The organism is Bradyrhizobium sp. (genome assembly GCF_035309285.1).
Taxonomy (GTDB): domain Bacteria; phylum Pseudomonadota; class Alphaproteobacteria; order Rhizobiales; family Xanthobacteraceae; genus Bradyrhizobium.
This window is the reverse complement of sequence record NZ_DATGFH010000174.1, coordinates 1-55962: the sequence shown is the minus strand read 5'-3', so window position 1 is coordinate 55962 and position 55962 is coordinate 1. Positions and strand designations below refer to the sequence as shown.

At 63.4% G+C, this 55962-nt stretch carries 55 protein-coding genes (1 of these 55 only partly in view); 20 read left to right on the top strand and 35 right to left on the bottom strand.

Translation table 11 applies throughout. The features are described 5' to 3' along the window. On the bottom strand, positions 1-484 hold the 5' portion of the coding sequence (locus VKR55_RS31840; protein ID WP_324409370.1) for an ABC transporter ATP-binding protein. The gene continues 266 nt to the left of window position 1, outside the view; 484 of the gene's 750 nt are visible here — the first part of the coding sequence; its start codon is at positions 482-484; the stop codon falls past the left edge of the window. Further along, entirely contained in the window at positions 477-1232 is a 756-nt protein-coding gene (locus tag VKR55_RS31835; protein ID WP_324409369.1) for an ABC transporter ATP-binding protein, read from the bottom strand. The genes VKR55_RS31840 and VKR55_RS31835 overlap by 8 nt, the downstream gene beginning before the upstream one ends. Positions 1233-1612: 380 nt before the next feature. Here VKR55_RS31835 and VKR55_RS31830 point away from each other — a divergent pair, with 380 nt between their 5' ends. Beyond that, positions 1613-2215 carry a PAS domain-containing protein gene (locus VKR55_RS31830; RefSeq protein WP_324409368.1) on the top strand — a complete coding sequence of 201 codons (603 nt, stop codon included), beginning with the start codon at positions 1613-1615 and terminating at the stop codon, positions 2213-2215. 64 nt (positions 2216-2279) lie between these two features. On the opposite strand, the gene VKR55_RS31825 is transcribed toward VKR55_RS31830, so the two are convergent. From VKR55_RS31825 to VKR55_RS31800, 6 genes are all read right to left on the bottom strand, one after another. Continuing rightward, entirely contained in the window at positions 2280-2630 is a 351-nt protein-coding gene (locus VKR55_RS31825; protein ID WP_324409367.1) for an ArsC family reductase, read from the bottom strand. Positions 2631-2704: 74 nt separating this feature from the next. After that, positions 2705-3703 carry an oxygenase MpaB family protein gene (locus VKR55_RS31820; RefSeq protein WP_324409366.1) on the bottom strand — a complete coding sequence of 333 codons (999 nt, stop codon included), beginning with the start codon at positions 3701-3703 and terminating at the stop codon, positions 2705-2707. A gap of 25 nt (positions 3704-3728) precedes the next feature. Further along, on the bottom strand, positions 3729-5051 hold the full coding sequence (locus tag VKR55_RS31815; protein WP_324409365.1) for a dicarboxylate/amino acid:cation symporter: 1323 nt from the start codon (positions 5049-5051) through the stop codon (positions 3729-3731). 125 nt (positions 5052-5176) lie between these two features. Further along, positions 5177-5731, bottom strand: coding sequence for a 2'-5' RNA ligase family protein (locus tag VKR55_RS31810; RefSeq protein ID WP_324409364.1), 555 nt, complete (start codon positions 5729-5731; stop codon positions 5177-5179). Positions 5732-5840: 109 nt separating this feature from the next. After that, the gene (locus tag VKR55_RS31805) at positions 5841-6545 is read right to left on the bottom strand and encodes a glutathione S-transferase family protein (protein ID WP_324409363.1); all 705 of its coding nucleotides are present in this window, start codon (positions 6543-6545) and stop codon (positions 5841-5843) included. Between the two features lie 108 nt (positions 6546-6653). Next, positions 6654-7748, bottom strand: a complete 1095-nt coding sequence (locus VKR55_RS31800; protein ID WP_324409362.1) for a lactonase family protein — start codon at positions 7746-7748, stop codon at positions 6654-6656. Positions 7749-9264: 1516 nt separating this feature from the next. On the opposite strand from VKR55_RS31800, the gene VKR55_RS31795 reads away from it, so the two are divergent. Continuing rightward, positions 9265-10590, top strand: a complete 1326-nt coding sequence (locus VKR55_RS31795; protein WP_324409361.1) for a TROVE domain-containing protein — start codon at positions 9265-9267, stop codon at positions 10588-10590. Between the two features lie 45 nt (positions 10591-10635). On the opposite strand, the gene VKR55_RS31790 is transcribed toward VKR55_RS31795, so the two are convergent. The 5 genes from VKR55_RS31790 to VKR55_RS31770 form a co-directional block, all read right to left on the bottom strand. Continuing rightward, on the bottom strand, positions 10636-11019 hold the full coding sequence (locus VKR55_RS31790) for an MAPEG family protein (RefSeq protein ID WP_324409360.1): 384 nt from the start codon (positions 11017-11019) through the stop codon (positions 10636-10638). A gap of 12 nt (positions 11020-11031) precedes the next feature. Beyond that, the gene (locus tag VKR55_RS31785) at positions 11032-11535 is read right to left on the bottom strand and encodes an SRPBCC family protein (RefSeq protein ID WP_324409359.1); all 504 of its coding nucleotides are present in this window, start codon (positions 11533-11535) and stop codon (positions 11032-11034) included. After that, positions 11535-11858: an ArsR/SmtB family transcription factor gene (locus tag VKR55_RS31780; protein ID WP_324409358.1), complete on the bottom strand. Its 324-nt coding sequence runs from the start codon at positions 11856-11858 to the stop codon at positions 11535-11537. Before VKR55_RS31780 ends, VKR55_RS31785 begins: the two co-directional genes overlap by 1 nt. Positions 11859-11981: 123 nt before the next feature. Then, positions 11982-12446 (bottom strand): GNAT family N-acetyltransferase, encoded by a 465-nt coding sequence (locus VKR55_RS31775; RefSeq protein WP_324409357.1) that lies wholly within the window; start codon positions 12444-12446, stop codon positions 11982-11984. 245 nt (positions 12447-12691) lie between these two features. Then, a complete protein-coding gene (locus VKR55_RS31770; protein ID WP_324409356.1) occupies positions 12692-13327 on the bottom strand; it encodes a class I SAM-dependent methyltransferase in 636 nt (211 codons plus the stop codon). Positions 13328-13452: 125 nt separating this feature from the next. Between VKR55_RS31770 and VKR55_RS31765 the strand changes: the two genes are divergently transcribed. The 5 genes from VKR55_RS31765 to VKR55_RS31745 all read left to right on the top strand — a co-directional run bounded on the left by VKR55_RS31765 (position 13453) and on the right by VKR55_RS31745 (position 18735). Next, positions 13453-14085, top strand: coding sequence for a TetR/AcrR family transcriptional regulator (locus VKR55_RS31765; protein ID WP_324409355.1), 633 nt, complete (start codon positions 13453-13455; stop codon positions 14083-14085). Between the two features lie 170 nt (positions 14086-14255). Next, a complete protein-coding gene (locus VKR55_RS31760; RefSeq protein WP_324409354.1) occupies positions 14256-14546 on the top strand; it encodes a hypothetical protein in 291 nt (96 codons plus the stop codon). Between the two features lie 128 nt (positions 14547-14674). Beyond that, positions 14675-16411 carry a type I secretion system permease/ATPase gene (locus VKR55_RS31755; RefSeq protein WP_324409353.1) on the top strand — a complete coding sequence of 579 codons (1737 nt, stop codon included), beginning with the start codon at positions 14675-14677 and terminating at the stop codon, positions 16409-16411. Then, entirely contained in the window at positions 16408-17736 is a 1329-nt protein-coding gene (locus VKR55_RS31750; protein ID WP_324409352.1) for an HlyD family type I secretion periplasmic adaptor subunit, read from the top strand. The genes VKR55_RS31755 and VKR55_RS31750 overlap by 4 nt, the downstream gene beginning before the upstream one ends. A 15-nt stretch (positions 17737-17751) precedes the next feature. Then, positions 17752-18735, top strand: coding sequence for a hypothetical protein (locus VKR55_RS31745; RefSeq protein WP_324409351.1), 984 nt, complete (start codon positions 17752-17754; stop codon positions 18733-18735). Positions 18736-18773: 38 nt separating this feature from the next. Here the strand turns inward: VKR55_RS31745 and VKR55_RS31740 are convergent, their stop codons facing one another. Continuing rightward, complete coding sequence (locus VKR55_RS31740) at positions 18774-19118, bottom strand: DUF1428 domain-containing protein (protein ID WP_324409350.1); 345 nt, start codon at positions 19116-19118, stop codon at positions 18774-18776. A gap of 239 nt (positions 19119-19357) precedes the next feature. Between VKR55_RS31740 and VKR55_RS31735 the strand changes: the two genes are divergently transcribed. After that, positions 19358-19771: a GFA family protein gene (locus VKR55_RS31735; protein ID WP_324409349.1), complete on the top strand. Its 414-nt coding sequence runs from the start codon at positions 19358-19360 to the stop codon at positions 19769-19771. Positions 19772-19777: 6 nt separating this feature from the next. Here the strand turns inward: VKR55_RS31735 and VKR55_RS31730 are convergent, their stop codons facing one another. Together VKR55_RS31730 and VKR55_RS31725 are read right to left on the bottom strand one after the other, a co-directional pair. Further along, positions 19778-20299: a hypothetical protein gene (locus VKR55_RS31730; protein WP_324409348.1), complete on the bottom strand. Its 522-nt coding sequence runs from the start codon at positions 20297-20299 to the stop codon at positions 19778-19780. 12 nt (positions 20300-20311) lie between these two features. Then, complete coding sequence (locus VKR55_RS31725; RefSeq protein WP_324409347.1) at positions 20312-21142, bottom strand: class I SAM-dependent methyltransferase; 831 nt, start codon at positions 21140-21142, stop codon at positions 20312-20314. 77 nt (positions 21143-21219) lie between these two features. On the opposite strand from VKR55_RS31725, the gene VKR55_RS31720 reads away from it, so the two are divergent. Then, positions 21220-22191 (top strand): LysR family transcriptional regulator, encoded by a 972-nt coding sequence (locus VKR55_RS31720; RefSeq protein WP_324409346.1) that lies wholly within the window; start codon positions 21220-21222, stop codon positions 22189-22191. An 8-nt stretch (positions 22192-22199) separates the two neighbouring features. On the opposite strand, the gene VKR55_RS31715 is transcribed toward VKR55_RS31720, so the two are convergent. Then, positions 22200-23387: a serine hydrolase domain-containing protein gene (locus VKR55_RS31715; RefSeq protein ID WP_324409345.1), complete on the bottom strand. Its 1188-nt coding sequence runs from the start codon at positions 23385-23387 to the stop codon at positions 22200-22202. 209 nt (positions 23388-23596) lie between these two features. On the opposite strand from VKR55_RS31715, the gene VKR55_RS31710 reads away from it, so the two are divergent. After that, positions 23597-25288, top strand: coding sequence for a methyl-accepting chemotaxis protein (locus VKR55_RS31710; RefSeq protein WP_324409344.1), 1692 nt, complete (start codon positions 23597-23599; stop codon positions 25286-25288). A 5-nt stretch (positions 25289-25293) separates the two neighbouring features. Here VKR55_RS31710 and VKR55_RS31705 read toward each other — a convergent pair whose 3' ends face one another. The 3 genes from VKR55_RS31705 to VKR55_RS31695 all read right to left on the bottom strand — a co-directional run bounded on the left by VKR55_RS31705 (position 25294) and on the right by VKR55_RS31695 (position 28082). Beyond that, positions 25294-25638, bottom strand: a complete 345-nt coding sequence (locus VKR55_RS31705; RefSeq protein WP_324409343.1) for a Lin0512 family protein — start codon at positions 25636-25638, stop codon at positions 25294-25296. Between the two features lie 80 nt (positions 25639-25718). Next, positions 25719-26951: an MFS transporter gene (locus tag VKR55_RS31700; RefSeq protein WP_324409342.1), complete on the bottom strand. Its 1233-nt coding sequence runs from the start codon at positions 26949-26951 to the stop codon at positions 25719-25721. 153 nt (positions 26952-27104) lie between these two features. Continuing rightward, positions 27105-28082 carry a Bug family tripartite tricarboxylate transporter substrate binding protein gene (locus tag VKR55_RS31695; RefSeq protein ID WP_324409341.1) on the bottom strand — a complete coding sequence of 326 codons (978 nt, stop codon included), beginning with the start codon at positions 28080-28082 and terminating at the stop codon, positions 27105-27107. A 528-nt stretch (positions 28083-28610) separates the two neighbouring features. On the opposite strand from VKR55_RS31695, the gene VKR55_RS31690 reads away from it, so the two are divergent. Both VKR55_RS31690 and VKR55_RS31685 read left to right on the top strand, forming a co-directional pair. Further along, entirely contained in the window at positions 28611-28868 is a 258-nt protein-coding gene (locus VKR55_RS31690; protein WP_324409340.1) for a hypothetical protein, read from the top strand. A gap of 102 nt (positions 28869-28970) precedes the next feature. Beyond that, positions 28971-29306, top strand: a complete 336-nt coding sequence (locus tag VKR55_RS31685) for a hypothetical protein (RefSeq protein ID WP_324409339.1) — start codon at positions 28971-28973, stop codon at positions 29304-29306. Positions 29307-29447: 141 nt separating this feature from the next. Here the strand turns inward: VKR55_RS31685 and VKR55_RS31680 are convergent, their stop codons facing one another. After that, entirely contained in the window at positions 29448-30260 is an 813-nt protein-coding gene (locus VKR55_RS31680; protein ID WP_324409338.1) for a hypothetical protein, read from the bottom strand. Between the two features lie 49 nt (positions 30261-30309). Then, entirely contained in the window at positions 30310-31062 is a 753-nt protein-coding gene (locus tag VKR55_RS31675; protein ID WP_324409337.1) for an MBL fold metallo-hydrolase, read from the bottom strand. Positions 31063-31368: 306 nt separating this feature from the next. Between VKR55_RS31675 and VKR55_RS31670 the strand changes: the two genes are divergently transcribed. Then, positions 31369-31929, top strand: coding sequence for a YdeI/OmpD-associated family protein (locus tag VKR55_RS31670; RefSeq protein WP_324409336.1), 561 nt, complete (start codon positions 31369-31371; stop codon positions 31927-31929). A gap of 126 nt (positions 31930-32055) precedes the next feature. On the opposite strand, the gene VKR55_RS31665 is transcribed toward VKR55_RS31670, so the two are convergent. The 5 genes from VKR55_RS31665 to VKR55_RS31645 all read right to left on the bottom strand — a co-directional run bounded on the left by VKR55_RS31665 (position 32056) and on the right by VKR55_RS31645 (position 37198). Next, positions 32056-32424, bottom strand: a complete 369-nt coding sequence (locus tag VKR55_RS31665; RefSeq protein ID WP_324409335.1) for a YciI family protein — start codon at positions 32422-32424, stop codon at positions 32056-32058. Positions 32425-32654: 230 nt separating this feature from the next. Further along, on the bottom strand, positions 32655-33557 hold the full coding sequence (locus VKR55_RS31660) for an HNH endonuclease (RefSeq protein WP_324409334.1): 903 nt from the start codon (positions 33555-33557) through the stop codon (positions 32655-32657). Positions 33558-33655: 98 nt separating this feature from the next. Further along, positions 33656-35254: a glutamine-hydrolyzing GMP synthase gene (guaA, locus tag VKR55_RS31655; protein ID WP_324409371.1), complete on the bottom strand. Its 1599-nt coding sequence runs from the start codon at positions 35252-35254 to the stop codon at positions 33656-33658. 187 nt (positions 35255-35441) lie between these two features. Then, on the bottom strand, positions 35442-36743 hold the full coding sequence (locus VKR55_RS31650) for an RsmB/NOP family class I SAM-dependent RNA methyltransferase (RefSeq protein WP_324409333.1): 1302 nt from the start codon (positions 36741-36743) through the stop codon (positions 35442-35444). Between the two features lie 35 nt (positions 36744-36778). Beyond that, positions 36779-37198, bottom strand: a complete 420-nt coding sequence (locus VKR55_RS31645; RefSeq protein ID WP_324409332.1) for an MAPEG family protein — start codon at positions 37196-37198, stop codon at positions 36779-36781. 170 nt (positions 37199-37368) lie between these two features. On the opposite strand from VKR55_RS31645, the gene VKR55_RS31640 reads away from it, so the two are divergent. Beyond that, complete coding sequence (locus tag VKR55_RS31640; RefSeq protein WP_324409331.1) at positions 37369-38070, top strand: acriflavin resistance protein; 702 nt, start codon at positions 37369-37371, stop codon at positions 38068-38070. 100 nt (positions 38071-38170) lie between these two features. Continuing rightward, positions 38171-39046, top strand: coding sequence for a metallophosphoesterase family protein (locus tag VKR55_RS31635; RefSeq protein ID WP_324409330.1), 876 nt, complete (start codon positions 38171-38173; stop codon positions 39044-39046). 8 nt (positions 39047-39054) lie between these two features. Here the strand turns inward: VKR55_RS31635 and VKR55_RS31630 are convergent, their stop codons facing one another. From VKR55_RS31630 to VKR55_RS31615, 4 genes are all read right to left on the bottom strand, one after another. Next, positions 39055-39438, bottom strand: coding sequence for a hypothetical protein (locus VKR55_RS31630; RefSeq protein ID WP_324409329.1), 384 nt, complete (start codon positions 39436-39438; stop codon positions 39055-39057). Between the two features lie 175 nt (positions 39439-39613). After that, a complete protein-coding gene (locus tag VKR55_RS31625; protein ID WP_324409328.1) occupies positions 39614-40636 on the bottom strand; it encodes an NADP-dependent oxidoreductase in 1023 nt (340 codons plus the stop codon). 136 nt (positions 40637-40772) lie between these two features. Next, positions 40773-42263 (bottom strand): IMP dehydrogenase, encoded by a 1491-nt coding sequence (guaB, locus tag VKR55_RS31620; protein WP_324409327.1) that lies wholly within the window; start codon positions 42261-42263, stop codon positions 40773-40775. Between the two features lie 203 nt (positions 42264-42466). After that, a complete protein-coding gene (locus VKR55_RS31615; protein ID WP_324409326.1) occupies positions 42467-42715 on the bottom strand; it encodes a hypothetical protein in 249 nt (82 codons plus the stop codon). Between the two features lie 130 nt (positions 42716-42845). Between VKR55_RS31615 and VKR55_RS31610 the strand changes: the two genes are divergently transcribed. Beyond that, on the top strand, positions 42846-44333 hold the full coding sequence (locus tag VKR55_RS31610) for an MFS transporter (RefSeq protein WP_324409325.1): 1488 nt from the start codon (positions 42846-42848) through the stop codon (positions 44331-44333). A 131-nt stretch (positions 44334-44464) separates the two neighbouring features. Here VKR55_RS31610 and VKR55_RS31605 read toward each other — a convergent pair whose 3' ends face one another. Together VKR55_RS31605 and VKR55_RS31600 are read right to left on the bottom strand one after the other, a co-directional pair. After that, positions 44465-45142: an RlmE family RNA methyltransferase gene (locus VKR55_RS31605; protein WP_324409324.1), complete on the bottom strand. Its 678-nt coding sequence runs from the start codon at positions 45140-45142 to the stop codon at positions 44465-44467. A 4-nt stretch (positions 45143-45146) separates the two neighbouring features. Continuing rightward, entirely contained in the window at positions 45147-46226 is a 1080-nt protein-coding gene (locus VKR55_RS31600; RefSeq protein WP_414642508.1) for a Ppx/GppA phosphatase family protein, read from the bottom strand. 188 nt (positions 46227-46414) lie between these two features. On the opposite strand from VKR55_RS31600, the gene VKR55_RS31595 reads away from it, so the two are divergent. Together VKR55_RS31595 and VKR55_RS31590 are read left to right on the top strand one after the other, a co-directional pair. Next, positions 46415-48787: a xanthine dehydrogenase family protein molybdopterin-binding subunit gene (locus VKR55_RS31595; protein ID WP_324409322.1), complete on the top strand. Its 2373-nt coding sequence runs from the start codon at positions 46415-46417 to the stop codon at positions 48785-48787. Between the two features lie 42 nt (positions 48788-48829). Continuing rightward, positions 48830-50224, top strand: a complete 1395-nt coding sequence (locus VKR55_RS31590) for an FAD-binding oxidoreductase (protein ID WP_324409321.1) — start codon at positions 48830-48832, stop codon at positions 50222-50224. A 160-nt stretch (positions 50225-50384) separates the two neighbouring features. Here VKR55_RS31590 and VKR55_RS31585 read toward each other — a convergent pair whose 3' ends face one another. Beyond that, complete coding sequence (locus VKR55_RS31585; RefSeq protein WP_324409320.1) at positions 50385-51185, bottom strand: hypothetical protein; 801 nt, start codon at positions 51183-51185, stop codon at positions 50385-50387. A 150-nt stretch (positions 51186-51335) separates the two neighbouring features. On the opposite strand from VKR55_RS31585, the gene VKR55_RS31580 reads away from it, so the two are divergent. Both VKR55_RS31580 and VKR55_RS31575 read left to right on the top strand, forming a co-directional pair. Next, positions 51336-53147 (top strand): ABC-F family ATP-binding cassette domain-containing protein, encoded by a 1812-nt coding sequence (locus VKR55_RS31580; protein ID WP_324409319.1) that lies wholly within the window; start codon positions 51336-51338, stop codon positions 53145-53147. 158 nt (positions 53148-53305) lie between these two features. Beyond that, on the top strand, positions 53306-54388 hold the full coding sequence (locus tag VKR55_RS31575) for a D-TA family PLP-dependent enzyme (RefSeq protein WP_324409318.1): 1083 nt from the start codon (positions 53306-53308) through the stop codon (positions 54386-54388). 93 nt (positions 54389-54481) lie between these two features. Here VKR55_RS31575 and VKR55_RS31570 read toward each other — a convergent pair whose 3' ends face one another. Continuing rightward, entirely contained in the window at positions 54482-55714 is a 1233-nt protein-coding gene (locus VKR55_RS31570) for a BaiN/RdsA family NAD(P)/FAD-dependent oxidoreductase (RefSeq protein ID WP_324409317.1), read from the bottom strand. Between the last annotated feature and the right edge of the window lie 248 nt (positions 55715-55962).

Here is a 55962-nt window from a genome sequence, read left to right as displayed (position 1 = left end):
GCGCGATCGCCAGCATCTGCTGCTCGCCGCCGGAGAGCTTTGTGCCCTGGCTCTTCAGCCGCTCCTTGAGATTCGGGAACAGGTCGAAGATCTGGTCGAGCGTGAGCCCGCCGCTCTGCTTCACCACCGGCGGCAGCATCAGGTTTTCGCGGACATCGAGGCTTGCAAAGATGCCGCGCTCCTCCGGGCAGAAAGCGATGCCCATACGCGCGATCCGGTCGGAGGACGCGCGGATGATCTCCTTGCCGCCAAAGCCGATCGAGCCGGTGCGCTTTCCGATAATGCCCATGATCGACTTCAGCGTCGTGGTCTTGCCGGCGCCGTTGCGCCCGAGCAGGGTCACGACCTCGCCGGCATTCACGTCGAAATCGATGCCGTGGAGGATGTGCGATTCACCGTACCAGGCTTCGAGATTGCGGACGCTGAGCACCGGTTTCGTGGCGGTTACGGCTGCGGGCGCTTGGGCCATGTTCACCTCAGGCATGACCGGCCCCCAGATAAGCTTCCTTGACCCGCTCGTCCCTGGAGAGATCGGCGTAGTTGCCCTGTGCCAGCACCTGGCCGCGGGTCAAGACCGTGATGATGTCGGAGAGATTGGCGACGACGCTCAAATTATGCTCGACCATCAGGATGGTGTATTTCGCCGAGATGCGCTTGATCAGGGCCGCGATCTTGTCGATGTCCTCGTGGCCCATGCCGGCCATCGGCTCATCCAGCAGCATCATTTCCGGATCGAGCGCGAGCGTGGTCGCGATCTCAAGCGCGCGCTTGCGCCCATAGGGCATCTCGACCGCTGGCGTATTGGCAAACTCGCTCAGGCCCACATCGTTCAGAAGCTCCAGCGCGCGGTTGTTGAAGCGGTTCAGCACCGTTTTGGAACGCCAGAAATCGAAGGACGAGCCGTGCTGGCGCTGCAGCGCGACGCGCACGTTCTCAAGCGCCGTGAGGTGCGGGAACACCGCCGAGATCTGGAACGATCGCACGAGCCCGAGGCGGGCGACATCGGCCGGCGCCATCGCCGTGATGTCCTGCCCCTTGTAATGGATGCTGCCCGCGGTCGGCTGCAGGAACTTGGTCAGCAGGTTGAAGCACGTCGTTTTCCCGGCCCCGTTCGGACCGATCAACGCGTGAATGCTGCCACGGCGGACCTTCAGCGCCACATCGCGAACGGCGAAGAATCCCGCGAATTCCTTGGTCAATCCGTGGGTTTCTAGAATGAACTCGTCAGCCAAACAAACTTCCCCCTGCCAGCCCTCCGCGGAACGCTGCTCCGCGTCGCCAGCTTCTTATCCCGATCGGCAGGCCTAACAAATGCTTTCAAGAGTCTCGAAAACCGTCCCGGATTGCCGCCTTCGGGGCCGGAATATGCCGTCATTGCATCGCATTAGGCAAGGCGGAAAGCTTGGGGATCTCTGCCTCCGAACCGCGCTCTTGCATTGGCCGTTAGTCGAATGATTGCAACGGCCTGGCAGCCGCCCTTCGCCCACCCTGTGAGTTAGCCAAGATGGGTGGAAACGTCCGTTAACGCTGTTCCGCCCGCCCGCGGGTCCTTCATCAAAAATTTCCCTCTCGGATCGATGGTAGGCGGGTTTTGAGGATGCCGGGAGCTACCTTGGAGTTCGAGAGCGCCACACCGTCGATCGTCAAGTCGATCAAGCAGCGTGATCTCCTGAACACGTGGCTGCGGCTTTACGCGCGTGCGCAATCGCTGCCACGCATCGCGGACTATCAGCCCGAGCGGTTCGAAGACGAGCTACCCGACCTCGTCTTCTATACCGTCGACATCACGACGACCCCGCCGCGCCTGACCATCGAGAGCGACGGCACGCGGATGTCACACGCCTACGGACACACCGGCAAAGGCAAGTTGCTCGAGGACTATGTCGGTCCACGCCTCGCCCCGTTTGTGGTGCCGGTCTATTCCGAGTGCCTGCGCCGCAAGCTGCCGGTCTATACCATTTCCAATATCGACGACATCTACGGGCGGATCGTTGCTTATGAACGGCTGCTGATGCCGTTCTCGGATGGCGGCGAGATCACTCATGTCCTTGCCTCACTGAAGACGATCAGCGAAGACGGTGGCTTCGAGATCAGGAACCTGATGCGCGGCAATGATTCCCTGCCGACGCTGAAGCTGCGTTGCGTCATCGACCGCGACCTGTTTCATCGCCCCCGCCGCCGCATCGAGCCCGGCGACGTCATCGAGTTCGTTTGAGCGATGGAGCCTGGAAGCGCCGACCCTGCGTCGTCAGGTCGATCCGGCAAGTCGTGCTTTCGCCCTAGGCCTTCACTTCCTTCGCATAGATATCCGGCCTGAAGCCGACCAGCCGCTTCTTGCCGAGGTCGAGCACGGGCCGCTTGATCATCGAGGGCTGTGCGAGCATCAACGCCAGCGCCTTTCTCTCGGTGACGCCTTCCTTGTCAGCGTCGGGTAGCTTCTTGAAGGTGGTGCCGGCGCGGTTGAGCAGCGCCTCCCAGCCAAGCTCGTCGCTCCAGGCTTTCAGCCGGTCCTTGTCGATGCCGGCACTCTTGTAGTCATGGAAGTCGTACCTCACGCCATGGCCGTCCAGCCAGGCGCGCGCCTTCTTCATGGTGTCGCAGTTCTTGATTCCATAGATGGTGATGGTCATTGTCGAAAACGCCTCCGCGCCGCCAAGCAATAGAGCATGATCTGGAAAAGTGTGAAGCGGTTTTCCGAAGAAGATCAGAATGGCCGATGGTGTTCGGCCAGCCCCTGTCCCGACGTGTCATGGCCCACACCCAGCCTCGGCTGGCCGATCCAAAACCGGTTCAGGGAGCGAATCGCCAGCGAAGGGCGCTCGATCCCCCTCAGGCGCGCTTGCGCTTCCTGATAAGGACCGACCATGCGCAGGAGATCAGGCAGCAGCGGGTAGGCGCGCCGCAACCATCTCCGCGCCCGCGCCGCGCTGGCCTGTTCGTCATCGGCAAAAGGCAATTCGAACGCCGGGCGCAACCGTGCGGGCAACAGCTCCGCGGTTAGCGCGCGATACCAGCGCGGCGGCGCGATCCGGGTGGCTGCGCCGGAGAAAATCTGCCGGGCGATGTCGCGGGCCTGCGGGATGACGCTGAGCACGTCGGATTCCACCATCCCCCGGCAATAGCCCGTAAAGCCCGCCCAATCGGGAGACAGAGCTTCGCGGGGAATGCCAAACAGGCCCGCGTAGAGCCGTGCTTCCGCCCAATAGCGTTCGCGCTCCTCAGGGGCGAGCGGCGGTAGCACCAGATCGTGCGCGAGCACGGCCGTCTCGACCAGGGTGGCGTGGACCCACTGCAGCGCTGCGGCGTCATTGGCGTAATAGGCCGAGCCTGCGGCGAATGGTCCGGCCGCAATAGGCAGAACCCCGGTCACCGCCTCATGACGCTGAAACAGCCGACGCGCAGCGGCCAGCGCCTGATCGCGCGTGCCGAACACCATCGTGAACATCATCCGAAAGGTGCGGTGGAAACGTCCGAGCGGGTCGGCAAAGACCCGGGACTGATCCGCAATCGCCGCGGCCACCCAGGGATGCGCCAATTGCAGCAGCAAGGCGCGTCCGGCGCCGAAGAAGATCGCGGCCTCGCGGTCGACGCGCCAGGTCACGGAGCTCGGACCAAACAGCCCTTCGCGCGCGCCCGCCGCATTGGCGCGGACGAGATCGAGACTGCGTTCGAGGTCGGCTGCGGATACGCGCACGGCGCTCATATCTCACCTGCTGCCGGACAACCGCTTACGCCGCTGCGCCCGGCTCCAGCGCTTCGCCGAGCTGAACCGGATGTGCCATGGCCTTATGCAGTGCGTCCTTGTCGAGCTCGCCCTCGGACAGGCTGATCACCACGCAGGCGACGCCGTTGCCGATCAGATTGGTCAGCGCGCGGCATTCGCTCATGAACTTGTCGATGCCGATCAGGATCGCGATCGACTGGATCGGAATGTCGGGCACGATCGCGAGCGTCGCAGCAAGTGTGATGAAGCCGGCGCCGGTGACGCCCGAGGCGCCCTTGGAGGTGATGATGGCGATCCCGAGGATGCCGAGCTCCTGCCAGATCGTCAGATGGGTGTTGGTCGCCTGCGCCAGGAACAGCGTCGCCAGCGTCATGTAGATATTGGTGCCGTCGAGATTGAAGCTGTAGCCGGTTGGGATGACGAGGCCGACCACCGGACGCGACGCGCCGAGATGCTCCATCTTCTGGATCATCTGGGGCAGCACGGTCTCCGACGACGAGGTGCCGAGCACGATCAGCAGCTCATCCTTGATATAGGCGATGAAGCGGATGATCGAGAAGCCGGACAGGCGCGCGATCGCGCCGAGCACGATCAGCACGAAGAGAATGCTGGTGAGATAGAAGGTCGCGATCAGCGCGACCAGGTTCCACAACGAGCCGAGGCCGTAGGCGCCGACCGTGAACGCCATCGCGCCGAAAGCGCCGATCGGCGCGACCCGCACGACCATGCGGATGATGCCGAAGAACACTTTGGCAGCCTGTTCGACGGCGTAGGCGATCGGCTCGCCGGCCCTGCCGAGGTAGGCGATCGCGAAGCCGGACAGGATCGAGATCAGCAGCACCTGCAGAAGATCGCCGCGCGCAAGCGCGCCGAAATAGCTGTCGGGGATGATCGCCATCAGATGAGGAATGATGCCCTCTTGCTTGGCCTTGGTCACATAGGTCGCGACCGAGTTTGGATCGATCGTCGCGGGGTCGATGTTGAAGCCCGCGCCGGGCTGCAGGATCTTGCCGACGATCAGGCCAACGAGCAGAGCCACGGTGGAGACCACCTCGAAGTAGATCAGCGCTTTCAGGCCGACCCGGCCGACGCGCTTCAAGTCGCCCATCGAGGAAATGCCGTGCACAACCGTGCAGAAGATCACCGGCGCGATCATCATCTTGATCAGCGCGATGAAGGCGTCGCCGAGCGGCTTGAGCTGCTTGCCAAGCTTGGGGTCGAGATACCCGATCAGGACGCCGAGAAAGATCGCGATCAGGACCTGGATGTAAAGGATCGAGTACCAGGGTTTGCGATGAGTGGCGGGTCTGACCAAGTCTGTTGCCATGGCGCACTCCTGGACAGCGACAAAATTTGCCGACGTCATCATGGGTCAGCGCGGCCTCGGCGACAACCGGAATTTCTTCCGCTTCACGGCCGCAGGATTCGGCCTTGCACGGCCTGCCACTCAGGTCAGAATTGTAGCGGCCATTGCGCAAGGTGCGTGTGACCTTGCGCGCTGCAGATGAGCACGACACTCCGGACGGTCCAGCCAATCGGCCCGATCGGATTTTCCTCCACGGCGCGATCAGCGAAGAGCAGCGTGACATGCGGCGTGAAGTCCCGCCGCCCAAGAAAACGTATTCCCCTTTTCGACATGGCGGCAGCGAGCGACCACCTGAAGGATTTCAGTTCGCTCAATCCAGTGGCACCCGCCAGCACAAACGGCCGGCTCCCCGGCCGACCACGAAAGCTCATCGTCCGATCGAACGACACGTCGAATGGCTTGGCCTTCGCCTCGGCGACGGCTTCGCAGGCCTTCTCAATCAAGCATTGCGGCAGACCGCTGAGCGTGAACAGTGTCACGTGCAAACGATCGTGCGCAGTCAGTTGGCCCCGGAATTGGTGGGCACGCTTGAGTATCGCTGCCATCCGATGAATTTTCGCCGAGGTATCCACATCAGGAAGGACCGCGAGAAACAGCCTGCTGGTTTGACTTGCACCGGAATACATCTTGAGATAGAACAAATCATGAACATGGAGATCTGTAAAGGGTCCACGCGTTGCAAATATCTATTCGGTGAAGATTCGAGACGCGCGCGCGATCGGTTGACGTCAGCGACACGCGCCGAGCCCTCTACGGGCGCTTCGGGATACTCAGCCCGCGCTGCACCGCTGGCCGCGTCAAGCCGCGCTCCAGCCAGGCGGGGACATTCTTCAGCGTGTCGAAGGCGACGAGGTCGCGCGCCTCGTAGAAGCCGATGATGTTGCGCACCCAGCCGAGCATGGAGATGTCGGCGATGGTGTACTCGTCGTCCATGAACCACTGCCGTCCGGCAAGATGCACCTCCATCACCCCTAGCAGCCGCTTCGCCTCGTTGACGTAACGCTGCAGCGGCCGCTTGTCTTCGTAGTCTTTGCCGGCGAATTTGTTGAAGAAGCCGACCTGGCCGAACATCGGCCCGATCCCGCCCATCTGGAAATGCAGCCACTGGATGGTCTGCCAGCGCCGTGCCGCGTCGGCTGGCAGGAGTTTCCCGGTCTTCTCGGCGAGGTACTGCAGGATCGCACCCGATTCGAACAGCGGCAGCGGCTTGCCGGAAGGACCATCGGGATCGATGATAGCCGGAATCTTTCCGTTCGGATTGAGCGAGAGGAATTCCGGCGTGGTCTGGTCGTTCTTGTTGAAGTCGACCAGATGCACCTCGTACGGCAGCCCGATCTCCTCCAGCATGATCGAGACTTTGACGCCGTTCGGCGTCGGCAGCGAGTAGAGCTGCAGGCGGTCGGGATTCTTTGCAGGCCAGCGTTTGGTGATGGGAAATTTGGAGAGATCGGGCATTGCGTTCCGTATCTGTGGTTGGCGTTGTCGCCCGCTCAATTTATGGCGATCCATGGGTGTGGCAAGGGACGACAAGCAGGAGCGACAAGCGCCGGAGGTGAGCTCCCGTCAACGGAACGAGACGAACGACACCCAGTTCGGCTTCTTGCCGACCGGCGTGGATTGCAAGAATTTCAGCGCGCCGCTCGCGGGGTCGATCATATAGACGCTCATGGCGTTCGAGAGCTCGCCGACCGCGATCAGCACATGGCCGGATGGATCGACCGCAAAGCCGCGCGGCTGTTTCTCGGTCGGTGCGCTTCCGAGCGGCGTGAGGTGACCGCTCTCGGCATCGACCCGGAAGGCGCGGATCGTGCTCGTGGTCCGCTCCGACGCATAGACGAAGCGCCCGTCCGGCGTTAGATGGATATCGGCAGCCCACGGCTTGGCGCTCGATCCCTCCGGCAGCGCGCTCGCCTGCTGTATCTGCTGCCAGGTGCCATGCGCGGCGTCATAGGAAAAGACCAGGAGCGCTGCACTCAGCTCATTGACGAGATAGACGAACTTCCCATTGGGGTGAAACACGAAGTGCCGGGGTCCGTTCTTCGCACCGACCTTGATTGTGGCCGGATCGTTCGGCGTCAACGTTCCCGTCGCGGCGTCGAAGCGGAAGCTCAGGATCTGGTCCGATCCGAGATTGGTCGCGAACACGAAACGATTGTCCGGCGATGGCAGGAAGGCATGCGCATTCAGGCCGGTCGGGATCACCTGCTTCGGCGCACCGACGATGCCGTCCGCACCAATCGGATTGAGCCCGACCTTGTTGCCGCCATAGGAAGCGCTGAATAGAAACTTTCCGGTATGATCGGTTGCGATGTTGGCCATGCTGTCAGCGAGCGGGCCACGCCCGCGATAGGTGAGATGGCCGCTTTTGGCATCGATGGCAAAGCTCAGAACCGTATAGGGCTCGGAACGGACACCCGCAAACAGCAACTTCTGATCGGGACTCACCGCAAGCGGCGTTGATGCTCCCGGCTTTTCGACGCCTGGGAAAGGCGCCATCTCCACCGCCTTGACCGCGCCAGACGCGGGCTCGACATGGAAAACACTGATGTCGTTGCTGTCGGCGTTGCCGATGTAGGCAAAGGTGTCAGCGGATGCGCCGCGAGATGACAGCGCGGCGATCAATGCGATCCACGCGATGGCGAAGAGCGATCTGGACATCGTTTTCCTCCCGTTGAATGGAGACGCCGCTTTGCCGCGGCCACAATTGAAGGCGATCGTAGAAAGTCCAAGGCCGCCCGGCCATCTCATTGTGGGCATCGATCGATGCTTCCCGTGCATTGATCGATGCGGCATTTCGGCTACACGCGCGTCGGCTCGCGCGACGTCACAAAATTTTCTTCACCGTCGCGATTGACAATTTCAACCAGCGGGCGTATGTCCCGCGCCCTCGCAGACAATAGGGTTTGCGAGCCAACATGAGCCAAGCGATGAAGCGCGGATACGAAATGCGCGTCAGACTATCGACCGGCCTTGCGCCGATCGGAAGCGCGTGCCTGGCTCATGGGAGCGATCTCGCTTAGCAGAGATCGACCGTTCGTTTTGATACGAACCCTCCCGAGCCCGATGCTCCGGAGGTTTTTTGTTGTCCGAAGCACGCACGGCTCATCAAAGACATTGCCCGGCGAAAGCCGGAACGGGAGACCCGGATCCCGGGGCTCGCGCGGAGACGCGTGTGCCCAAGTGCGCGGGGCCTGCCGGAGGGAACGAGGCGTTGAGCCGGACACCGATGGCAGAGCGAGCTCTTTGGAGCTCGCAATTAGCGGCGCGTCTGTGCCGCAATAATCCGATTTTGTAAATCGGTTTGCCGCGCAACGCACCGTCATTGCGAGCCAACGGGTCCGCGCATAGCGCGGCCCGATGCCAGGCTCCGCGAAGCAATCCAGAATGCTGTCGCGGAGACGGGCGATTGCTTCGTCGCTTCGCTCCTCGCAATGACGGCCGGAGCACACGCGGCTCAAACCAACGCTGGTGGTGAAGATGTCGGATACTTCGCTCCATGGAAAAGCGGGTTCGAATCCCGCCTTTGACGCACGCACTGTGGAGGTGCCCAGGCAAGGGTTGCCACGCGCCACAGCGCAGGTATTTCGAAAGGAACATCTGTGTTGCCGTCACTGAAAGCCGATATCGCCAGTTCCCCAGCGTGCCTATATCGGCCGGCGCGTCGCGCCGGTCTGGCGGTGGTGAAGATGCCTGTTACTTCGTGCAATGCGCGTGCGCCCCGTAGCGCATGATCCGGAAAAGTGTGAAAGCGGTTTTCCGAAAAGATCATGCGCGCTTTCGGGGCAGCAACAGCATCGCCTATTCCCCGCCAATCTCGACCACGATCCGTGGTGAAGATCGCTGTTACTTCGCCTCCTAAGCGAGAGGTTGCGGGTTCGAGTCCCGTCCGGCGTTCCATGCGCCGGTAGCTCAACGGATAGAGCGCTTTCCTGGCCTGCAGGGTAAGCTGCAGGCTGGGGTTCAGCTATCGCCTGTTCCCGGATCGTGTCTCCACCCAATGCCGGTGGTGAAGAGTGCTGTTACTTCGATAATCACAAGGTCGCAGGTTCGAATCCTCCCGGGCGATGAGCCCGTAGCTCAGTTGGTCAGAGCATGTGAGCCCCAAAAAGGGCGGTACAGACTCGCCTGTTCCCCGGCAACCCCTTACGATCAACCCTAACCAGAGGAGGCCAACATGGTCAGCCTGAACAAGATCGTGCGCGCTTTCACCCATGAGGGCGCGCGCGCCAGGCGCTTCACGCCCGAGATGGAGTTGAAGCGTGCGCTGATGAACTGCCTCCTCTGGGAGGACCAGTTTTACGAGGACGGCGTTGCCATCGCCGAGCGCATCAAGGCGCTGGTGCCCCGTGTCAAGCCCGAGCGCGTCGCGGCATTGGCTGTCGAGGCGCGCGAGGTGATGAAGCTCCGTCACGCGCCGCTGCTCGTCATCCGCGAGATGGCGCGCCATGAGAAGCACCGCGTGCTCGTCGCCGACACACTGGAGCGCGTGATCCAGCGTCCCGACGAGATGACGGAGCTGCTTGCGATCTACTGGGCCGACGCGCTCGGTCCCCAGCAGCAGCGCAAGCGCCAGCCGGTCTCGGCGCAGATCAAGAAGGGCCTGGCGCGTGCACTCACCAAGTTCGACGCCTATCAGCTCGCGAAGTACGACCGCGATGGTGCGGTTCGGATCAAGGACGTGCTGTTCCTGGTCCACGCCAAGCCGAAGGACGAGGACCAGGAGAAGGTGTGGAAGCAGCTCGTCGACGGCGAGCTTGCCTCTCCCGACACCTGGGAGGTCTCGCTCTCGTCCGGCAAGGACAAGCGCGCGACCTTCGAGCGGCTGATCGAGGAGAAGAAGCTCGGTGGGCTGGCGCTGCTCCGCAACCTGCGCCTGATGCAGAGGGCGGAGGTCCCGCGCAAGACCATCGCGGACGCGATTCTGGCGATGCGGACGGATCGCATCCTTCCCTACCGCTTCACTACGGCGGGGCGCTATGCGCCGGATTTCGAGGCAGAGCTCGAGGACGTGATGCTGAAATCGATCAAGGGCTACGCGCGGCTTCCCGGCCGCACGCGGCTTCTGATCGACGTGTCGGGATCGATGTTTGCGACGCTGTCTGGGCAGTCCGAGATGACGCGCGCGGAAGCCGCGTGTGGTCTTGCGATCCTCGCCCGCGAGGTCTGCGACGAGGTCGAGATCTTCACCTTCTCGCAAGGTGTGGTGAAGGTCCCTCCCCGCCGCGGTTTCGCGCTGCGCGATGCGATCATCACTTCGCAGCCGCATGGCTCGACCTATCTCGGCAAGGCGGTGAGCGAGATCGACCGCAAGGGCGATCGCCTGATCGTCTTCACGGACGAGCAGAGCCACGACAAGGTGCCCGATCCCAAAGCGCGCGGCACCATGGTCAACGTCGCCTCCTACCAGCACGGTGTCGGCCACGGTGCGTGGACCAAGGTCGATGGCTTCTCCGAGGCCGTGATCGCCTGGATCGCGGCGTTGGAAGAGACCATGCATTGATCAAGAAGGCCCCCCGGGCGTGCCGCAAGGCGCGCCCGGGCGTCATCATGCGTGCATCACGATGCCCGCGATCGCACCAATAAACAGCAGGAGGCATGCAGTTGACTGCACGAAGAACCCCGGCAGGCGTTTCTCCACGGCCTTGCTGTACCCGATGAAATAGAGAACGCGCCCGCCGATCCAGACCAGCCCGAACGCTGCTGCGACAGCGTCGTTGAAATAGATGGCGCAAAGCCAGAGCGGTGCCAGAAATGTCGGCATCCACTCGAGCGTATTGACGTGCGCGCGAAAGATCCGATCGAAATGAGGTTCCCCCGCCATGGCCGGCAGCTTGACGCCAAATTTACCGCGGGCTGCCGCGACGCGCGTTGCAAAAACGAAGTAGAGCGCGACAGCGAGCAAAGTGACGATTGCGGTGTAGAAGGGCATGCCGATGTCCCTCTAGCCCTTTGCCGAAGCTTCCGCGGTCTGCGCGAACGAGACGAGCAGCTTGCCCCAATCTCCGGTCTTGTCGAACACGTTGCGCATCTCCTCGCGACGCTCGCCGAAGCGATCGAGGCGCCGATGCTCCAGCTCGACGCGCGTCGAGCCGTCCTTCTCGGCAATGAACTTTATCTCGATTTCCGTCTGCAGCTTCGGGTCGTACTGGAAGTCGGCGTTGATGTCCCAACTCAGCACCAGGCGCGAGTGCGGCTCCCAGACCAGCACGCGGCCCCAGTCGCACGTGCTTCCGTCGTCGCCGCGCTCGTACCATCGGCCGCCGACGCGCGGCTCGATGACGGCGTCGACGGCGTTGGCCTTGCCGATCTTGTACACGGCGAGCGGCCACCATGTTCCCATCTGCTCGGTGAACACCTGCCACGCCACCTGTTGCGGGGCGCGCACGTGGATGCGCTTGCGGACGCTGTTCGGGTCGGTCCAGTTCAGAATGATCTCTTCCGCCATCACGACCTCCTTGCCTTCGCTGCCACCCGCTCAGCCGCTTCCTTGAACGCGCCCAGTGTTTCATCCCAGAAACCATCGAGCCATCGGCGCAGCGCATCGACGCCGCGCCGGTCCACCTGATAGAGCCGCCGCGTGCCGTCGGCCGTGACCACCACAAGGCCAGCGGCCTTGAGCACCTGCAAATGCTGCGAGACGGCCGATCGCGTCACGCCCATCCCCTGCGCGAGCTCTCCGGCCGAGCAGGTGCGGTGGCGCAGTCGTGCAAACACGCGACGCCGCGTCCGGTCGCCCAGCGCATCGAGAGCCCGCTCAGCGTTGATCATCACGGCAATCCGTCCTGCGCGATCGCGATCGCGCGGCCCGGAATGTAAGTCTGCACTAACGAAAGTCAACACTAAAATTTCCATGCTTGACTCACGGTTGGCGGCCGCGCAGCAATGGCCGGCCTACAAACGCTTGGTCATGAACAGGCTGAGCGGGTCCGGCTTGTAACTGCCGAACGGCGCGCAATCCTGATAGCCGAAGGCGCGATAGAGGGCGATCGCCTCAGGCTGCCTGATTCCAGTCTCGAGACTGATGCGCCCGATCTGCCGCTGCCGTGCAGCCTCCTCCAGCGCCGCGAGCAAGCGCCGGCCAAGGCCAGATCGCCTCGCCTTCTCACGCACGAACAACCGCTTCATCTCGGCGTGCCCGGGAGCGATGAGGCGAAATGCGATCGATCCGAGAAGCTCGCCATTGCGCCACGCGACGAGAAACACGGCACCGGACGCGGCAAGCGCTTCCGCATCCACCAGGTGATTGCTTTCGGAGGGATAGAGCGCTTGCAGCATGGCGTCCGCTTCCGCAATCAGGCCTTTCACATCCGCCTGCCTCGGGTCTTCGGGCGTGATGCAGATCTCCGCCGCGCTCATCCTGGATCCCGCCAAAATCTCCTCAGGGCGGCAAACGCCGCGCCTAATAGTCCCAGGTGCTTGACGAGAATCAAGATGAATACGCTGGCAGCGAGCGTCATCGAGATCGCGGCGTGCGACAGGACATATCGCAGGACCAATCCGTGAGCCGCGATCAGCCCAATCGCTCCGATCGCGACGACCCAGCGATGTGTGCGCGGCGCACCACCGCCATCATCTTGTTCGGATCGACAAAGCACGACAGGTCAGCCGGATCTCGTTGCCAGAGCAAAGCCCAGGTTCCGGCGGATCGCGCCGGTCTCCACGACCTTGAGCCCCGCAGCTTCCAGAATGGCGACCATTGATTCAAGCGTGACATGGCCGTGGCGATGCGGGCTGCGCAGAGCCCACCATCGCTTGCGCGCCGGTGCTGCAAAGTCGACGGCGAGTACGCGCCCTCCCGGCTTCAGCACCCTGCTGATCTCCCGCGCGCACTGCTCGCGCGCCTTTCCGGGCAGGTGATGCAACATCAAGGTCGCAGTCACCACATCGAACTCTGTATCCGGTAGCGGCAAGCTCTGGGCCGCAGCCTGCTTGAACGTCACATCGAGCCCAGCCTTGCCGGCCTTGTAGGCGGCCCTCGCCAACATCTCGGCAGACGCGTCGAGGCCCACGACCTTGCCGTCCGGCCCGACTTGACGCTTGGCCACCATCGCCAGACTCCCGGTTCCGCAGCCGATGTCCAGCACCGACTCGCCACCCCCAAGCCGCGCTGGTTCCAACATCCTCTCGCGAAACGCCCGCTCCTGTCCGAGCAGCATCAGCCAGACGCCAAAATCATAAAAGGCGGCCCGATGCAGGATAAGGCCGGGCGGAGGCTTGTGATCGCTGATGCTTGTCATGCCGTTCACCCCATGGAAGACGCAGGATGCCTGGTGAGATATGTTATTGATCAACGCGTGCCGAGCAGTTTTGCCGGACAAACCGCCTCACATGTGCGGCATCCCATGAATTTCGAGGTCCGGCGATGAACGATCAGACGACAGCAAGGTGTTCCGTGGACCGCCGCGCGGTCCGCACGCGCGCAAAGCTCCACGAAGCGTTGAAATCCCTGATTGCGGACATGAGCTACGAGGCTATCGCCGTCAAGGACATCTGCAAGCGAGCGCGCGTCAGCCGTTCGGCATTCTACGCCCACTTTGCCACCAAGGATGACCTCATGCGCAGCGGCTTCGGTCCCTTGCGGCAGCTCGCCGTCATGTCGAGACAGCATCAATCAGGACGCCAAGAATCTCGCGATGCGGCATTCGGCGATGGGGCATCCGGCGCCGGTCGCCTTGCCTTCAGCTTGAGCCTGCTGCAGCACGCCCGCGATCATTTCCACCTGCACGAACGCCTCGGCGATCGTGGTGTCGGTGTCGCGCGCGAAAAGGTTCGCGAGGTGCTCTCCGATCTGCTCCGGTGCGAACTTTCGGCGGCTTGGTGGCGCGATCGCCACCCCACTGTGCCGCGCGAACTCGTCATCCAGTATCTCGTCGGCGCCACCATGGCCGTCATCACATGGTGGCTGGAAGGCGGAGCGAAGCTGCCGCCTGTCGAAGTCGATGCCGTGCTCAGGCGTCTCGCCTTCAACGGAATGGCCGGCTTCGATCCGCTTTAGCGGGCTTCGTCGTCGCAAGTGAAATCCGCGCCGATTCCGTTCGGGTTCCTCGCGCACCAAATGAGCACCAAATGGCCGCATGTGAGTCCGCAACTTTTCCGAAGCTTGTGACTTCTTGGGCAGCGACTGTTCTGTCGCTTCAACCAAAACCAACCCAAAAAGGAGTTCCCATGGCTCTACTCGGAAACCTGCTCGGCACTGTCGATGGATTGCTCGGCGCCGGGACCGGATTGCTCTCTGGCGGTGCCAGTGCGAGTGGAAGTGCAACAGCAGGCGCGAGTGGCACGGTAGATTTGTCGCATACGCTGGACCTTGGTGCGGTCGTCGAAACCGCTCCGAGCGTCCACCTCGGCCTCGGAACCGCCGGCGTCGATGCTTCAGTTGGCCTTCCGACCATGGTCGGCGCCGCTGCCGATGTCGGTCACCTCGACCTGGGCGGCCTGCTCAACGGACTCGTTTGATCCCCCAAAATCGCGCGACAGGCGGCGTGGGGAGACATCCCCACGCCACCATTGCTGATTCCGCCGCCGACCTCGGAGCGGCGCTTCGTGCCTCGTGACTTCGCCTTTTCGATTTGGGGATCCGCCAAATGGCTTTGACTTCGTCCGCGGTTCTTGACGAAACCGTTACACCTGCGCGTCAAAGCGATGACGTTCGTGAGGCTCTGATCGCACTTTGGCCGCACTTCCTTTGGGCGGGCCTGTTCTCGAGCGGCATCAACCTCTTGTACCTGAGCTCGCCGCTCTATCTGATGCAGGTCTATAACCGCGTCCTGCTCAACGAGAACATCTCCACACTCGTCCTTCTCACCCTGATCCTCGCCATCGCGCTCTTGACCATGGCGCTGCTCGATTCCGTGCGCGCCTGGATCCTGATCCGCTGCGGGCTCAGGCTCGACGAAGAGCTTTCGCGACGCGTGTTCGAGGCGCTCGTCGTACGCGCAGCCGAGCGCGGGGCATCGCGCGGCGCGCAGCAGCTCCGCAATCTCGATCAGTTCCGCACCTTCGTGACCGGTCCCGGCATCTATTTCGCCTTCGACCTGCCGTGGATTCCGATCTACCTCATGCTGTTGTTTTTCATCCACCCGCTGCTCGGCATCGTCGCGACCCTCGGCGCGATCCTGCTCCTGGGTTTGGCCGGCCTCAACGAGGTCCTGACCCGCGAGCCGATGAAGCAGGCGGAGGCGGCCGGCAACCAATCCTACATCTTCACCGAGAATGTGCTGCGCCATGCCGACGTCATCCGTGCCATGGGCATGCAGCCCGCGGTGGAGCGCAACTGGCAGAGCCAGCGTTCATCGATGCTGGTGCAGCAGGCCTATGCCAGCGACAAGAATGCGATCATGACCTCCTCGATCCGCTTCTTTCGCCTGCTCTTGCAATCTCTGATGCTGGGCACCGGCGCCTGGCTTGCGATCGATCACGCCATCGCACCCGCGACGATTTTCGCCGCCAGCATCGTCATGGGCCGGGCACTGGTGCCCGTCGAGCAGGCGGTGGGCACCTGGAAGCAATTCATCGGCGCGCGCGAAGCGTATGTGGAAGTGCGCGACCTGCTCACCGCGATCGACCTGACGCCACCGCACACCATCGTGCCGCGCATCCGCAACACCATCGACATGCGCGACGTGACCTGTAGTCTGCCAGCGCGCCCCGAGCCGGTGATCAAGGGCGTTTCATTCGAGCTCAAAGGCGGCCAGGCGCTCGGCATTGTCGGGGCAAGCGGCTCTGGCAAAAGCACGCTGGCGCGCATGCTGGTCGGCGCGATTGCGCCTGCAGGCGGGCGGCTGCGCTTCGGCGGCCTCGATTACGCCCATTGGGATCCGCTGGAATTCGGCCGCAATGTCGGCTACCTGCCGCAGGATGTCGGCTTGTTCGCCGGCACCGTGCGCGAGAACATCGCCCGCTTCGGCGATGCCTCGACCGAGGAGATCATCGACGCGGCCAAGCGCGCCGGCATTCACGAGATGATCCTCGACCTGCCCAGGCAATATGACACACGGCTTGGCGCGAGTGGCGTCGGCCTGTCCGGCGGGCAGCGTCAGCGCCTCGCACTGGCCCGCGCCCTGCTCGGCCGGCCGCCCTTGCTCGTGCTCGACGAGCCCAACGCCAATCTCGACGCGCCCGGCGAGGAAGCGCTGAAGGCGGCGCTCCTGCAGGCAAAGTCCGAGGGCGCGACCGTCATCGTCATCACCCACCGCACCACCATCCTCGACATCGTCGATGTGATGATGGTGCTGCGCAACGGCCTGCTCGATATGCTCGGCCCGCCCGGCGAGATCTACCATGCCTTGCAGCAGCAGGCGGCCGCCCGGGGCGCCGCATGAGCGCTGTCGGCGACCAGTTTGAACGGCCCGGCGACCGCGCCGCCTATTCCCGCCCCGAACGGCCGGCCCTGCTCGGCGCGGGTGTGGTCGCAGCGTTTGCCGCCGCGATGGCCATCTGGGGCACGCTTGCGCCGATCTCGGGTGCTGCGATCGCGAGTGGCAACCTGCAGGTCGAAGGGCGGCGGCAAAGCGTGCAGCACCCCTACGGCGGCGTGATCCGCCAGCTTCTGGTGCGTGAAGGCGCGCATGTCGAGAAAGGACAGCTCCTGATCGTGCTCGACGACAGCGACCAGCGCGCAAAGCTCGAAGTGCTGACGGCAGACCGTGACGCCGCGCTCGCCACCGAGGCGCGGCTGATCGCCGAACGCGACGGGCGCGATGCGCCTGATTTTGGCGATGACCTGCGCGCGCGGGGCGACAAGCCCGCCGTCCGCCAGGCCATGGCCAACGAAACCGCGATGATGGCGGCGCGAAACCATCAGTTCGAGACGGAGACCGCCGTGCTGCGGGGCAAGATCGAGGAATTGAAGGCGCAGATCGGCGGCACCCAGGCGCAACTCACCGGCACGCAAAAGCAGCGCGAACTGCTCGCCGACGAGATGACCGGCGCGCAGCATCTGTTCGAGCAGGGCTATACGCCGAAGACGCGGATCCTCGCGCTGCAGCGCGAGGACGCCAAGCTGCAGGCCGACATCGGCGGGCAAGAGGCCAATATCGCTGGCATGCAGCAGCAGATCGCGCAGAACGAGCTCGAGATCGCCAAGGCAAAGCGCGCGCGGCTCAGCGAGATCACCGACCAGCTCCGCTCGACGGAGACCAAGCTCGCCGAGCTCGGGCCCAAGATCGACGCCGCGACCGACGTGGTCACACGCACGCGCATCACGGCACCCGCCACCGGCGCGGTGGTCGGCCTCGACGTCTTCACCGAAGGCGGCGTGATTCAGCCCGGCGCCAAGCTGATGGACATCGTGCCGTCGGACAATCCGCTGATCGTCGATGCGAAGCTGAATCTGTCCGACATCAACGATGTCACGACCGGCCGTCGCGCCGAGGTCCGGCTCACCGGCGTCAACTATGTGGAACGCCCGCGCCTCTATGGCACCGTGAAGACCGTCTCGGCCGACCGCCTGACCGACGACAAATCCTCGGCCGGCTATTACGCGGTCGAGGTCGCGCTCGACGCCGATGACGTAAAGAAATCGCATATCGAACTGCAGCCGGGCATGCCGGCCGAGGTCATCGTGCCGACACGCCCGCGCACGCTGTTCGAGTATCTGCTCGGTCCGCTGCGCGACGAGATCACGCGCGCGTTCCGCGAGCACTGAGGGAGAGGCGCTGCCATGGCCATTTCCGACAAAGGCAATTCCCGGCGGGCGCACGAGGCCGAAACCGCGCGGCAGATTGCGTCCGCCGAGACGGCTGCCTTCTTCACAACCCTGCTGGCCGTCCTGAACGAGGCGGAAGCAACGTCCCGCCTCGAGCCTCATCTGCAGCACGAGCGGCCTGCGCCTGAACCCGTGCCGCCATCCGCCGCTCCCGAGCCGATGTCGAATGAAACCGCTCCGGCAGACGCTCATCATGAGGGCAGACATCCCGATTCGAGCGAGGCGCAACCGCCGGAGACCGCCACGACGGTTCACGCCGCCGCCGAGCCGGCCCACGAACCGCACCAGGTCGCAACGGAGGCGTCCCTCCTCACTGAGCCGTCCGCCACGCACGTCGCGCTCTCGTCTCCCCTGCTCTCCGGACTCGACACCGCGGCCGATCGAACCTTGTCGCACGACGCCAGCGGCAGCCACGGCATCACAAGCGCGCCGTCGTCCGCGGAGACGGTGGCTTCCGTTCCCGCGACGACGGATCCGGTCGCGAGCGTGGTCGACGGCCTGCAAGCGACCGTGTCGCATGCAATCTCGGATGTCACCGGCACGCTCGGTCAACTGACGGCGTCGCTGACGAGCGCGATCAATCACGTGACGTCAGCCGTGACGGGGACGATCGACCAGGTCACGTCGACCCTGACCGGCACGATCAATCATCTCACCGACGGCGTGACCGGCCTGGTGTCGAATCTCGTTCACGATTCTTCCGTCACCGCCGTCGTCCAACCGCTGGTAACCGACATTCTCGGGCCGCCAAGCGACACGGCCCAGCACGCGCCCGACCACGCCCAGCCCATGATCCCGCTCCTCGATACCGCGGGCGCGGTACCGACCGCTCTTCTTCATCCGCTGCCGTTGCAGCTCGGCTTCCTCGGGCAACCGACCATGGACGGCCACGACACCCACGACGGCGCCTTCTCGGCGCTGGGCGTGCATCACTTCTGACAGCGCCGCTCGCGCGAGTATTCAGCCGCGTCCCACTCTCACAACTTCAAAAGCATTTCGAAACCGCCGAAGATCATGCGCTTGCCGTCGAAGGGCATATCGCCCTTCAGGCGCGGATCGGCCATGACCTTGTCCATGACCGCGTCGCGCTCCGCGCGCGAGCGGTAGACAATCCAGGAGAAGATCACGACCTCGTCATCCTTCGCCTGCACCGCGCGCGGGAACGAGGTCAAGACCCCATAGGGGACGTCGTCGCCGACACATTCGACAAAATCGAGCGCGCCGTGCTCCTTCCAGACCTCGCCGGCTTTCCGCGCATGCTCCTTGTAGACCTCGATGTTGTCCTTTTTCACTGGGATCACAAAACCATCGACATATGGCACGGGAGCCTCCTTGCTGCGAATTGCACGTGGTCCAAGGACGATGCTGTGCAGCTAAATCCGACACCCTCGCGGCGTTATTTTGGTTGGTGCGGCCATTTGGCACGCCATGCTGCCGACTGCCGCCAATCTGGCGAAGCGCGCGGCATCTGGCCCTCGCGCGTCTTGCGCAGGCGAAGCGTTGCGACTAGGTCAAAAAGCGCACCTTCGGAGTTCGGCGCGCTTTTTGGGGAGGATCGATCATGGGGTTTTCAGGCGGCTGCTCGTGTCGCGCGGTGCGCTACACCATCAAGGCCGAACCTGTTCGCGCCTTTCAGTGCCAGTGCCGCGATTGCCAGATGGATTCCGGCGGCGGACACAGCTCTGTATTCGTTTTCCCGCGCAACGCATTCGAGATTTCAGGCGCCGTCCGCGAGATCGCGCGAACCAGCGACCGAGGTGCCACCAAGAGCAAGGGCTTTTGCCCTGCCTGCGGCGTTTCCATCTACAACAAGCCGGACCAGGTTCCGGACATGATCGGCATCTATGTCGGAAGCCTCGATGACGCCTCGGCGTTCAAGCCCGGCGCCGTCTTCTACACGGCACGCGGCTATGGCTGGGATTTCCTCGACCCCGACGTCCCGAGGGTGCCGGAGTGGCGAACGGGTACGAATTGATCTTGCCTAGAGCGCGGCCGCCACTCCGTTCGCGCGTGAAGGTGCCAGCACCGAGCGCGCCAGCCAGTTGAGCGCGAGTACGTGCGTGATCATCAGGATCGGCACATAGATGATCGGGATCGCATAGGTCGCACCCAGTTCTCCCGCCAGCGCCCCGAGGCCGAGCTGCACGCCGTGATAATAGTCGACGAGAATGTCGGCTATGCCCACGAGGTTGAAAGCAGTAGCGAACGCCCAGAACAGCGGGCGCATCCTCGCGGTGAGCAGTGCCGCCATGGCCAGGAGCCCGGTTGCGAAGTCGCCATAGGCGGCAAAGCTGGCGAAGCCGGCCGGCAGATTGGGGCCGATGACGCCGGGAACGAGGAACACAAGCCCGAAGAAGCGGAAGCTATGCAAGGTGGCGATGGCGCGGTGCGCCTCGAACCTGTCCATCAATTTGAGCCAGGGCAGGATGTACACGAAGAAGCACAACAGCCACGGGACGTAGCCGACAGCGAGGTGGATATCGAAGACGGTTGCCGTTGACATGCTCGCCTCCTTTCAGGCGTTGGTGGAGACGGCTTCGAACACGGCCGTCAGGATGCCGATCCGTCCTTCGGCAATATTCTTGGCGAGGTTGGTGGTGAGCTGCGCGAACTCGGGTCCCATCACCACGCCGAGATTAGGCGACGGCGGGGGACCGGCGGCACGCACTTTCGCAAACCAGGCGTTGGCGGTCTCGCTGTCGTCCTGAAAGACGAGTGCGCGGAAGCCGGCCTCCTCGATCGCCACGCGCGTGGCTTCCGCGCTCAACAGAAAGCTGGTCGCCGGCGTTCGCGCCCAGGGCACAGGATAATGCGGCTCGCCGCCCTTCAGCACGGCGTCGTAGGTCGCAAACCGGCCGCCCGGTTTCAGCACGCGGCGGATCTCGCGATAAAGCCCCGCGCGATCCGCGATGTTCATCGCGACGTGCTGCAGCAGGACGACGTCAAAGCGACCGTGGTCGAAGGGAAGCTCCAGCGCGCTTGCGGTTTGGAATGATACCTGCCCGCCTTGTCCGGTGCGCTCGGTCAGATAACGCGCGGCGTCGACAAAGGGCTCGGAAAGATCGACGCCCGTCACCTGGCAGCCAAAGGTCGCCGCCACAAACCGCGCCGGCCCGCCGACGCCGGAGCCGACATCCAGCACGGCCGCATCGGAAGCGATGGCAGCGAGCTTGCTGAGCTCCGCGGTGGCCAAAAGTCCTCGCGTGTGGAAGTGATCAAGCGCAGCCAGTTGCTGCGGTGTGAGCCGCTGATCCTCCGGACCCAGCGGCGCCAGCGCCGTCTTCAGCCGCCCGGTCAGGCCGGTCGCGCGATAATGGTCGCGCACGCCCTCAATCCCATCGCTCATGTCGGTGACTCCTGTTTTGCGAGTCAAAGCTAGTCTCGCTTCACGTGACCGACTATTGGCGATAATATCGACAGGCCATGAAGCAGAACTTCACAGTCCGGCAAGGCGCGCTCGATGGCGTGGAGGCGGCGCTGAGCGTTGCGCAGCACCGCTCGTTTCGCAAGGCGGCCACCGAGCTCGGGGTCACGCCGTCTGCGATCAGCCAGGCGGTGCGCGCGCTGGAAGTGCGTGTCGGTGCAGCGCTGTTCGTGCGCACCACACGCAGCGTCGGCCTCACCGAAGCCGGCGAGCGCTTCCTGTCGCGTGCCAAGCCCGCCTTCGAGGAATTGGTTGCCGCCAGCCAGCTCGCGCGCGACCTTGGACAGCGGCCGGCCGGCTTGCTGCGCCTTTCGGTGCCGCGCGCGGTGGTGCCGATCCTGCTCGAGCCCTTGATCGCTTCGTTTTGTCAGGCCTATCCCGACATCGAAGTCGAGATAGCGGCCAGCGAGGAGCTGGTCGATCTCGCGGCCGGCGGGTTTGACGCCGGCATCCGGCTCGGCCAGTTCATCGCCCCCGACATGGTCGCGGTGCCACTGACGCCGCCGCTTCGATTCGTCGTCGTCGGCAGCCCCGCCTATCTCGAACGCGCCGGCCGCCCCGAGCGCCCCGACGATTTGCGCCATCACGCCTGCATACGCTTGCGGCGATCCAATGGTGCGCTGGCGCTATGGTCGCTCAAGGAAGGCAACCGCGCCATCGAGGTCGCGGTCAAGGGGCCCCTCATCGCCAACGACGTTCCGACCATGCTCGGTGCCGCGCTCGAAGGCGTTGGGCTCGCGCAAGTGCCGGAACCGGTCACCCACCAACATGTGGACGCCGGAAGGCTTGTGTACGTGCTGGAGCCGTTCGTGCCGACGTTGCCGGGCGTGTATCTCTATCATCCCGGCAAGCGCCAGGTGCTGCCGAAGCTGCGGGCGTTCATCGATCACGTGAAGAGCCGATCGGGCGATGCGCGCAGGACGCGGATCGAGAGCGACGGCAAACGCGGCGGCTCGCGCAAGAGAGGCTGAGATTTCGCTCACACCGCGCCGACCGCCTCGTAGGCCAGCCGCTTGAACTCGAAGAAGAACGGATCCCAGAACGCCATCTCGCGCTGGGCCATCAGCACGCCGGCGGTATTGGCCCCGGGGCAAACCCACCAATGCGTGCCGGCGAGGCCGCCCCACTGGAATTCGCCCTTTGAGTTCGGCGGATCGAACGGCATCGGGGCGTAGGTGACGGCGCCGCCGAGGCCAAACCCCTTGCCGGGGACGGGGCCGCGCGTGGCGAAGCGGATGGTTTGGCCTTGCGGAAGCTGGTTCGTCATCATCTGTTTGATCGTCTCGGGCTTCAGCAAGCTGTGCGGCCCCGGCAGCAGCGCGCGCACCAGCGCGAGCATGTCCGGCATGGTGCTGACGAGCCCGCCGCCGCCCGACAACCGCGGGAGCGGCCTGCGATAGGCTTGCGGGTACGGCTTGTCGTCGTTCCGGAACAGGCCCGGCTTTGTCGGGTCCAGCACATCCGCGCCGCGATAATAGGCGACGAGCCGGCCCCGCTCGGCTTCGGGCACGAAGAAGCCGGTATCAGTCATGCCGAGCGGGTCGTAGATGTGCGCCTTGAAGAAGGCATCGAGCGGCTTGCCCGAAACGACTTCGACGACCCGGCCGAGCACGTCTGTCGCTACCGAATAGTCCCAGGACGTGCCGGGATGATAGGAAAGCGGCAGGTCCGCGAGCTTGTCGATGAGGTCGGTCAAGGGCGTCAGTGGATTGAGCACCCTCGCCTCGTTATAGGCCTTGAACAGCACCGAGCCGGGATCAAAGAGCCCATAAACGAGGCCGGAGGTGTGGGTGAGAAGCTGGCGGATCGTGATCGGGCTCCTCGCCGGCTCGACATCGGCGAGACTCTGCGCGCCGGCCTTCAGCACCTTGCGGTTGGCAAGCTGCGGCAGGAATGCCTCGACCGGGTCGTCGAGGCCGATCCGACCCTGCTCCACCAGGAGCATGATCGCGCAGGTGACAAAGATCTTGGTGTTGGAGAAGGCGCGGAAGATGTGGTCCGGGCGAAGCGCGATCCTGGCCTCGCGGTCGGCGAAACCCACGCACTGCTCGTCGACGACGTCGCGGCCGCGCAGGACGGACCAGGACACGCCCGCGAGGATATCCTGATCCACGTAACGCTGCATCGCAGCGCGCACATTGGCAAAGTTGCGGGTTTTGGCGTCCATGTCCCCTCTCCCCAAACAAGCTCAGAGCCATATAGCCATAAAAAGCGGCCTGCGAAGCCCGCACAGGTTGCAACCCCGATTCCGCTACCCGCTCCGCTCGACCCCATATCAACATGCATGGGCCGATTGCGCCAAAACAGCCGCATACTTAACCGTTTCGCAACGTCCAATAGCGTTAATGATAGCAAAACCTTAACGGGTACCTGGAAATGCTGCGCAAACTCACCCTCGGCCGGAAGCTGCTTCTCATCACGACGGTCTTCTCCACCGTGCTGGTGGGCATGACGACCTACATGCTGCTCGACATGCGCTCCGGCATGTTCGAGGACCGCAAGGCCAAGCTGCGGGCGCTGGTGGAGACCGCGCTCAACACGGTCAACCGCTACGGCGATCTCGCCGCCGAAGGCAAGATGCCGCTCGAGGAAGCGCAGAAGACCGCCCTTGCCGTGCTGGCCGGAATGAATTTCGACGGCAAGAACTACTTCTTTGTCTTCGACCGCGACGGCATCCTGAAGATGCATCCGACGCGGCCGGGCAATCTCGGCCACAACATGCTGCAGCTTAAGGATAAGGCGCGCCTTAATTACATCGGCTACCTGAATGCCGCGACGACCGCGCCTCCGCTGCAGGGCTTCACCGTTTTCATCGGACGACGGCCGGGCTCCACGGTCAACGATACGCCAAAGCTGTTTCTCAGCGCCTTCGACAAGCACTGGAACTGGATCGTGACGACCGGCGTCTTCATCGATGACGTCAACGCGAAGTTTTACGACCGGGCCACGTGGATCGCGGGCGGGGTCATCGCCGCCCTTGTGCTCAGCGTGATCTTCACGGTGTTGCTCGGCCGCTCGATCACCGGCCCCATGAACCGGACGATCAAGGCGCTGGAGGAATTGGGCGCAGGACGTTTTGACACCGAAGTCGCCGATGACCACAGCAACACCGAGATCGGACGGCTTGCGCGCGCATTCCTGCAGTTCCGCGGCAAGATGAAGGAGACCGAATCGCTCCGCGCGCTTCAGCACGATGCGGAAGAGCAGGCCAAGATCGACCAGCGCAACGCGATGACGCGCGTCGCCGACGAATTCGATGCCGCCGTCGGCTCGGTCGTGGAATCGCTGTTCTCCGAGGTCGAGCGAACCGCGACCACCGTCGCACAGCTCTCCAAGAGCGCCGAGGCTTCGGCCGCCGGGACCGAGCGCGTCGACGGCGCGGCGGCATCGGTCGCGCAGAATGTGCAGACGGTAGCCTCCGCGGCACAAGAGCTTTCGGCCTCCATCAATGAGATCGGCCGCCAGATCCACATGACCCGCGATATCGCACGCCAGACGCGGAGTACATCCTCCCAAACCGAGCAGCGCGTGGCGGCGCTGTCGGACAGCGTGGAGGCCATCGGCGAGATCATCGAGATCATCAACAGCATTGCCGAACAGACCAACCTGCTCGCGCTCAACGCAACGATCGAGGCCGCCCGTGCCGGCGAGGCAGGCCGCGGCTTTTCGGTTGTGGCCTCCGAGGTCAAGGCGCTGGCGAGCCAGACCACCAAGGCGACCGAAGATATCCGCAGAAATATCGAGGCCGTGCGCGAGGCGACACGCGCGGCGGTCGACGCGGTCCGCGCGATTTCCACCTCCATCAACGGCCTCGACGAGTCCGCGGGCACCATCGCGGCCGCAGTCGAGGAGCAGAATGCGGCGACCTCCGAGATCAGCCGCAACACCACGGTCACCGCCGAGCAGACCCGGGCGATCACGCAGGCGATCACCGAGGTCGCGAAGTCGATGAGCGGTACCGATCAGGCCGCGCGCGAGGTGCAGCAATATTCGACCGCAATGCGCGGGCGCTTCGAGGATATGCGCCGCGAGATCCGCGCCTTTGTCGGGCGCATTCGTGCGGCCTAGCGGTGCTACTTGCCGTCGTCGAGGCTGACCACGACGGCGGCATTGGCGATCAGGATGGAATCGCCGCCCTGCTCCGCCGGCACTTCCAGTCCGCCCTTCACCGCCGTCACCTTCACGGTGCCATAGGGCAGCTCCTTCGCCACCGCAGCCGTATCGACGCCGTCGGGATTAGGCACGCCGATCGTGACGTCCACGAACATGTCGTGCGGCGTCTTGCCGAACAGGCGGACGAAGCTGAGGTTCGAATGCCTGATCGCATCCGACACCGCGCGCCTCGCCGCCTTGGTGGCATCCTTGCCGTGGACGTCGACGCCCATGCCCATCTCGGTGATACAGCGCACCCGTGCCATTGGCAGCATCCTCGACAGAAAACTGTCGAGTATGCTGCCACAGTCTGTCTCCTTTTGCCGTGGGATGAGGAACATACCTCCTATGCTGGCGCCGGCACGATCTGAGCTTCGGTGTTGGCAACGGCCTTGGGAAACGGCCTGAACATCAAGATGATCAGGAACGCCCCAAGTCCGAAGGCCCATGAGCCGATATAGAGCCAGGCGTAGCTCGCGAACGTGTCGTAGATCAGGCCGCCGGCGAGCGGTCCGGTCGCCATGCCGAGGCTGCCCGCCATCGCGGTGCCGCCGATGATGGTGCCCAGCATCCTTAAGGGAAAGTTCTCGCGCACCAGCACCGAGTAGAGCGGCATGGTGCCGGCATAGATGAAGCCGAACAACGCGGCGACCGCGTAGAACGCGCTGAGTTCGCGCACGAACACATAGCCGAGCGCGCCGAACGCCTGGGCGAGCAGGCCCGCCACCAGCACGCGCTTGGCGCCAAGGCGGTCGCCGGCGATGCCGAAGGCGATGCGGCCGAACAATCCCGCAAACCCCTCCATGCTGTAGATCGTGACCGCCGCAACCAGCGGAATGCCGCAACTGATGGCATAGTTCACGGTGTGGATGATCGGGCCCGAATGGGTCGCACAGCAGAAGAAATTGGTCAGGATCAGGATGATGAATTGCGGTGAGCGCAGCGCCTGTGCTCGCGTCATCTCCACTTGCGGCGCGGCAACGGCGGACGGGGCAACGGGCCCCGCGCTAAGCGCCGGCGGTCGTCGCACGAAGAGCGAGATCGGGATCATGATCGACGCGACGACGCCGGCCAGGATCAGCATCGTGACCCGCCAGTCATAATGCGAGACGAGCCGGGCAACCATCGGCGACATCGTCATGGGCGCCATCCCCATGCCGGCCGAGACCAGCGACACGGCGAGGCTGCGTTGTGTCTCAAACCAGCCGGTGACTGTCGCCATCATCGGCGCGAAGATGGCGGCCGCCCCACCGCCTACCATGATGCCGAAGATGAATTGAAATTCGATCAGCGATGTCGCGCGGCTCGCGAGCGCGAGGCTGACCGCGATCAGGGTCGAGCCGGTCAAGACCACCGGCAGCGGCCCCAGCTTGTCGGACAAGGTGCCCCAGCCCATGCTGGTCAGCGCCATGGCAAGAAAGCCGATGGTCATGGCGCTGGACACGCCCGTAACCGACCAGCCGGTATCGTGTGTGATGGGCCGGAGCAGGACCGGCAGCGAAAACATGCCGCCGATGGCGACACAGCCAAGCAGGCCCCCGGCCGCGACGATCACCCAGCGATAGCGAGGATTGGTCATTTTTGGTCTCCCGTAGAGCTCTCACTAGGTACAAGACGAAGGGAGTCGGCCGGAACCGACAGGTAGAAGCCCGCGGCCGCTGAATATTTTTGAGGCGTCGTCCGCGCGGCCATGCTGCCAGCTCCTGACACTCCAGCTCCTGACATCGACGACCTAACCCAGCTTGATGTTGGCTTGCTTCACCACCTTGCCCCAACGCTCCATCTGGTCCTTGACGAAGGCGCGGAACTCGTCCGGCGTGTTCGGCCGGCTGTCGATATTGAGCTGCTCGAACCGCTCCTTGACGTCAGGCGAGCCGATCGCCTTGTTGATCGCGCCGTTGAGCGTGCTTACGGCGACCGGCGGCGTGCCATGCGGCACGAACACGCCGTTCCATTCATAGGCCTCGAAGCCGGGCAGCGTGTCCGACACCGGCGGAATATCGGGCAGGCTTTTCAGACGGCCCTTGCCGGTATGGGCAATCGCCTTGAGCTTGCCGCCCTGGATCAGGCCGACGACCGACGAGCCGTTGGCAAAGAAAAACTTCACCTGCCCGCCCATGACGTCGTTCAGCGCCGGGCCGCCGCCGCGATACGGGACATGGTTCACCTTGGTCCCGGTCATGAAGCGGAACATCTCCAGCGACAAATGCTGCAGCGTGCCGTTGCCGGAGGACGCCATGTCGATGCCATCGGGAGCCGCCTTGGCATAGGCGATGACATCAGCCATCGTCTTCACCGGTACCGATGGCGTCACCACCAGAATATTCGGCACCAGCGACACCAGGGCGACGGGATCGAAATCCCCGTTGTAGTCGAACGGCAGGTGCGGATAGAGCGCGCCGTTGACCGAATACGCGGTGCCGTCATGCAGGATGGTGTAGCCGTCGGGGGCCGCTTTCGCGACCACGGCTTCACCGATGGTGCCGCCGGCCCCGCCGCGATTTTCGATGACGAACTGCTGGCCCAGCAGCGTGCCGACCTTGGCGTAGAGGATCCGCGCGGTGGTGTCGGCGCCGCCGGCAGGCGGATAAGGCACCATCACCTGCACGGAGCGGATCGGCCACGCACCTTGCGCGGCGACGCTGCGGACGAATGGCGCTGTGGTTAGTCCTGCGAGTAGCGCGCGGCGTGAAATTTTGCTCCCGGACATCGCTCCACCATGATTTTTGTTTTTGAACCTGTGGTGGCATGATTTGAAGCACACGCCACGGACTTTGCAAGTTTCAGGGAGCAGCGCGAACAGCCGAAGACACAGCGCCCCGCATTCTCGCGGCGCAAAACGCACCCGAGTCTTGCTTCATTCGACGCCTTCCGAAGATCGGAGGGCGCAGGGAATGCCGGGTGCCGTTGCACCCGCTGTCTCGTGTGCAGAAATCGCGCATTGAGCACGCACACGAGTCATCACAGGTACAACCGAACACACTCCGGCATTCCCTGCGCAATGGTTTACGGCTTATACGTGGTCTCCCCGGTGTGCCGGGCTTTTTAGCCACCGTCGCCTTGCGAAACGTCCCGCAAGACTTGACCCCAGCGTCGGGGGGCCAGGACAACACGATTTCGCCGTCCGCCAGGATGCTTTCGTCCGCGCGGCAAAGCGCGCTGAGCATCCCAAGCGTCCATCGCATCCCGCCCCCAACGTCCGTGACGATCGCGAGCCGTCCCTCCCAAGGAAGGCGGGATGCGCGAAGACAACCATGATTTTCTGAAAACCGGAAGCAAAATATTTTTCGCGCAAGGGCTGGACAGGCCAAATCAGCTTGATTTCGCTCCGAAAAATCGTGGTTTTGGCGCAACCATCTTTCCGGTAAGGTTTCCCTTCTATCGAGCGAGGCTTGCACGATGTCGCTATCCAACGTGTCCATTATTCGTCGTCGGCAAGGGCTCGCAGGCGCAGCACTGGTCGCGTAGCTGCGCGGATGCTGCGGCAGCGCGATGAGATGAATGCGGGTATGACCCAACGCAGCCAAAACGCGTACAATCAGATCGAACCACTCGGCGGGGGGCCAGGCAGGGATGACCAGCAAAACATGAGCCGCGCATGACCGAGGAACCGCACTACAAGAAGCTCGAGGCGCGTGGCGAGGAATTATACGAGGAGCTCTACGGCACGGGACGTCCACACGGCATCCTGAGCGAGATCAAGGAATGCTTCGAGGCGGCGATCGCCGCCGCCGAGAACGACGCACTCGCCGCGGAAGCGCGGCGGCTGCGACTGCGTCTTGAGCACATCGTCACTGTTTATCGCCATCAATTCACCGATCTGCCGCGCGCGCACCAAGTCACGATCGAGCCTGCTCCGGCAGGCGTGCGGCTGCACGATGCGTTCGCGCGGCTGCTCACGCTGACGCTCGCACTCGTGCGGCGCCTCCGATGACCGCGACGCTCTATTTCGGCAATCCACAAGCCTCGCTCGCCGAGCTCGCGGCCGAGGGCGCTCTTGTGCTCGACGTGCAGTGAAGCGCGGGACCGAAGCCGCACGCCTTCGAGCCCGGCTCGGTGAGCACGATCGGCGGCATCAAAGCCCCTTGACACAGGCGTCCGCGAGCTGAGCCGCATACTTTGCGTAGATGTTGGCATGGCCGGCACCCGAAATGACAACCGGCTCGACGCCCAGGACCCGACGCGCCGCCGACTGCTCCCACTCTGGCCGGATCTGGCCGTCGGCCGAGCCCGAAACGTACACATTGTCGACGCTCGGCAGCGCTTTCAGCGGACAGACTTCGTAGAAGCCGACCATGATATGAGCGGATCGCGAGCTGTCGATGCGGTCCTGCATCACCTTGAGCTGCGCCTTGGTCGCGTTGGGATCGTGGATGAGCTTTAGAAAATCATCCGTGATGCTTTGGGACGCCTTGAGGAGCTTGTCGAGATAGCTTCCCGGCACGGCGACCTGCTCCGTCTGGCAGACCTCGATGAACGCTTTCCCGGGACGTGGAATGACCGCGTTGACATAGACGACCCGCTTGATGGGCCGTGCCGCTGCAACCAACGGCAGGAAGTTGCCTTCGTTGGATATTCCAACAATCACGACGTCATCCGTGACGTTCTGAAGCGCTTTGACAATGGCTGACGCGCGATCCTCATTGGGCGTGTCGGAGCCTTTCACAGAGCTGTGGACGAGCATCGACGGATAGCCGCGTTTCTCCAATTCAGCCGTGATGGAGGCGTAGCGCCGATCGATCAGCCAATTCAGCATGCCCCCGGCGATACTGGTGACGTGGAAGACAAACCTTGTTGCAGAATTGGACGCAGGCGCTACGCCACGCATTGCTGTCCACGCCAGGCCCGTCAGTCCCGCTCTCAACACGGTGCGTCGCTGAAATTTCATCCGCTGCTCCCGACAGGCAAAAACTGGCTTGAACGCGACTTGATGCCGCTCACGCCGCGAGCGGCAGCATTTCTCCCGGCGTCACGAGCTTGAGCTTCACCCCTTCTTCCGCGGCGCTCATCGTCACGGCGCCGATCACGTCATCCTGTTCGGCATAGGCCGGCGGATTGTTGAACGTGCCGTAGTGTATGGGGCAGAGCGCGGCAGCGTGCAGGATGCGTGCCGCGACGCAGGCCTGTTTCGGCGTCAGCGTCGCCGGCAGGCCGCTCGGCTCAAGGCCGGGATAGATCGCGATGACGCCGTTGATCGGCAGAAAGGCCCAGTCGAACGGACCGAATTCGCGCGCGATGCGCCACCATTGACCATGCCAGATGGTGTCGCCGCAGTGAATGATGCGGTGACCATCGGCCTCGATGACCCACGAGAGCTGCTCGTCACCACGCCAGTCGACGGCAGGGACTGCCGTCACCGCGATGCCGTTTTCGTCGGTCCGCTCCCAAGCATCCATGCCCTGTGCCGAAAGTCCATTCTCCTCGATCTCTGCGGCGATGGCGCGAGGACAAAAGGCAGTCCCGGAAGGGCCGACGACGCGCTTGAGGGTAACGGGATCAAAGTGATCGGGGTGCCGGTGGGTGACGAGCGCATGCGTTTGTCCGTCGCTCTCGATGTGGAGAATTGGATCATGCGGCTTGCCCAGGAAGCTGCGGAGCGGCGCGACATTCTCCAGGGGATCGATCAGCACGCGCACGTCGCCCGACCTGAGTTCAATCCCCGCCCAGGACAGCCTCCTTAGCTGAAGCATCAGAACCTCCGTCAGCGGCGTGCGACCGCCACTCGTGTAAAACCGGCGTTGCGCTCAGGGGTTCCTGCGAATGGCGAGCCGTGCCGCGCATTGGATTGCGAGGTTCTTGCCATCAAGCTAAACAATCGCACGGCGGCGCAAAGCCAATCCGTCAGAAAATTGCGCTCTTGATTTCAAACACCAATTTCGACGATACGCGATCTGCTCGGTTTCAGCGACTATCGACATCGATCGGCCGATTTTAGACATACTCAACCCTCGAACGAGCATCAGCCTCACGGCAACTTGCAACAACGGAGGTGCAGCATGGAGATGGCTTATCGAGAGCGGTGGCAGGCTGAGATTGCCGAGTTACAAAGGATCTTGTCTGGGTTTGACTTAAGAGAGGAGTGCAAGTGGGGAAAGCCCTGCTACACGATGGGTGGAAGAAACGTCGTCATCATTCAGGGCTTCAAAGAATATTGCGCGTTGGGCTTCTTTCAGGGTGCGCTGCTGAAGGACCCGAAGAAGCTGCTGGTGCAGCTTGGGCAGGTTCAGGCGGCGCGGGTGATGAAGTTCACCAGCGCCGAGGAGATTGCGACGAAGGCGGCCACCATCAAGGCCTATGTGCGCGAGGCGGTAGCGGCCGAGAAGGCCGGAATGAAGGTCGAAACGAAGCCCCCGGAGTTTCCCGTGCCCGAGGAGTTGAAGGAGAAGTTTCGCAACGATCCGCGGTTCAAGCGCGCGTTCGAGGCGCTGACGCCGGGTCGGCAAAGAGGATACCTGTTTCACTTCGCCGGCGCGAAGCAGTCTGGAACGCGGACCGCGCGGATCGAGAAGGCGATGCCTGCGATCTTCGAAGGACGAGGGTTCCTGGAGCGGCGATAGATTGTGAAACTGTGGATGCGTACCGGGAGATAGTCTTCTGGACGGCCGTATCCGACGCTGTGAGCGATGCAAGATAGCGTCGGCAGCGAAACTGCAGGGTCGCTTCGACAGCGCTTTGTCAGATCCTCACTGCAAATCAGCCATCTCGTACAGCGGCCGGATTTCGATCTCGCTCGGTCCCAGCATGGGATTGGGGCAGCGTTTCACCCAGGCGACCGCCTCGTCCATGTCCTTGACTTCCCAAAGCCAGAATCCGGCGACCAGCTCGCGGGTTGCGGCGAAAGGCCCGTCGATGACCGTACGGCCGGGACCATCGAACGCAACACGCTTGCCGTGCGACGAAGGTTTGAGGCCGTCGCCGTCGCGCAGGATCCCGGCCTTGCGCAGCTCATCATTGAACCGGCCCATCGCCTCCATCATCTCCATCTCCTCAGTCGTGTGGAGAAAACCCTTTTCGCTGCCTTCGGTCGCCTTCACGAGCACCATCACCCGCATTGTCTGTCTCCTCGTTTGAGCCGGTCTCATCGGCTTTGCAAGGGAATGACGAACGGGGTTCTCGGAGGCCGACATCGTCCTGCAAATTTTTTACCGGTTAAGGCGCAGGGCGCGGATGGTCGCTTTCAAGGCCGCCGATCGTCGCCAGGCGGCGAAGGCCTTCACCCTGCCTGCGTTCCGCAACCAGCTTGGCCTTAAACACCCCATTCTATAGTGCGGCTCACCGACACCTATTGTTTGAAACAATGCTCGCGGTGCCACTTTAAGAAATGCGGATGGGGCCGGTCCGATGGACGCCGCGGCGGACGCGCATGACCGGATTTATTGATTAGCGATCGAACCCCTTCCGGGTCATTCGTCTGTCGCGAGATTAATATTTCCAAATCGTCGGACAAACTAATGAGGCCGCGATCAAACATCCAATGCGCTGTGCCGGAAAGAGCGATCCCATTGCTCACGATATCTGGGCCATTCGCTTCCACTGGCCGGATATGGGCCGCAGCAACTTCGGCTCGCCCGCTTCCGTTGATGAGCTTTAGTCCCGTGATGGCGCAACGCGCATCATAAGCGCGCAGGACAACGCGACGAAAGACTCGATCGCGCAAAACCCTCGAAACAGTGATGCTAATTCGGTCGCGCTGTTGTTCAATGCGAAAGGGAGTCTGTTGTTCTTCTTCAAAACCAGACGATGGCACGTCATCGTCGAGGCGAGGTAGAAGGGGCGTCTTTTCCTCGAACCCGAGCTCGACTATTTTGTTGAAGTCGTGAGGAGAGATTGGACGGACCGCCGATTGAGCTCGCCCAGAAATCCGCCCCTGTTCATTGAGCACGCCTTGTTCGATTGGTCCCGACGCTCCGCTGAAAGGGACTGGATTAGCGAAATCGAGATAGCTTCCAGCCTCAATCAATGCGACGTACATCCCCGGGACGCTCGGGTCGGGAATGACCCGACTAACCTTTGCAATTGCAAAGTAGCCCCGTGTCTCAGTGACCTTGCGCGGTTCATAGTAGATTATCCAGTCGCCGACGCAGGCCTCAACGCGACCAAGATACTGGCTGGGAAATTGATATTGTTCGGCTGGACTATCGTCGTAGATCGAGTCTGACCGATGAATGAATACGCCAAGCCCCATGGATGTTTCAGTACGGCCTTTCCGGATCTATTCTTGTGTTCGAGCAGCGAGCAGCGCTCCAGAGTCCAGTTTCATAAGACCGCGCGGCCTTCCTCTGCCTACTCCCACTCGATCGTCCCCGGCGGCTTGCTGGTCACATCGTAGACCACGCGGTTGACGCCCTTGACCTCGTTGATAATGCGGGTCGCGACCTGGCCCAGGAACTTCATGTCGAACTGGAAGAAGTCGGCGGTCATGCCGTCGGTCGAGGTGACTGCGCGCAGCCCCACGACGTATTCGTAGGTGCGGCCATCGCCCATCACGCCGACGGTCTTGACCGGCAACAGCACCGCGAAGGCCTGCCAGATCTGGTCGTAGAGGCCGGCTTTGCGGATCTCGTCGATATAGACGGCGTCCGCATTGCGCAGGATGTCGAGCTTCTCTCTCGTGATGTCGCCGGGGCACCGGATCGCCAGGCCCGGGCCCGGGAACGGATGCCGGCCGACGAAAATCTCCGGCAGACCGAGCTCGCGGCCGAGCGCGCGGACTTCATCCTTGAACAGTTCGCGCAAGGGCTCGACCAGCTTCATGTTCATGCGCGCAGGCAAGCCGCCGACATTGTGGTGCGATTTGATGGTCACCGACGGTCCGCCCGTGAACGACACGCTCTCGATCACGTCGGGATAGAGTGTGCCCTGCGCGAGATAGTCCGCGCCACCGATCCTCTTCGCTTCCGCCTCGAACACGTCGATGAAGAGGCGGCCGATGGTCTTGCGCTTCACTTCGGGGTCAGTGACGCCTTCGAGCTCGCCCAGGAATTGCTTCGAGGCATCCACATGCACGAGCGGGATGTTGTAGTGATGCCGGAACAGATCGACCACGGTCTCAGCCTCGTTCTTGCGAAGCAGGCCGTGGTCGACAAAGACGCAGGTGAGCTGGTCGCCGATCGCCTCGTGGATCAGCACGGCGGCAACCGCCGAGTCGACGCCGCCCGAGAGACCGCAGATCACTCTTGCCTTGCCTACTTGCGCGCGGATCTTCTCGATCGCCTCCTCGCGGAAGGCATGCATGGTCCAGTCGCCGGAAAGGCCAGCGACCTTGCGCACGAAATTGCGCAGGAGTTTCGCGCCATCGGGCGTGTGCACGACCTCGGGGTGGAACTGCATCGCATAGAACTTGCGGCCGTCGTCGGCGATGACCGAGATCGGCGAGCCCGGCGCGCGCGCCACCGCGCGGAAGCCGTGAGGGAGTTTCGTCACGCGGTCGCCATGGCTCATCCAGACGTCGTAGCGGCCGCCCTTTTGCCAGACGCCGTCGAACAGCGCGCAGTCGTCGGTGACCTCGATGGTGGCGCGGCCGAATTCGCGGTGGTGCCCGCCCTCCACCGTGCCGCCGAGCTGCCGGGCCATGGTCTGCTCGCCATAGCAGATGCCGAGCACAGGCACGCCGGCATTCAGAATAGCCATTGGCGCCGCCGGCGCATTATCGTCGAGCACGGAGGCCGGACCGCCCGAGAGGATCACGCCCTTGGGCTTCATCTCGCGAAACGCGGCTTCGGCTTTCTGGAACGGCACGATCTCGCAGTAGACGCCCTCTTCGCGAACGCGGCGGGCAATGAGCTGGGTGACCTGGCTGCCGAAATCGACAATCAGAATCTTGTCATGCGCCGAGGCCACGTGGGGCGACGACGACTCGCGTGCTTTCTGTGCGGCTGTCATGGACAGCAGATACGCGACGGGGAACGAAGCCGCAACCCTTTGGGGGCCGTCATGGCCGGGCTTCCACGTCTTTCGGGCCGATGCGACCGCCATTCGGCTTTGCGTCGTCATTCCGGGACGATGCGAAGCATCGAACCCGGAATCTCGATATTCCGGGTTCGCCCTTCGGGCGCCCCGGAATGACGGATTATGTTTGCCGGCGCAGCACCGAAACGAAAAAGCCGTCGGTTCCGGTTCGCCGTGGCGTCATCAGCCACCCTTCGGGAAAACGCAGTGCGGCTTTCGCGAACGCCTCGGCCTTATCCCAGAGCACCGAAGCCGTCTCTTCCGGCGGGGCAACCACAAACTCGGGATGGCGTGCGACGAAGGCGCGGACCTGCCCGGCGTTCTCCTCCGACAACACCGAGCAGGTGATGTAGGCGATCCGCCCTCCCGGCTTGACCATGGCCCTCGCGCGGTCCAGCACCTCGATCTGATCCTTGATGCGGATTTCCAGCGCACCGGGCCGCATCCGCCATTTCGCATCGGGGTTGCGCCGCCAGGTGCCTGTCCCCGAGCAGGGCGCGTCGATCAAAACGAGGTCTGCGGAAGCCTTGATGTCGGCTACGGGATCATCGGCGCCCCTGGGCGTGCGCACTTCGGCGTTGTGGACGCCGGCGCGCGACAAGCGCTCATGGATCGGCGCTAGCTGGCGCTTGTCGTGGTCGGTTGCGATCAGTCTGCCCTTGCCTTGCATCATCGCGGCGAGCGCCAGCGTCTTGCCGCCGGCGCCGGCGCAGAGATCGATCACCTGCTCGCCGGGTTTTGCCGCGGAAAACAACGCCGCCAGCTGCGAACCCTCATCCTGCACTTCAACAAGGCCCTTGATGAAGTCTTCTTCGGCATGGATGCCGGGATTGCGAGCGTCCGCGCCGAGCTCGATACGCAAGCCCAGCGGCGACCACGGCGTCCCAGCCGCGCCGAGATGTTTGAGCGATGCCAAAACTTTCTCGCGCCTGGCTTTCAGCGTGTTGACGCGGAGATCAAGCGGTGCGCGGCTAGCCATTGCAGCAGCTTCTCGTGCGCGATCGTCGCCAAAGACTTTTGCCAGATGGGGATCGAGCCATTCCGGATAATCACCGGCGATCGGCGCCGGCGCTCCCTCGGTGGAGCGCGAGGCGAGCGCGCTCCTCTCGGCATCGGTCAATGGCTGAGGCGCGAATCGGCTGCCGTCGCAGAGCGCCGAAATCGCGGCAAGGTCCATGCCGCGCTCGACCTTGAGCATGCCGAGCACGCGCGCGCGGGGGCTATCGTCATCCATCACCCAGGCGCTCGAGGCGCGCCGGCGCAGCACGTCCCAGACGAGGCCCGCAATCGCGGCGCGATCGCCGGAGCCCGCGAAGCGATGCGACGTGCCCCAATCCTTCAACGCTTGCGCCGCAGGCGCGCGTTGCGCCTCGATGGTGTCGATCAGCTCGATCGCGGCGGAGAGCCGGGCAGCGGGAGTCATCTCAAAGCTTTCTCGTCAAAACGCGCGATGATCGCCTAAGGCAACAGGATTTTTGCGGCGAAATAAATCCACAACACCAGCACGACCAGCGCGCCGGCAAACCAGGCGAGCGAGCGCCTCTGCAAATCGTTGGATGTCACAAAGATCCAGGCATGGACAAGGCGAGTCACCACAAACACCCAGGACAACATCACAATGACCAGGTCGGTATGGCGGAGCGGCAGCGCCAGAGCGATCAACACATAGAACAGCACCGGGACTTCGAACTGGTTGGCGAAGCAGTTGCCGATCTGGGTGGCGCGGACCGGCCAGTTTTGCTGGCGGAGCGCAATGTCCTTGGGCTTGACCTCGCCGCCGGAGAGCGCACGGCTGCGGGAAATGGCCATCGCAAACAAGAGGTAGAACGTCAGCGCGATTTGAACGAAGACCGGCAACAGAACCATTTGAATCGACATGAGAATCCTCTCCCGAGCGACGTGAGCGCCAATACGCCAGGCAAGGCCCGCTGACAATACAAGCCTGCGCGTGCCGTTGAACCAGCGAACGCGGAAATGCGACTAACCATCGATAGTTCAAGCCGTTTTGCCAGTTTGAGACATTAGCGGTCAGTCAGGACAATGCCGCGATGAATATCACCACCCCGCTGTTGAAGGGCGCAAGCGAGATGGCCGCCCTGCCCGGCGATACGGTCGCATCGTTTTTGAAGGCGATCGGCGACTTCACCGGCCTTTATGGCGATGGCCCGCATGGCGGGCTTGGCCTCGTAACGTCGGGGCTCGCCGGGATCGCGACTGCGCTGGCGGTGGCGATCGCGCTCACGATCTATTTTCACACAGGCGAGCGTACCGTGCGCGGCATTGCGAAGCATGGCGTTGCCGCGGTGGTCGCACTCGCCCTGGCGGCCTTTGTCATCTCCGACATGCGGCAGGCCGCGCTCGCCTATCTCGGCCTCAATCCCTCGAAGCGCGCAGTCGAGTTTGAAATCCGGATGCCGAAAACGGAGTTGTCCGCGATCTCCGACACCCAGATCGAGCTTCACACCGACCGCAACCAAAGGCTCGCCCGCGTCGAAGGCACGGCCGATGCGAATAACGGCCAAAGCGTGCTGCGCGGCGTCGTCGCCCTCGACTACCGCACCACCGACCGCGTCGTTGTCCTCAATCTACCGGGACTGGCGCAATGCGAGTTCAAGCTTCGCCTTGCCGCCGAGCCGAGCCGCTCGGCGACCTTCGGGCCCTGGCACCTGGCCGATCGCGTCGCTTTGGCGAATGGAGAAGCGGATGCTAACGCCCACGATGCCTACGCGATCCGTTATCGGGTGTTTTAAGCTGTGTTTCAAACTGCATTCTCTCCTCACGCGAAGTGTGAACTGAGCGTCATGATTCCGAAGCCGGCCCGTAATAGGATTGGGCCGGAAGGAACGAGCCATGACCCAATTTCGCCTGATGCAAATCTCCGATACCCACCTCGCCCGCCGGCTGACCAAACTTACAGCGAATTTCGATCGCGTTGCCGACTATATCGACACCACGCGCCCCCATCTCGTCGTCAACAGCGGCGATCTTGCTTTCGATGCGCCGACGAGTCCCGATGATCTCGATTACGCGCGCTCGCTGCACGACGCGTTACCCGTTCCCTGCCGCTATTTGCCCGGCAATCATGATATCGGCGACAACCCGACCCAGTTCGGGCCGGTGCCGAAGGAGCTCGTGAGCGAGAAAGGCAGGCAGGCTTATATCGCCGCGTTCGGCGACGACCGCTGGCGCTTCGAGGCCGCGGGCTGGTGCTTCATCGGGCTCAACTCGCTGGTGATGAATTCGGGCCTCGTTTCCGAGGCCGAGCAATTCGATTGGCTCGCCGGCGAGCTCGCCAGCTCTGGCGGCAAGCCGGTCGCGCTGTTCCTGCACAAGCCGATCTTCCTCAACGCGCCCGACGATCCCGAGCTCGAGTCGAGCGCGATCCGCTATGTGCCGATGCCGGCGCGGCGGCGCCTCGTCGAGATGCTGCGCACGGTCGACTTGCGGCTGGTCGCGAGCGGCCACGTGCATCAGCGCCGCGATTTCACCTTGGGCCACACGCGCCACATCTGGTCGCCCTCGGCAGGCTTCATCATCTCAGACAAGCGGCAAGAGCGCATTGGTCTCAAGGAAGTCGGCCTCGTTGAATACCGCTTCCAGCCGGACAGCTTTGAAGTCCGTCACGTCCGCGCGCCGGGCCACGTCGACGTCGATCTCGATGAGCTGTGGGCGAAGGATCCGCAAGCGCAACCGGCGGTGTCTTCGAAGGCTCCCGTTGCGATATAACCGCTGGCTCAAATCTGCGCGGCGTTCTTCAGTTCCTGTTTGATGGAGGCGAGCAGCGACTGCAGCTTCTCCGTATTGGCCGGTGTCCTCGCAAGCGTCGGCTGCGGGGCACGTGCGACGGCAACAGGTGCGGGCCGCGGAGAAGGCTTGGCCGCTGCGACAGGCGCGGGAGCTGGAACGGGATCGATGATCGGAGGCGTCGCGGGCGTCGTCGGTAGGACAGGTTCAGCGACCGTGACATCCATCAGCGCGTCAGTGGGAACCGGAGCGAGTTCCGATTCCATTTCGACGAACTCTCCATGCAACACGTCATCGCGGCGGCCCATGATGAAGAGGGTCGTCCAATAAGCAATCGCGAAGAGGATGACGCAGAAAATACTGATCTCAAACATGGCAGCACCAGTAAATTGGTGCAATGTTTCAATGTCTTGGTTCCTAGTCAAGGAACCGACATGCGATCAGAGTGCCATTTCCGCACCACTGTTGCAATTATGCTACAATTTGCAGTCACGAAAAAGCCGGGCAAAGCGGCCCGGCCTCGTTCCGTTACCCGATACCCGACGCGGCTCACGCCTTGTCCGGCCCGACGCGCACAAGCTGCTTGCCGAAGTTGGCGCCCTTCAGGAGACCCATGAAGGCGCCAGGGGCACTCTCGAGACCCTCGGTGACGAACTCCTTGTACTTCACCTTGCCCTCGCGCACCCAGCTCGACATGTCGCGCAGGAAATCTCCGTGGCGCGCGGCGAAATCGGACACGATGAAGCCGCGGAAGGTCAGCCGCTTGGTCAGGATCGCGCGCATCATGGCGCCCGCCCATTTCGGCGCGACGGCCTGGGTGTCGTTATAATGCGCGATCAGGCCGCACACCGGCACGCGCGCGAAATTGTTCAGAAGCGGAAACACCGCTTCGAACACCGCGCCGCCGACATTCTCGAAATAGACGTCGATGCCCTTCGGGCAGGCTTGCTTCAGCTTTGCTGGAAGATCGGGATCGCGATGATCGAGGCATTCGTCGAAGCCAAGCTCCTTTTTGACGAAGTCGCATTTGTCCTTGCCGCCGGCGATGCCGACCGCACGCGCGCCCTTGATCTTCGCGATCTGCCCGACCGCGGAGCCGACCGCACCGGAGGCCGCGGCAACGACGACGGTCTCGCCGGCTTGCGGCTTGCCGATGTCGAGCAGCCCCGTATAGGCCGTCATGCCGGGCATGCCGAGCACGCCGACGGCAGTCGAGATCGGCGCCAGCTTCGGATCGACCTTGGCAAGGCCCTTGCCGTCGGAGAGCGCATGCGTCTGCCAGCCGGCGCGCGCCAGCACAATATCGCCCTTGGCGAAGTTCGGATTGTTCGAGGCGATCACCTCGTTGACGGTGCCGGCTTCCATCACGCCGCCGATCGGCACCGGCGCGGCGTAGGACGGACCATCAGCCATCCGCCCGCGCATATAGGGATCGAGCGAGAGCCAGATCGTGCGCAGCAGCACCTCGCCGTTGCCCGGCGTCGGCACCGGCACGTCCTCGAGGCGAAAATCCGACGGCTTGGGTTCGCCGACGGGACGGGATGCCAGAACGATACGCTTGGCCTGGGCCATGATGTGTCCTCCTAACTGTTTCTTTCGTCATTGCGAGCGAAGCGAAGCAATCCATTCCCGTCAACGGAAAAGAATGGATTGCTTCGTCGCTTGCGCTCCTCGCAATGACGAAAAGATTAGCGCTCAAGCCAGCGAACTACACCCCGCCCGGATAGTTCGGACTTTCGCGCGTGATGGTCACGTCGTGGACGTGGCTTTCGCGCAGGCCCGCGCCGGTGATGCGCACGAACTGCGCTTTTGCATGGAAATCGGCAATATTCCGTGCGCCGACATAACCCATCGCCGCGCGCAGGCCGCCGGCAAGCTGGTGCATGACATTGGCGACCGGACCCTTGTAGGGTACCTGCCCCTCGACGCCCTCGGGCACGAGCTTGAGCGTGTCCTTGATGTCCTGCTGGAAGTAGCGGTCCGCCGAGCCGCGCGCCATCGCGCCGACGGAGCCCATGCCGCGATAGGCCTTGTAGGAGCGGCCCTGCCAGAGGAACACGTCGCCTGGCGTCTCGTCGGTGCCGGCAAGCAGCGAACCGACCATGGCGATGTCGGCGCCGGCCGCGAGCGCTTTGGCAAGATCGCCGGAATATTTGATTCCGCCATCGGCGATCACCGGCACGCCGGATTTCTTCGCGGCTTCCACTGCATCCATGATCGCGGTGAGCTGCGGCACGCCGACGCCGGCGACGACGCGCGTGGTGCAGATCGAGCCCGGACCGATGCCGACCTTGATCGCGTCCGCGCCGGAATCGATCAGCGCCTGTGCGCCTTCCTGGGTGGCGATATTGCCTGCGATCACCTGCACCTCGTTGGAGAGCCGCTTGATGCGGTTGACTGCTTCGAGCACGCGCGAGGAATGGCCATGCGCGGTATCGACCACGATCAGATCGACGCCGGCATCGATCAGCCGCTCGGTGCGCTCATAGCCGCCCTCGCCGACCGTGGTCGCCGCGGCGGCCCGCAGGCGTCCCTGCCCGTCCTTGCAGGCGAGCGGATGGGCGACCGCCTTCTCCATGTCCTTCACGGTGATCAGACCGACGCAGCGATACTGATCGTCGACCACCAGGAGCTTTTCGATGCGATGCTGATGCAGCATCCGCTTGGCTTCGTCCTGGCTCACATCCTCGCGCACCGTGACTAGGTTCTTGTGCGTCATCAGCTCCGACACCTTCTGGCGCGGATCAGTCGCAAAGCGCACATCGCGGTTGGTCAGGATGCCGACGAGTTTCCCAGGCGTGCCTTTGCCGCCGCCGGTGACGACCGGAATGCCGGAAAAGCCATGCTCTTTCATCAGGGACAGCGCGTCGGAGAGCATCGCGTCTGGCCCAATGGTGAGTGGATTGACCACCATGCCGGACTCATACTTCTTCACCTGCCGCACCTGGGCGGCCTGCGCCTCGGGATCGAAATTGCGATGAATGACGCCGATGCCGCCGGCCTGCGCCATGGCGATCGCCATGCGCGCCTCGGTGACGGTATCCATGGCGGAGGCGATGATCGGGATGTTGAGCGGGATCGCGCGGGTGACCGTGGAGCGGATGTCGACTTCTGAGGGAAGCACATCCGAATGGCCGGGCTTCAGGAGGACGTCGTCGAACGTGAAGGCTTCGCGAAAGCCCTGGAATCCCTGCGCCATCGTCAACTCCTTGTCTGCGGCCGCTCAGCCGCGATCAGCTCATTTGGGGATGAACACCGCCTTCGGCAAAACCTGCTGTTCCGCCGTCGAATCGATGCCCATCGGTGGGGGTTGACGCTGGTCGATAGCATGCTGCTGTGACGAATCAAAGCACCATGCACAGTCTTTTCATTGTCTCGTTTTCCGGCCGCCTCGGCCCTTTTTCAGCGCGGATAGCCCGGCGGCGGGCCGTAGCGGCGGATGGCGTCGACCACCTCGCGGTGCCGACGCTCCTCCCGCTTCATATGGACCGCGATCACCGCATGCGCCGAGGGCGCCAGCAGCAGGACGTGGAAAAACAACCCGAAAATCAGGCAAAATACGAGCAGAAGCAGGTTCAACATCGCCGAAAAGGGCTGCCCGTTCAGCAGCAGGCCGAGCGGCGGCAGCAGCACGGCGAGGACGTAAATCATCGTTGAGCTCCAGCCGACCATGCGAAAAGCGTCAGGCAGCATCTAGGTTTTGTCGCGCCTTCCGCAATAGCCTCTGTGACGACGGGATGATACAGCGCGTCTGCCTGCCTTTCTTACTTCCCCGGTCTTGATGAACAAACAGCGCGTCATCCCGCTCATCGTCGCCACCGCCCTGTTCATGGAAAACATGGATTCGACGGTGATTTCGACCTCGCTGCCGGCGATCGCAGCCGACATCGGCACGAGCCCGCTGACGCTGAAGCTCGCGATCACGTCCTATCTGTTGTCGCTCGCCGTCTTCATCCCCGCCTCGGGATGGACCGCCGACCGCTTCGGCGCTCGCATGGTGTTTGCGCTGGCGGTCGCCGTGTTCATGGTCGGATCGATCGGCTGCGCGCTGTCGACTTCCGTCAGCAATTTCGTGTTCGCGCGCATCCTGCAGGGCATGGGCGGCGCGATGATGACACCCGTCGGGCGGCTGGTGCTGCTGCGTAGCATCGACAAGAGCGCCCTCGTCAACGCGATGACATGGGTCACTGTGCCTGCGCTGATAGGTCCCGTGATCGGGCCGCCGCTGGGCGGCTTCATCACGACCTATTTCTCCTGGCACTGGATCTTCCTTATCAACATTCCGATCGGGCTGCTCGGCATCTTCATGGCGATGAATTTCATCGACCCGATCAAGAGCATCGACCCCGAGCGCTTCGATCTCTACGGCTTGATGCTGGCGGGCGTGGGACTGGCCGGCATCGCCTTCGGCCTGTCGGTCGCCGGCCTCAATCTGTTGCCCTGGGCCGTCATCGTCGCGCTCATCGGCATCGGCTCGATCTCGATGGCGCTTTATGTACTGCACGCGCGGAAGACAGGCTCGCCGGTGCTGGATTTCTCGCTGCTGCGGCTGCCGACGCTGCGAGCCGCGATCATCGGCGGCTTCATGTTCCGCCTTGGTATCGGCGCGTTGCCATTCCTGCTGCCGCTTCTGATGCAGGTCGGGTTCGGGCTGACGCCGTTTCAATCGGGCCTTGTTACCTTCGCCTCCGCCGTAGGCGCGATGGGCATGAAAACGCTGGCCGCACGCATCATCCGTACCTTCGGCTTCCGCAACATGATGACCGTCAACGCCGTGATCAGTGCGTTTTTCCTCGCTGCCTGTGCGCTGTTCACGGTAACGACGCCGCTGATGCTGATCTTCATCATCCTGGTGGTCGGCGGCTTTTTCCGTTCGCTGCAGTTCACCGCCATCAATACGGTCGCCTACGCCGAGATCGAGCCGGCGCAGATGAGCCGGGCCACCACGCTCGTCAGCGTCAACCAGCAATTGGCGGTGTCGGCGGGTGTTGCTCTCGGCGCAGCCTCGGTCGAGACGACGCTGTGGGTGCACCAGCAAGCCGAGCTGACCGCCAGCGCTTTCGGACCGGCGTTCCTGGTGGTCGCGCTCGTCTCGGCCGCCTCGTGCTACCTCTTCTGGCTGATGCCCGATGATGCCGGCCACGAAATCTCCGGCCGCAAGGCACTCGCGATCTCGAGCCGCAAGAGCGCGGCGAAAAGCGCCGCGCAGGAAGCAAGGGCGGTCGCGACCGAGGAGACCCAGAACGCGCGGGATCAAAGGCTGGGTTAGATCTTCGTCATTGCGAGGAGCCAACGGGTCCGCGCGAACGCGCGGCCCGATGACAGGCTCCGCGACGAAGCAATCCACACTATTTCCGCGGAGACAGTGTGGATTGCTTCGCTTCGCTCGCAATGACGGGGTTACCCGCCCCGAAACCCCGTCGCCAGCACGTAGCGCTCGGATGAATCCTGCCGGCTTGCCGCCGGTTTCACATGCTTCACGCTCGCGAAATCGCGCTTCAATTGCGCCAGCAACTCTGCATCAGCGCCGCTCTGGAACACTTTGGCCAAAAACGCGCCGCCGGGCTTGAGCACTTCGGCGGCAAAGGCGGCTGCAATCTCGACCAGGCCGACGATGCGTAGTTGATCGGTCTTGCGGTGGCCGGTGGTGTTGGCCGCCATGTCCGACATCACGATGTCGGCGCCGCCGCCCAGCATCGCCCTCAGTTTCTCCGGCGCATCGTCGGCATGGAAATCGAGCTGCGCGAAGCTGACGCCGGGGATTTCGCCCATCTCCAAGAGATCGATCGCGACCACCTTGCCCTTGCCTTCGGCGGCGCCGACGCGCTTGGCGGCGATCTGGCTCCAGCCGCCAGGCGCGGCGCCAAGGTCGACCACGGTCTGGCCCGGCCTCAGCAGGTGGTATTTGTCGTCGATCTCGATCAGCTTGTAAGCCGCACGTGAGCGAAAACCCTCGCGCTTGGCTTTCGCGACATAGGGATCGTTGAGCTGCCGCTCCAGCCAGAGCTTCGAGGAATGCTTGCGCTTGCCGCCGGTCCTGACAGTGACGTGCAGGCGGCCGGTCGTATCCTTGGCCATACGATCACCAGACGCCCAGGGCGCCGTCCTCGCGCATCATCTCGACCAGCATGCCCTCGCGCAAGCCGCGGTCGGCGACGCGCAGCCGCGGCAGGGGAAACGCCTGGCGGATGGCGTCGAGAATGGCGCAGCCCGCGAGCACCAGATCGGCACGATCGACGCTGATGCAATTGTTGCTGGCGCGTTGCTGGTAGCTCATGTTGAGCAGCCGGTCGACGGTCGCGGTGATGTCCGCGTCCTCCATCCAGATGCCGTCGATGCGGCGGCGATCGTAGCGAGCGAGATTGAGGTGGATGCCGGCCAGCGTCGTCACGGTGCCGGAGGTGCCGAGCAGATGCATGCCGGCAAGATCGCAGCCATGTTCGGCCGCGAACGGCTCGATGTAGCCCGCCACCTCCTCGACCATCCGCGTGTACGCATCCCTTGTGACATCGCGGCCCCCAAAATGTTCAGCCAGGGTCACGACGCCGAGCGGGATCGACATCCAGGCTTTTGTCCGCGGATCGGCGTTCGTCTCGGCCGGATCGCGCTCGATCCGCACCAGTTCGGTCGAGCCGCCGCCAATGTCGAACAGGATCGCACCGCGGCCTTTGGGATCGAGCAGTGGCGAGCAGCCGATCACCGCCAGCGCCGCCTCGGTCTCGCGGTCGATTACCTCGAGGCGGATGCCGGTCTCGGCGGCGACGCGGTCGCGGAAGCCATCCGCATTCGAGGCCGCACGGCAGGCTTCGGTCGCAATCAAGCGCAGGCGCTTCGCTTTCCGGAAGTGGATCTTGTCGCGGCAGATGCTAAGAGCCGCGATCGCGCGCTCGATAGCGGCCTCGCTGATGCAGCCGGTCGCGGACACGCCCTCGCCCAGCCGGATAATGCGCGAGAAGGAATCGACCACGCGAAAGCCGTCGACCGACGGACAAGCGATCAGGAGCCGGCAGTTATTGGTGCCGAGGTCGAGCGCCGCATAAACCCCGGTTCCCGGAACCTGCGCGGGGTGCGCGCTTGCCGCGAGAGGCTCCGCCATCGCGCCTGCAGCTTGCAGGACTTCGCACGGCATAGGGCCGGCGCGAAGACGCATGTCATTATTCATTCAAACTGTCTTTCCGCGACCGTGACCGGCCGGCTGGGAATGGCCTTTTCGCGGCAAAGTCTAGCAGCGCCCAAGGGGTGTGCAACAGCACCACATAGGACTATGCCTAATCTGCACGTTGTGGGGTGGCGATCCCTGCATTATTTCAGGGGAACAGGCGGAAAACCGCGCAAAATCAGGCTGATTCAATGCAAGACCACACGTCACCCTCGACTCTCGAAAACGCTATTGCAATGCAAAAATACGGTGTCGGCCAGCCGGTCCGCCGCAAGGAAGACGACACTTTGGTCCGCGGCAACGGCAAGTACACCGACGATTTCAGCCTGCCCAACCAGGCCCATGGCTGGCTGGTGCGCTCGAGCCACGCCCACGGGATCATCAAAGGCATCGACACCTCTACCGCCAGAACCATGCCCGGCGTGCTCGGCGTATGGACCGGCGCCGACCTGGCTACCGCCGGCTATAAGCCCTTCATCTGTGGGCTTCCCCTGAAAAACCGCGACGGCTCGCCGCTGTTGCAGACCAACCGCATGCCGCTTGCGACCGACAAGGTGCGCTATGTCGGCGACGCGATCGCCTTCGTCGTCGCCGAGACCGTGGCGCAGGCGCGGGATGCGGCTGAAGCCGTCCAGGTGGATATTGAAGCGCTGCCTGCCGTCACTGACGCAGAAAAAGCTGCAAAACCCGGCGCGCCGCAGCTCTACGACCACATCCCCAACAACGTCGCGCTCGACTATCACTATGGCGACACCGCCAAGATCGATGCCGCCTTTGCCAGCGCAGCGCATGTGACAAAGCTCGACATCGTCAATACGCGCGTCGCCGTGGTTCCGATGGAGCCGCGGGTGGCGCTCGGCCAATACGACAAGGCAAGCGAGCGCTACACGCTGCAGGTGCCTACCCAAGGCGTGTCCGGCAACAAGGCGATCATGGCGCGCATTCTCAACGTGCCGGCCGAGAAGGTCCGCATCCTCACCGCCAATGTCGGCGGCTCGTTCGGGATGAAGAACCTCAACTATCCCGAATATGCCTGCATCCTGCATGCGGCCAAGGCGCTCGACCGCCCGGTGAAGTGGACCGACGAGCGTTCGACGAGCTTCCTCTCCGACAGCCAGGGCCGCGCGCAGAAGATCCATGCCGAGCTCGCGCTCGATGCCGAGGGAAAATTCCTGGCGGTGCGCCTCAGCGGTTATGGCAACCTCGGCGCGTTCATCACCGGCGTCGCGCCGGGTCCGCTCTCGCTCAACACCGGAAAGAATCTCGCCAGCGTCTATCGCACCCCGCTACTTGGCGTCGACATCAAGACCGTCGTCACCAACACCACGCACATGGGCGCCTATCGCGGCGCCGGCCGGCCCGAAGCCAACTACTTCATGGAGCGGCTGATCGACCGCGCCGCCGACGAGATGGGCATCGACCGGCTCGCCTTGCGCAAGCGCAATTACATCAAGCCAGCGCAACTGCCGTTCGCAGCCGCTTCCGGTGTCACCTATGACAGCGGCGATTTCGCAGGTGTCCTCGCAAAGGCGCTGGAGGTTTCCGACCACGCCAATTTCGCTAGGCGCAAGCGCGAAAGCCGCAAGAATGGCAAGCTGCGCGGCATCGCGGTCGGCTCGTATCTCGAAGTCACCGCGCCGCCGAGCGGCGAGCTCGGCAAGATCACCTTCGATCCCGATGGTTCGGTGACGCTGACGACCGGCACGCTCGACTATGGCCAGGGCCATGCCACGCCGTTCGCGCAGGTGCTGACCGATCAGCTTGGCGTGCCCTTCGACAAGATCAGACTGCAGCAGAACGACAGCGATCTCGTCCGCTTCGGCAACGGCACCGGCGGCTCGCGCTCGATCACGGCGACGGGACAAGCGATTGTCGAGGCGTCCGCGCTCGTCGTCGAGAAGGGCAAGAAGGTCGCGTCGCATTTTCTGGAAGCTTCCGAAGCCGACATCGAATTTTCCGGTGGGCGCTTCACTATCGCCGGCACCGACCGTTCGATCGGCATCATGGAGCTCGCGGAGCGCGTGCGCGAGACCAAAATGCCCGAAGGCGTGCCCAATTCGCTCGACGTCGATCATGCGACCAAGGACACGCCGTCGACCTTCCCGAACGGTTGCCATGTCGCCGAGGTCGAGATCGATCCCGATACCGGCGTGGTCAAGGTCGTGCGCTACACCGGGGTCAATGATTTCGGCACCGTCGTCAATCCGATGATCGTGGCGGGCCAGCTTCACGGCGGCGTGGCGCAGGGCATCGGCCAGGCGCTGATGGAGGAAGTGAACTACGACACAAGCGGCCAGCCCATCACCGGCTCGTTCATGGACTATGCCCTGCCCCGCGCGGAAGATGTTCCGATGATGGAAGTCGGCGATCACCCTTCGCCGGCAAAATCCAATCCGCTGGGCACCAAGGGCTGCGGCGAGGCCGGCTGTGCCGGCAGCCTCGTCTGCGTCGTCAATGCGGTGCTCGACGCGCTCTCGGAATACGGCATCAAGTACATCAACATGCCGCTGACGCCGGAGAAGGTCTGGCGCGCGATCCAGGACGCCAAGGCGAAGGCGGCCTAGCCGTTTATCGTTACGCCTGTCGATAACAACGGAGCCGGTCTCATGCCAGCCGCCATCATCGATGATCTTCGTGCGGCGTTCGATGCGACGACGGTGTTGACCGGCGCCGACATCGATGCGCGCTATCACACCGACATGGCCGGCGTCCCGGTCGCCCCGCCGCTCGCGGTCATACGGCCGCGCTCAACCGAGGAGGTCTCGAAATTCCTCAAGCTTTGCCATCAGGCGCGCGTACCCGTGACGACGCAGGGCGGCATGACGGGCCTGGTACGCGCCACCATGCCGCTGCCCGGCGAGATGGTGCTGTCGATGGAGCGCATGAACGCGATCGAGGAGGTCGATACTGGTGGCGGGGTCGTCGTCACCCAGACCGGCGTTCCGCTGCAGCGCCTGCAGGAGCACGTCGGCGAAAGGGGCTTCATGTTCCCGCTCGACCTCGGTGCGCGCGGCAGTTGTACGATCGGCGGCAACATCTCGACCAATGCAGGCGGCAACCGCGTGATCCGCTACGGCATGACGCGCGATCTCGTGCTGGGGCTCGAGGCGGTGCTCGCCGACGGCACCGTTCTCAAGGGTGTCCGCAAGTACATCAAGAACAACACGGGCATCGACTTGAAGCAGCTTTTCGTCGGCACCGAGGGCACGCTCGGCGTGGTCACGCGCGCTGCCTTGCGTATTTTCCCAGCGCCGGCCGAGCAGCAGGTGGCGCTTTGCGCGCTTGCGAGTTTTGGCAAGGTCCGCGCGCTCCTTGACCTGGCCCGTACGCGGCTTGGCGGCGACCTCACGGCCTTCGAGGTGATGTGGAACGAATATTACCGCCTCACGACCGAGCTCGTGAAAGGCGTCGCCGCGCCGCTGCCGACGAGCCACCCGTTCTATGTTCTCCTGGAATCATCCGGCAGCGATGCCGAGCGCATCCGCAACGATCTGGAGGAAATGCTGGAACAGGCGCTTGAGCAGGAGATCATCCTCGATGCGACCATCGCAAACTCGGGCGCGGCAGCCACGGCAATCTGGAAGGTCCGCGACTCCTCGACCGAACTCGGGCGTGCGATCGGTCCCAACAGCGTCGGCTTCGATATCAGCCTCGCCATCGACAAGATGGAGGCGTTCGCCGACACGATCAAAAGCGAGCTGAAGACCAAGATCGACAAGGACGCCTATGCCATCGTGTTCGGTCACGCCGGCGACGGCAATCTGCATGTCAACGCCAAGTATCCGCCGACGGTGGACAGGAACGAGGAAGTCACGAAACTCGTGTACGGGATCACCGCCGATTTTGCCGGCTCGATCTCGGCCGAGCATGGCATCGGCCTCCTCAAGCGCCCCTACCTGAAACTCAGCCGCACCGAGGAAGAGATCGAAACCATGCGCACGCTGAAGCGCGCCCTGGATCCGCATCACATCCTCAATCCCGGGCGCATCTTCACGGTGTGAGGTGTGGTGTCGCGAAGCCAAACAGGTCGTCATGCGCGGGCTTGACCCGCCTGCGGGGCCGAAGCCCCTTCTGCGCGGCGAAGGCCCGCGCATCCATCAAAACGAGAGTCATTCCGAAGACGATGGATTGCCGGGTCAAGCCCGGCAATGACGAGTCTCTTTACGCCGCGGCCTGCTCACGGGGCTCGTAGATCGCAATGTGCCAGCAATGCGCAAGCGGCGTGGTGCCGTTGGCAACGACCAGTGCATCGAGCTCGACGAAGCGGTGGCCCTTCTTCTCGTAGTTGCCGACCACTTTTGCGCGTGCCGTGAGTTCATCGCCGACCTTGGCCGCCGCGAGAAGCTGCATCTTCGTGCCGACATGGATCCAGGGGCCGAGGATGGCGTTGTCGACCAGCACCTTGTTCATGATCCGCGGCAACAGGCCGGGATGCCCCAGCCTCTCGCGCCTGTAAATCGGATCGGTCTCGCGGATATCGCCGAGATATTCCGTCGCCGCCTCGCCAGCCCAGTCCCGCGGAATGCTACCGAGCCATTTGCCGACCTGGTAGGACGCCGCGTTGACCGGCTTGCGCTCCTTGACGGCGGCGACTGCGGTGTAATCCGCAAGAGAATACGTCGGCGCTGATGCCGGCAGTGATGCGCTGCCGGTGGCGCAGAGATCGCCCCGGCTCTGCACCTCCATGCTGAGGCCACCGGCTTCCTCGACCGCGCTTACCTCGGCGATCTCGCCATCATAGACCGGCTTCACGAACCGCGCCTCGATCAGGCCGCGCTCGAGGAAGGCGCGACCCCATTTCGCGACGGGCATGTGCAGCATGTAGGCGAGCACATCGACGCCGGGAACGAGGCCACCGGAGAAGCCGTATTTCCGCGCCACCGTATCGTCGTGGATCTTGTTTTCGGAGAATTTTGAGGTGTTGTAGGCCGAGACGCGGTGGGCCTCCATCTGCTTTGCCATCCCTGTTTCCCCGATTTTTGGCCATTTGCCTGCGATGATCGTACGCAAGGGAACAGCACTGGCAAGCCGTGTTTTGCTCGCAATCCTTGCTCGAATAGAGTACCACGCCCCGCAAAAGCTCATAGCAACCAGAGCCCATATAACGAGCAAATGCCGCCACCTCTCATCCAACTCAAGGACATCAAGCTCACCTTTGGCGGCACGCCGCTCTTGACGGGCGTCGAGCTGTCGGTGTCGCCGTCCGAGCGCGTCTGCCTGATTGGCCGCAACGGCTCCGGCAAGTCGACGTTGCTCAAGATCGCGGCGGGCCTGGTCGAGCCGGACTCCGGCAGCCGCTTCGTGCAGCCCGGCGCGACCATACGCTATTTGCCGCAGGAGCCGGATTTTGCCGAGCACAAGACCACGCTCGCTTATGTCGAGGCCGGCCTCGGGCCCGGTGACGACCACTACGCAGCGCGCTATCTGCTCGAACGGCTCGGGCTCAACGGCGACGAAGACCCCGCCCACCTTTCCGGCGGCGAGGCGCGCCGCGCGGCGCTGGCGCGGGTACTGGCGCCTTCGCCCGACATTCTGCTCCTGGACGAGCCGACCAACCATCTCGACTTGCCGACCATCGAATGGCTTGAACGGGAGCTCGACAGCCGCCGCAGCGCGCTCGTCCTCATCAGCCATGACCGCCGCTTCCTCACCAACCTCTCGCGCGCAACCGCGTGGCTTGACCGCGGCGAAATCAGGGAGATCGACCGCGGCTTTGCGGCCTTCGAATCCTGGCGCGACGAGGTGCTGGCAGAGGAGGAACGCGACCAGCACAAGCTCGACCGCAAGATCGTCAATGAAGAGCATTGGCTGCGCTATGGCGTCACGGCGCGGCGCAAGCGTAACGTCAAGCGGCTCGGCAATCTCTTTGCGTTGCGTGAGCAGCGCAAGACTTATCGGGGCACAGCCGGCAAGGCCAATCTCACCGCGGCGGAAGCCGAAAAATCCGGCCGGATGGTGATCGAGGCGAAAGGCGTCAGCAAGGCGTACGGCGAGCGCAGGATCGTCGAGAATTTCTCGATCCGGATACAGCGCGGCGACCGCGTCGGCATCGTAGGTCCCAACGGCGCCGGCAAGACCACGCTGGTGAATTTGCTGTCCGGCGCTGAGCCGATCGACAGCGGCAGCGTGCGACTTGGCGCCAATCTTGAGATGGCGACGCTCGATCAGCACCGGGAAAGTCTCGACCCCAAATCGACGCTTGCGGAAGCGCTGACCGGTGGCCGCGGCGATCATGTCATGGTCGGAGGCAAGCCCAAGCACGTCGTGAGCTACATGGAGGATTTCCTGTTCTCCCGCGAGCAGATGCGCACGCCCCTGGAAGTGCTCTCCGGCGGCGAGCGGGGGCGGCTGATGCTGGCGCGGGCGCTTGCCAAGCCGTCCAACCTGCTCGTGCTCGACGAGCCGACCAACGACCTCGATCTCGAAACCCTCGACGTGCTCGAGGAGATGCTCGGCGATTACGAGGGTACGGTGATCCTGATCAGCCACGACCGCGATTTCCTCGACCGCGTTGTCACCTCAGTGATCGCGCCTGACGGCGATGGCAGATGGGTCGAATATGCCGGCGGCTATTCCGACATGCTCAGCCAGCGCGGGTCTGATCTCAGCCGCGAGCCGGCGAAGACGCCGGCGGTTGAGGAGAGGAAGGAAGCCAAGGCCGCCGCGCCCGCACCAGCGCAAAAACGCCGGTTGAACTTCAACGAAAAGCACGCGCTGGAAACGCTGCCGAAGACGATTGCGAAGTTGCAGCAAGAGATCGCGAAGCAGCAGCGGCTGCTCGACGATCCCGAGCTCTACGCCAAGGATCGCAAGACGTTCGAGGATATCTCGCGCGCGATCGCGAAAGCGCAAGAAGAGTTGGCGTCAGCCGAAGACCGCTGGCTGGAGCTGGAAGTGTTACGTGAGGAAATCGAACAAGCATAATCCGAACGGTTTCGTCATTGCGAGCGAAGCGAAGCAATCCATACTTCACAATGAATGGATTGCTTCGTCGTGGAGCCTGTCATCGGGCCGCGCGTTCGCGCGGACCCGTTGGCTCCTCGCAATGACGAGAATACTGATACTGAACTGGAGTCGTCCCCATGACCACGCCCCTCGCCGCCAAGATCGCAAAGGAATACGGCACGCCCTGCGCCGTCATCGACATGGACAGGGTCGAGCGCAACATCGCGCGCATCCAGGCGGCCTGTGATGCCGCGGGCGTCGCCAACCGGCCACATATCAAGACCCACAAGAGCCCGATGCTGGCGAAGATGCAGGTCGCCGCCGGTGCGAAAGGCATCACCTGCCAGAAGCTGGGCGAGGCCGAGATCATGGCGGATGCCGGAATCGACGACATCCTGATCTCCTACAATCTGCTTGGCGATGAAAAGATGGCGCGGCTCGGCGCGCTGCAGGCCAAGGCGAACATGACAGTCGCCGCCGACAATTCGACAGTGATCGCGGGCCTGCCCAAGGCAGCGGAAGCCTCGGGGCGGTCGCTCTCGGTCGTGGTCGAATGCGACACGGGGAGGAAGCGCGCGGGAGTCGAGACGCCGGCCGAAGCCATTGCGCTGGCGCGTGAGATCGCCGCGTCAAAGGGCCTGCAATTTGCCGGCTTCATGCTCTATCCCACCGAAAGCGGCTGGGCGGAGGCGCAGAAATTCTACAACAAGGCATTGGCCGGCGTGCGCACGCATGGGCTCAACGCCAAGATGGTTTCGACCGGCGGCTCGCCGAATCTGAAGAATCTCGGCAAGCTCAAGGGCGCGACCGAGCATCGCCCCGGCACTTACATTTACAATGACCGCATGCAGGTCGCGGCCGGCGTCGCAAGCTGGGATGATTGTGCGCTGAACATCTATTCGACGGTGGTGAGCCGCGCCGGCCCCGAGCGCGGCATCCTCGATGCCGGCTCCAAAACGCTGACGTCCGATCCTGGTGGCGGGCTCGACGGCTTTGGCCTGATCCTCGAACATCCCGAAGCGAAAATCGCGAAGTTCGCCGAGGAGCATGGCTTCCTCGATCTTGCCCGCAGCAACGCGCGGCCCAACGTCGGCGACGTCGTGCGCATCGTGCCCAACCACGTCTGCGTCGTCGTCAACATGATGGACGAAGTGGTGATGGTGCGGGGCGAGGAGATCGTCGGCGTGCTGCCGGTGGCGGCACGGGGGAAACTTCGATGAAATCGTAGGGTGGGCAAAGGCGCACTTGCGCCGTGCCCACCGTTAATTGGCAGCCACACAACAAAGTGGTGGGCACGCTTCGCTTTGCCCACCCTACGATTTCGTCAGCCACTTTAGCGCACCCATGCCAGCCGCGGCGCCCGTCGCAAACGAGGCCTGCAGGAGATAGCCGCCGGTCGGCGCTTCCCAGTCGAGCATCTCCCCGGCGGCAAACACGCCCGGCAAACGGCGCAGCATGAAGTCGTCGTCGAGCTCATCGAACGAAATCCCGCCCGCGGTCGAGATCGCGCGCGCGATGGGCGCGGTGTCAGTGAGCCTGACCGGGACGGCGTTGATCAAGCTCGCTAGCGCTTCGGATGACATTGAAGTCAACGATTGAACAGATGAAATCGCCGTCTCCTGCAACACGCCGATCGCGACCGCCGAGAGATTGGCGGCCTTGCGCAGGAAATTGGAGAACGATTGCTTGCCGCGCGACGCGGATAGTCGCAACGCAAGCTCGCCCGTTGCAAGGTCGGGCCGCAGGGCAACCTCAAGGATCGCCTCGCCTGTTTTCGCGATCCCTTCGCGCAGCTCGGCCGAGAGCGCATAGATCGCACCGCCCTCAATGCCGCTACGGGTGATGATCGCTTCGCCGCGGATCGCGTGCGCGCCGAACTTGAATGCGACACTCTTGAGCGGCTGCCCCTCAAAGCGATCCCTGAAGAGCTCCGACCAATTCACCACGAAGCCGCAATTTGCCGGCCGCAGCGGCGTGATGATGACTCCCCTCGCCGCCAGCAGCTCGGTCCACGCTCCGTCAGAACCGAGCCGCGGCCAGCTTGCGCCACCGAGTGCGAGCACCGTGGCGCGGGCCTCCATCACGCGCAATCCTTCGGCCGTTTGAAATAGCAGGCGGCCGTAATCATCCCAGCCAATCCAGCGATGACGAAACGCAAATTGCACGCCCTGTGCGTTCAGTCGCCGCAACCAGGCGCGCAGCAACGGCGAGGCCTTGAAGCTTTGCGGAAACACGCGCCCGCTGGAGCCGACAAAGGTCGGCTGCCCCAGCGCCTCGCACCATTCGCGCAAACGATCCGGTGGAAAGGCGGATATCGCGGCGGCTAGCCACGGCGCCGCCGTGCGATAGCGCGTGAGGAACGCGGGCAACGGCTCGCTATGGGTGAGGTTGAGCCCGCCGCGCCCGGCCATCAGGAATTTGCGTCCCGCCGACGGCATGGCGTCATGGACGGTGACGCGGGCACCGCCTTGCGCCAGCACCTCCGCCGCCATCAGCCCGGCCGGGCCGGCGCCGATGACGACAACATGGTTTCTTCCTGATACCATCGTGTGAGTTTACGGCGAAGGCGTGCAACAAACACAGTCGTCATGCCCGGGCTTGACCAGGCTTGACCCGGGCATCCACGCAAATCACGCACGCGGTGCCAAAGACGTGGATGGCCGGGTCAAGCCCACGGCTGTCCGGTTTAGCTTTGGCATAGGCTGAGGCTCATCTGTCGCTGATCTTTGATGATTGGCGGAGGCGGATCGAGGAGGCGATCGATCCGCCGTCGCTGCATGAGGTTTTGAGCGAC

What these genes read in the sequence shown, in the direction of transcription:
- VKR55_RS31825 (WP_324409367.1), bottom strand. Translation starts at nt 2,630, where the DNA reads ATGACCATCACCATCTATGGAATCAAGAACTGCGACACCATGAAGAAG.
- VKR55_RS31820 (WP_324409366.1), bottom strand. Translation starts at nt 3,703, where the DNA reads ATGAGCGCCGTGCGCGTATCCGCAGCCGACCTCGAACGCAGTCTCGAT.
- VKR55_RS31815 (WP_324409365.1), bottom strand. Translation starts at nt 5,051, where the DNA reads ATGGCAACAGACTTGGTCAGACCCGCCACTCATCGCAAACCCTGGTAC.
- VKR55_RS31805 (WP_324409363.1), bottom strand. Translation starts at nt 6,545, where the DNA reads ATGCCCGATCTCTCCAAATTTCCCATCACCAAACGCTGGCCTGCAAAG.
- VKR55_RS31800 (WP_324409362.1), bottom strand. Translation starts at nt 7,748, where the DNA reads ATGTCCAGATCGCTCTTCGCCATCGCGTGGATCGCATTGATCGCCGCG.
- VKR55_RS31795 (WP_324409361.1), top strand. Translation starts at nt 9,265, where the DNA reads ATGGTCAGCCTGAACAAGATCGTGCGCGCTTTCACCCATGAGGGCGCG.
- VKR55_RS31790 (WP_324409360.1), bottom strand. Translation starts at nt 11,019, where the DNA reads ATGCCCTTCTACACCGCAATCGTCACTTTGCTCGCTGTCGCGCTCTAC.
- VKR55_RS31785 (WP_324409359.1), bottom strand. Translation starts at nt 11,535, where the DNA reads ATGGCGGAAGAGATCATTCTGAACTGGACCGACCCGAACAGCGTCCGC.
- VKR55_RS31780 (WP_324409358.1), bottom strand. Translation starts at nt 11,858, where the DNA reads ATGATCAACGCTGAGCGGGCTCTCGATGCGCTGGGCGACCGGACGCGG.
- VKR55_RS31775 (WP_324409357.1), bottom strand. Translation starts at nt 12,446, where the DNA reads ATGAGCGCGGCGGAGATCTGCATCACGCCCGAAGACCCGAGGCAGGCG.
- VKR55_RS31770 (WP_324409356.1), bottom strand. Translation starts at nt 13,327, where the DNA reads ATGACAAGCATCAGCGATCACAAGCCTCCGCCCGGCCTTATCCTGCAT.
- VKR55_RS31765 (WP_324409355.1), top strand. Translation starts at nt 13,453, where the DNA reads ATGAACGATCAGACGACAGCAAGGTGTTCCGTGGACCGCCGCGCGGTC.
- VKR55_RS31760 (WP_324409354.1), top strand. Translation starts at nt 14,256, where the DNA reads ATGGCTCTACTCGGAAACCTGCTCGGCACTGTCGATGGATTGCTCGGC.
- VKR55_RS31755 (WP_324409353.1), top strand. Translation starts at nt 14,675, where the DNA reads ATGGCTTTGACTTCGTCCGCGGTTCTTGACGAAACCGTTACACCTGCG.
- VKR55_RS31750 (WP_324409352.1), top strand. Translation starts at nt 16,408, where the DNA reads ATGAGCGCTGTCGGCGACCAGTTTGAACGGCCCGGCGACCGCGCCGCC.
- VKR55_RS31745 (WP_324409351.1), top strand. Translation starts at nt 17,752, where the DNA reads ATGGCCATTTCCGACAAAGGCAATTCCCGGCGGGCGCACGAGGCCGAA.
- VKR55_RS31735 (WP_324409349.1), top strand. Translation starts at nt 19,358, where the DNA reads ATGGGGTTTTCAGGCGGCTGCTCGTGTCGCGCGGTGCGCTACACCATC.
- VKR55_RS31730 (WP_324409348.1), bottom strand. Translation starts at nt 20,299, where the DNA reads ATGTCAACGGCAACCGTCTTCGATATCCACCTCGCTGTCGGCTACGTC.
- VKR55_RS31725 (WP_324409347.1), bottom strand. Translation starts at nt 21,142, where the DNA reads ATGAGCGATGGGATTGAGGGCGTGCGCGACCATTATCGCGCGACCGGC.
- VKR55_RS31720 (WP_324409346.1), top strand. Translation starts at nt 21,220, where the DNA reads ATGAAGCAGAACTTCACAGTCCGGCAAGGCGCGCTCGATGGCGTGGAG.
- VKR55_RS31715 (WP_324409345.1), bottom strand. Translation starts at nt 23,387, where the DNA reads ATGGACGCCAAAACCCGCAACTTTGCCAATGTGCGCGCTGCGATGCAG.
- VKR55_RS31710 (WP_324409344.1), top strand. Translation starts at nt 23,597, where the DNA reads ATGCTGCGCAAACTCACCCTCGGCCGGAAGCTGCTTCTCATCACGACG.
- VKR55_RS31705 (WP_324409343.1), bottom strand. Translation starts at nt 25,638, where the DNA reads ATGGCACGGGTGCGCTGTATCACCGAGATGGGCATGGGCGTCGACGTC.
- VKR55_RS31700 (WP_324409342.1), bottom strand. Translation starts at nt 26,951, where the DNA reads ATGACCAATCCTCGCTATCGCTGGGTGATCGTCGCGGCCGGGGGCCTG.
- VKR55_RS31695 (WP_324409341.1), bottom strand. Translation starts at nt 28,082, where the DNA reads ATGTCCGGGAGCAAAATTTCACGCCGCGCGCTACTCGCAGGACTAACC.
- VKR55_RS31690 (WP_324409340.1), top strand. Translation starts at nt 28,611, where the DNA reads ATGCGCGAAGACAACCATGATTTTCTGAAAACCGGAAGCAAAATATTT.
- VKR55_RS31685 (WP_324409339.1), top strand. Translation starts at nt 28,971, where the DNA reads ATGACCGAGGAACCGCACTACAAGAAGCTCGAGGCGCGTGGCGAGGAA.
- VKR55_RS31680 (WP_324409338.1), bottom strand. Translation starts at nt 30,260, where the DNA reads ATGAAATTTCAGCGACGCACCGTGTTGAGAGCGGGACTGACGGGCCTG.
- VKR55_RS31675 (WP_324409337.1), bottom strand. Translation starts at nt 31,062, where the DNA reads ATGCTTCAGCTAAGGAGGCTGTCCTGGGCGGGGATTGAACTCAGGTCG.
- VKR55_RS31670 (WP_324409336.1), top strand. Translation starts at nt 31,369, where the DNA reads ATGGAGATGGCTTATCGAGAGCGGTGGCAGGCTGAGATTGCCGAGTTA.
- VKR55_RS31665 (WP_324409335.1), bottom strand. Translation starts at nt 32,424, where the DNA reads ATGCGGGTGATGGTGCTCGTGAAGGCGACCGAAGGCAGCGAAAAGGGT.
- VKR55_RS31660 (WP_324409334.1), bottom strand. Translation starts at nt 33,557, where the DNA reads ATGGGGCTTGGCGTATTCATTCATCGGTCAGACTCGATCTACGACGAT.
- guaA (WP_324409371.1), bottom strand. Translation starts at nt 35,254, where the DNA reads ATGACAGCCGCACAGAAAGCACGCGAGTCGTCGTCGCCCCACGTGGCC.
- VKR55_RS31650 (WP_324409333.1), bottom strand. Translation starts at nt 36,743, where the DNA reads ATGACTCCCGCTGCCCGGCTCTCCGCCGCGATCGAGCTGATCGACACC.
- VKR55_RS31645 (WP_324409332.1), bottom strand. Translation starts at nt 37,198, where the DNA reads ATGTCGATTCAAATGGTTCTGTTGCCGGTCTTCGTTCAAATCGCGCTG.
- VKR55_RS31640 (WP_324409331.1), top strand. Translation starts at nt 37,369, where the DNA reads ATGAATATCACCACCCCGCTGTTGAAGGGCGCAAGCGAGATGGCCGCC.
- VKR55_RS31635 (WP_324409330.1), top strand. Translation starts at nt 38,171, where the DNA reads ATGACCCAATTTCGCCTGATGCAAATCTCCGATACCCACCTCGCCCGC.
- VKR55_RS31630 (WP_324409329.1), bottom strand. Translation starts at nt 39,438, where the DNA reads ATGTTTGAGATCAGTATTTTCTGCGTCATCCTCTTCGCGATTGCTTAT.
- VKR55_RS31625 (WP_324409328.1), bottom strand. Translation starts at nt 40,636, where the DNA reads ATGGCCCAGGCCAAGCGTATCGTTCTGGCATCCCGTCCCGTCGGCGAA.
- guaB (WP_324409327.1), bottom strand. Translation starts at nt 42,263, where the DNA reads ATGGCGCAGGGATTCCAGGGCTTTCGCGAAGCCTTCACGTTCGACGAC.
- VKR55_RS31615 (WP_324409326.1), bottom strand. Translation starts at nt 42,715, where the DNA reads ATGATTTACGTCCTCGCCGTGCTGCTGCCGCCGCTCGGCCTGCTGCTG.
- VKR55_RS31610 (WP_324409325.1), top strand. Translation starts at nt 42,846, where the DNA reads ATGAACAAACAGCGCGTCATCCCGCTCATCGTCGCCACCGCCCTGTTC.
- VKR55_RS31605 (WP_324409324.1), bottom strand. Translation starts at nt 45,142, where the DNA reads ATGGCCAAGGATACGACCGGCCGCCTGCACGTCACTGTCAGGACCGGC.
- VKR55_RS31600 (WP_414642508.1), bottom strand. Translation starts at nt 46,226, where the DNA reads ATGAATAATGACATGCGTCTTCGCGCCGGCCCTATGCCGTGCGAAGTC.
- VKR55_RS31595 (WP_324409322.1), top strand. Translation starts at nt 46,415, where the DNA reads ATGCAAGACCACACGTCACCCTCGACTCTCGAAAACGCTATTGCAATG.
- VKR55_RS31590 (WP_324409321.1), top strand. Translation starts at nt 48,830, where the DNA reads ATGCCAGCCGCCATCATCGATGATCTTCGTGCGGCGTTCGATGCGACG.
- VKR55_RS31585 (WP_324409320.1), bottom strand. Translation starts at nt 51,185, where the DNA reads ATGGCAAAGCAGATGGAGGCCCACCGCGTCTCGGCCTACAACACCTCA.
- VKR55_RS31580 (WP_324409319.1), top strand. Translation starts at nt 51,336, where the DNA reads ATGCCGCCACCTCTCATCCAACTCAAGGACATCAAGCTCACCTTTGGC.
- VKR55_RS31575 (WP_324409318.1), top strand. Translation starts at nt 53,306, where the DNA reads ATGACCACGCCCCTCGCCGCCAAGATCGCAAAGGAATACGGCACGCCC.
- VKR55_RS31570 (WP_324409317.1), bottom strand. Translation starts at nt 55,714, where the DNA reads ATGGTATCAGGAAGAAACCATGTTGTCGTCATCGGCGCCGGCCCGGCC.